The sequence below is a fragment of the Olsenella sp. DNF00959 genome, from assembly GCF_001553055.1.
GTDB classification, from domain to species: Bacteria; Actinomycetota; Coriobacteriia; order Coriobacteriales; family Atopobiaceae; genus Olsenella_I; species Olsenella_I phocaeensis.
In genome coordinates this window covers 289,416-347,086 of sequence record NZ_KQ960128.1, presented here as the reverse complement: position 1 = coordinate 347,086, position 57,671 = coordinate 289,416, and the positions used below count along the sequence as shown (strand labels likewise).

The following is a 57,671-nucleotide window of genomic DNA, read 5'->3' as shown; positions in this document are numbered from 1 at the left end:
GTGCACGTGGGCTGGCGCTACGAGGGCGTGGGCTGGCATTCGGCAGGGAAGGGCGGCGTTCCCCTCCTGCGCGAGTACAACCCCAACGCGAAGGTGGGCGCGCACAACTTCACGGTTTCCAGGAACGAGGACTCCCACCTGACCTCCGTGGGATGGAATGGCGAGGGGGTCGCCTGGTATGGGGCGGCCACCTGCGCCGCGGCGTCGGTCGGCAGCGAGGGGGGCAGCCATGAGGTCCGCTCCACCCAGTTGGACGGCGGGAGCTACCTCTTCCTTCCCTCGCACGCGACGGACGAGACCGTCGTGCGCTTCACGGACTGGGCGGGAGACCTGCTGCGCCCCTACGTCCAGCAGGGCGGGAGGGAGTCGAGGGTCGATGGCCCCCTCACGCTCGCGGCGCTGAGGAGGCTGGGAAGCGCCAACGGCCAGGGGGACCTGTCCCTCTCGCTCAGGATGGCGCCCAGGCTGAGCCCCCAGAGCCTGACGATCATGCGCTCCGCCAGGATCGAGACCATCTACCTGTCGAGCGAGGACGCGAAGGCGAGGGGCCGTGCCTACGTCGAGGCCGACCCCAGGCACGAGCGCAAGGCGAAGGTGGTCGTGAGCGCGGTCGACGCCCGTGGTGGCGTGATATACGAGAGGGACGACGCGTCAAAGGGCAAGCTCTCGACCGTGAAGGGCAGGGGCAACTCGACCTGGGGCATCGGCAACAAGAAGCCGTACCAGGTCTCGCTCAGCAAGAAGGCGGACCTGCTCGCGACGGGCAACAAGGAGAACCAGTCCAAGAAGTGGGTGCTCCTCGCAAACGCCGCCGACCCCACGCTCATGCGCAGCAGCATAGCCTACGACCTTGCCCGTGAGCTGGGCATGCTGGGCGTGGAGTGCGCCCCGGTGGACCTGTACTACGACGGCGAGTACCGCGGCAGCTACCTCCTCACCGAGAAGGTCGACGTCGGGTCCGGCCGCGTGGACATCCACAAGCTCGAGGACGACTACAAGAAGGCAAACGAGGGCGTTGACCTCGACTCCCTCCCTGCCGCCATACGCAAGGGCGCAGGTGGCCTCGAGTACTCCTGCGTGCCGGGGGTGCGCGACCCCAAGGACCTGAGCGGCGGCTACCTGCTCGAGCTGGACGACGCCTGGCACAAGGGCGAGAAGAGCTGGTTCTCGACCCAGCATGGCCACTTCGTGCTGAAGAACCCCGAGGTGGCCTCGGAGAAGGCGGTGCTCCACGTGGCGGCCGCCATGCGCGAGGCCATGGCAAACGCCGACAAGGGGCGCTTCAACCTGAGTGACGGCTACTCCTTCGACCTCGACTCCCTCGCCAAGACCTACCTGCTGAACGAGCTCCTCAAGAACGTCGACGCATTTGGGACGTCGACCTACTGCTATCTCGACGCCGGGAGCAAGACCTTCGTCTGGGCCCCCGTCTGGGACTTCGACTCCTGCGGCGGCACCCGCACCGACCACTATGACTCGGAGTTCTCTCGTTATGAGGGCTTCAGCCTGATCAACGGGGCCTGGGTGCCCAGGATCGCGGCCGTGCGGAAGCGCATGGGGGAGGTCTATGGGGGCCAGCTCTCCCCGCTGGTCGACAAGGTCCTGCTGGGTGGCGGCTCCGCCCGGGGCGGGGAAGGGCAGTTGCGCTCCATCGCCTTCTATCGCGGCGAGCTTGCCGCCTCAGAGCGGATGAACGAGACCGTCTTCGGCATCACGCACTTCGATAACACGGTGAGGCCCTTCGACAGCTGGGCCGGGAACGTCGACTATCTGACGACCTGGGTCAGGAACAGGAACGACTGGCTGCGTGATGGCATCTCCCATGCCGGCTCGCCCAACGCGCCGTTCGTGTACCAGGGCTTCGACTACGGCATGGTCTTCGACTGCGAGTACTACCTGGCGTCCAACCCCGACCTGAGGGCTGCCTTCGGCGGGAGCCCCGAGGCGGCGCTCGCCCACTTCGCGGAGTCCGGCATGAGGGAGGGGAAAAGGTCGAGCCGCAACTTCGACGTGAGGGCCTACCGTGCCGCCAACCCCGACCTCGACCGGGCCTTTGGCAACGACCTCTCCCAGTACTACCGCCACTATTGCCAGCATGGCTTCAAGGAGGCGCGCCCCGTCCGCTAGGCTCTCCACTTCGGAGCCCAACGAGCAGCAGGCCCCTTGGCATGGCCTCGAAGCCCCCGCCCACCCCTTGGGATGGGCGGGGGCTTGCGTCGACGGATGCGCTCGGGGAAGGGACTCGGCTATGCGTCGGGAGCGTCCTCCAGGGAGCGCAGGATGCCCGTCAGCACGTCGCTCGGGTCGAAGCGGTTGAGGATGCTCACGAAGCTACGCGCCACGGGGAAGACCTCCGCGTCCACGGACGCGCGGGCGCAGTCCTGGAACGCCTTGCTCATCTCTGGGGTGGGCGCGAGGGGGATGTCGTTCTCCTCGAGGAGCGCCTCGGGGTCGCCCGCCTGGAACTGTCCCCCCAGGCCGACGAGCGCCAGGCCCTGAAGCCCCATGCCCTGCGCCTGGGCGAGCCTCGAGAGGTCGAGGCGGGGGAGGAGCCTTAGCAGGTGCCTCACGCAGGCCCCGGCGAGGGCGTGCTCCCCCCTCTGGCCCAGCAGCCAGGCAAGCGAGAGGTACGACCCCGCGATGCCCTCCGGGTCGTGCGCGAGCGCGAGCCCCTCCTTGAGGACCCTCTCGGCCGCCTCGGGCCCCTGGGCCTCGAGGGTCGCGCGTGCCAGGGCGAGCTGGGCGGAGCGGTCCAGGGGGGCGAGCTCCACCATCCGTCTCGCCTCGCGCAGCGCGTCCTCGCCCCTGCCCGCGGCGACGTGGCAGCCCGCGAGGAGCGCGTGGCACTCGAAGTAGGCGTCGGGCACGAGCATGAGCGAGACGCCGTCCCTGCCGTAGAGCCGGTTGTAGAGCGTGCGGTCGACGAAGTTGGCGAAGTAGCGCCAGACGACCCTGTCCGCGTCCTCGTAGCTGCCGGCCGCGTCGACGGGGGCCAACGCCGCCTCGCAGAGGGCCCGCGCCTCGTCGAAGCGGCCCTCCACCATGAGCTCCTGGCCCTTGGCCGACGCCCTGGTGAGCGCGTCCCCGTTCAGGAACTCGTCGCCCACGCTGATGGCGTCCTCCTCGAGCGAGCCGTCCACCAGCTTGGTGACACAGCGCTCCGCCGCGGACCTCACCAACGGGTCGGGGTCGTCGCCCGCCAGCTCGAGGATGGTCTTGACGTTCTTCTCGACCGAGCCGTCCTGGGAGGCGGGGACCAGCCTCCTCATGATGTCGAAGGCCAGGACGTTGCGCTTGTCCCCCTCCTCGATGGAGAGCCCGTAGACGCGCTCGCAGCCCAGGGCGCGGGCCACGGGCTTGCTGAGCCTGCGGGTGCTGAGCGAAGGCGGGAGGTGTCGCATGGGAGGGCAGAAGCGCCCCTCGGCGAGGCTGAACCCCTGCCGCACGGGACGGAGGACGCCGTCCTCCACGCGCATGACGGGGACGAAGGGACGGAAGCTGCGCTCGAGGTCGTCCAGGCGCTCGAGGTCGAGCCGCGCGAAGCGCCAGCGGTCGAAGTCGACCGAGATGTAGCAGCGATGCGTGCTCGCGCCGTTGACCACGCCGGCGAACCAGACGTGGAGGACCTTGGACGAGCTCCGGAAGGCCGCCGCGGCGAGGAGGATGGCAAGGCGCCTGGCATAGTCAGAGGCCGCCTGACGGCGCATCTGGCGGGTGCTGGGGACGACGCCGAGCCCGCTCACGAACATGGACGAGGGGAACACCGACTCCGGCGTGAGCTCGACCTGGATGGCGACGTTGCCGTCGGAGACGTTGCAGCGGAAGTCCGCCTCGAGCCGGTAGGGGAGCTGGAGGTTCTCGATCGCCGAGGAGATGGCCCTGCGCACCGTCCACTCGCCGTCGGGGAGCTCGCCCTCCTGGAGGGGCACGGGCTGGTCGAGGGGTGGCATCTGGGCGCAGATGGAGCTCGCCAGCTCGCGGTCGAGCTTGTAGCAGTCCTCGACGCTCACGCTGCCCGGCTCGTCGAAGTAGCTGGCCGCATAGCGGACTGAGTTGAGCGCCGCCTCGATGGCAAGCACGCGGAGCTTTGCCAGATAGGGAAGCTCCGGCTCTAGGATGCGCAGGTAGATGCCCTGGGTGGACGAGAGCACCGCGACGTCCACCTGTGGGAGGCGGATGTCCTTGGAGAAGAGCCCCGCCTCCTCGAGCCTGCGTGCCAGGTAGAGCTCGAGGCCCGAGGGACGTGCCACGACCTGCCCGTCCTCCCGCACGCGTGTCGTGCGGAAGGCGAGGGGGTCGAGGGCGTCGGGGGCCTCGGGGTCGCCTCCGTCGGGGAGGGGCGTCTCGTCGCCCCTCCCCTCGACTCGTGCCTGGCGCGTGCGTATGTCGCCCACCAGGGCCTTGAGGAGGCCGAGGGGGTCGGTCGTGGACGCGAGGGCCCGCGCGAGCGAGGGGTAGTCGAGCTCGGAGCGCAGGGCGTCTCCGCTGCCAGGCTCCCCGCTGCGCGCGTCGCCCGAACGACCCTCCTCCGGGGCTTTCGCGGCGTCGCTTCGGGCCATCGCCTGCTCCCAGGCGGGAGCCGCGGCCTCGATCGCGACCTCGCCGCCGACCTCGGGAGCGCTGACGACTGCGGTCATGACGGGGTCCCCGCCCTCCGCCTGCTCGCCCGTCCCGAGCCCGTTCGTCCGTGGGGACGTGGCAGGCGGCTCGTGCCTTCGTGCCGCGTAGGCGAAGAGGCCGAGCCCCAGTCCCGCCGCCGCGGCGCTGGTCGCGACCAGACCCCAGGCGAGGCTCTGCATGGCAAGCGCCTGATGTCCCGCGTAGGCGAGGCAGCCTGCGAGCGCGCTGGCGGGGATGGCCAGGAGCAGCCCTCGGGCGGACATGTTGTGGTGACGTCCCTGCATGGTTCTCCAAACGACGGGTCCCCTCCCCCGGTTTATACCCAGGGAAGGGGACCAGCTCGGCAATTCGCAACAAGGTCACGTCAGGGGCTGGCAGGGGTGCCAGGCCTAGGCGTCTCCCAGCTCGGTCGGCCAGACGCAGCCCTCGGGGAGGGTGGCGTTGCCAGACTTGATGTCGTCGGGGATGGAGCTGTCGGAGGCCAGGAGCTCGTTGATGGTGACGAGGGTGTAGCCCTGCCCCTGAAGGCTGCTGATGATGGTGGGGAGCGCCTCGACGTCCTGGTCGCGGTTGCCGCCGCCGTCGTGCATGAGGATAATCGAGCCCGGCGCGATGCCGTTCAGGGCGTTTGCCGCGATCTTGTCCGCGCCGGGCCTGCGCCAGTCCTCGGAGTCCTGGTTCCAGATGACCGAGCACGAGAGCAGTCCGCCGGACTTGAGCCAGGTGGACTCCTTGAAGGCGCCGTAGGGCGGGCGAATCACGGTGGTGCCCACGCCGTCGGTATCCCGGATGGCGTCGAAGGTCCTCTTGAGCTCGTCCCGGAGCGTCGCCTCGTCCAGGGTCGGGAGCTCCGGGTGGGTGTAGGAGTGCGACGCCACCTGGCTCCCCTGGGCGACGACCGCCTTCGACAGGTCGGGGTACGCCGCCACCTGGCTGCCCAGGTTGAAGAAGGTCGCCCTGGCGCCGTATTGGTTGAGGATGTCCAGGTAGCGCTGGGTGTACTCGCTGGGACCGTCGTCGAAGGTGAGGGCGACGAGCTTCTGGTCGTTGTCGGGCTTCACGTTGTGGAGCATGATGACGCAGTCCTGGACCTCGTCCACGGTGGTGTCTGCGGTCTCTCCCGAGGTGGTGCCGGTGCGGGTCTCGACCCTGCCGGGCCTGCCCCACTGCGACACGTAGGCAACGGCGCCGTAGCCGCCCTGCATGAGCAGCTTGGGCTGGACCTCCCTGGTCGTGGCGCTGTACTCCTCGCTGCGGTCGGCTCCGTCGCTGATCTGGATGTCGTCGCCCGCCTTGGCGCGGTATGAGCCGATCTGGTCCTGGTCGAGGTCCGCGCCGTTCACGCGGGCGGAGAGGGCGAAGCCCTTGCCCTGCTCGAGCACCTTGCCCGAGACCGAGACGAGGTTTCCGGCGTTGGGCGAGAGGGACGCGGCGTCCCTCACCTGCTCGAGGGTAGCCCCCCTCGTGACCTTCAGTCCCTGCCCGTTCACCTTGACCTGGACGGGCCTGCTGGTGGCGAACCAGACGCCGCCTCCTCCCAGCGCGGCCACGACGGCGAGCGCGATGGCGTTGCGGCGGGTGAGGTTGGGACCGCCGGGGGCGGCCGTGTCCCTGGGGCCGGCAAGGGGCCGGGAGCTGCGGTGGGCGCTCCCGTAGGTGGCGGTGGGGATGTAGTGGCTCGCTCCGGTGGAGGTCGCCGTGGGCTGCCGGCGGTGCTCGCCGTCGTGGCTCGTATGATGACTCTGCTGGGCGTGGGCCTGGCTGCCGCGGGCGAGGGAGTCCGCGTCCCTGCGGGTGGTTCCCTTGCGGGGGTGGGGAGTGCTGCTCATGGGACCGCTTCCGTTCTGCTGCGTTGGTGCCCTACATGTTCAATCAATCTAACACGCAGAGCCCGCGCCCCTCCCCGGATTCGGTCGTTTTGGGGCGATTGCATAGGGTGCATACGGGGCGGCGGCTCTGGCCGGAGGCTAGATCCGGCGGATGAGGAGCCCGCTCCTGAGCTTGGGCTCGAACCAGGTCGACTTGGGGGGCATGAGGCGTCCCGCGTCGCTCACGGCCATGAGCTCGCCCACCGAGGTGGGGAAGAGCGAGAAGGCCGCCCCACCCGCGCCGGCGAGCTCCTCGAGCCTGCCCGTCCCCTCGACCCCGCCGACGAAGCGGATGCGTTCGCTCGTGCGCGGGTCGTCGATGCCCAGGAGCGGCCCCAGGACGCGGTCCTGGAGTATGCCGGCGTCGAGCCGCGCCACGGGGTCACCCTCCGGGAGCGTCTCGGGGTCCCTGAGCCTGAGGCCGTGCCAGGAGCCTCCCACGAAGAGGCCGAACTCGTGCCGCGCGCCCGGGACCGCGAAGGAGGGGCCCTCTCCCATGAGGTCGAAGCCGGCCTGGTCGAGGCCCCGGAGGAGGTCCTCCGGCGTGAGTCCGGCGGTGTCGAACAGGACGCGGTCGTAGGGAAGCACCCTGAGCTGGCTCGCGGGGAAGAGCACCGAGAGGAAGAGGTCGTAGGGCCTCTCGTCGCCCTTGGCGCAGGCACCCTCGGGGCGCCCGTCGGCGCGCCTGCGCTCGAGGCTCAGATGGACGGCGCTGGCGGCGCGGTGATGGCCGTCGGCGATGTAGGCGCAGGGCACGGTCTGGAAGCAGGCGCGCAGGGCCTCCACGGCAGCGGGCCGCGCGATGCGCCACATGGTCTGGCGGACGCCCTCTCCGTCCGTGAAGTCGTAGAGGGGGCTCGCCTGCGCGGCGGCGCGGACGAGGACGTCGATGGCGTAGTTGTCGCGATAGCAGAGGAAGATCGGCCCCGTCTGGGCGCCCGTCGCGCGGATGTGCTCGATGCGGTCCGCCTCCTTGGCGGCGGTCGTGCCCTCGTGCCGGCGGATGGTCCCATCGAGGTACTCGTCCACGGCGCACGCGCAGGCTATGCCGGTCTGCGCGTGCCCGCCCTGCTCCAGGCGCCAGACGTAGTAGCAGGGGGTCGCGTCGCGCAGGAGCGTGCCGTCCTGCGCGCGCGCCCTGAGGAGCTCGGCCGCCTTGGCGTAGACCTCGGGGGCGTACATGTCCTGGTCGGGCGGGAAGGCGGTCTCGGGCCTGTCGATGGCGAGGAAGGAGTCGGGGTGCGCCTCGACGTACGCCGCGGCGGACCTGCGGTCGAAGACGTCGTAGGGAAGGCTCGCGAAGCTGGCGGCGCGCTCCGGCGTGGGCCGCAGGCAGCTCATGGGCTCGGCTCTCATCTGCATTCCTCCTTGCAGCTCGTCAGGCGGTGCCCGCGTGGGCCGCTAGGCCTGGGCCGGCCTGATCACCCTGATGCGGTACACGCCGGGGATGGCGCGCAGGCGGTCGTAGGTCTGGCGGTCGAGGGGGGAGTCGGTGTCCACCAACGTGTACGCGTGCGCGCCCCGCGAGGCGTTGCTCATGCGCTGGATGTTGGTGCCCGTGCCAGCGAGCGCGGCGGTGAGCTGGCCGATCATGTTGGGGACGTTGGCGTGGAGCGCCGCGAAGCGCCCCTGGCCCTGGCAGGGGCCCATGTCGCAGTCGGGGTAGTTGACGGAGTTCCTGATGGTGCCGTCCTCGAGGTACGCCTTCATCTCGCCCACGGCCATGCGGGCGCAGTTCTCCTCTGCCTCGTCGGTGCAGGCCCCCATGTGGGGCGTGATGAGGGTGCGGGGCATCCGGGTGGTCTTGGGGGTCGCGAAGTCGCAGACGAAGCAGCCGAGCTTGCCCGACTCGAGGGACCTGGCCACGCCGTCCTCGTCCACGATGTCCGCGCGGGCGTAGTTGAGGAGCATCGCGCCGTCCGCCATGAGGGAGACCTGCTCCTCTCCCAGCATGTGGACGGTGTCCTCCTTCGAGGGGACGTGCAGCGTCACGTAGTCGGCCCCCTGGCAGAGCTCCTCGAGGCTGTCCACCCGCTTGACCTCGCGAGAGAGCTGCCAGGCGTGCTCGACGGAGAGGTAGGGGTCATAGCCGTAGACGTCCAGACCCAGGTTGATGAGGGCGTTGGCGACCTTGGAGCCCACGGCGCCCAGGCCCACGACGCCGGCCTTGCGCCCGATGGCCTCGTGGCCCACGAAGGCCTTCTTGCTGCGCTCGCTCGCCCTCACGATGTCCGGGTCGCCGGCGTTGCTGCGCACCCAGTCGATGCCGCCCGCGGTGCCGCGGGAGTTGACCAGGATCATGCCCACGACGAGCTCCTTCACGGCGTTGGAGTTGCCGCCGGGCGAGTTGAACACCACGATGCCGCGCTTGGCGCACTCCTCGAGCGGGATGTTGTTCACGCCGGCGCCCGAGCGCGCGACGCAGCGCACGGAGGGGCCGAAGTCGATGCCGTGGATGTCGCTGGCCCGCACCAGGATCGCGTCCGCCTGGCTTATGTCGTCGGTCTTCTGGTATCCCTCGCCAAGCTCCGCCTCGCCGTCACGGGTGATCCTCTTGGCTATGTTGTCCATCACCTTCACGTAGCGCATGCCTTCTCCTTTGGTCTGCGACCTTCTCCTTGGTGGGGGCGCGGGACGCCCCGCAGGTGCCGGGCACGTCCCGGCTAGATGGGCCGCGTGCGCGGCAGGTGCCTCGCCTCGAAGTCGGACATGTACGCGAGGAGCGCGTCGACGGCCTCCTGGGGGACGGCGTTGTAGCAGCTCGCGCGCATGCCACCGGCGAGGCGGTGCCCCTTGAGGTTCACGATGCCCCTCTCGGCCGCCCCCGTCACGAACTCCCCGTCCAGCGCCTCGTCGCCCGTCCTGAAGCAGACGTTCGCGATGGAGCGGTGCCCGGGAAGGACGCTGGGCGAGAAGAGCGCGCTGTGGTCGAGGTAGTCGTAGAGTGGTCCGACCTTGGCGAGGTTGCGGGCCTCCATGGCCTCGAGCCCGCCCTGCTCCTCGACCCAGCGGAAGACCTTGCCGCACACGTAGATGCCCCAGCAGTTTGGCGTGTTGAGCATGGATCCCCTCTCCGCCTCGAGGCGAAAGTCCATGTAGCTGGGGCAGACGCCGAGCGCGGGCTCGTCCTGGACGAGGCCGTCGCGCACGATGACCACGGTGACGCCCGCGGGGCCGGCGTTCTTCTGCACGCCCGCGTAGACGAGGCCGAAGCGGCTCACGTCCAGGGGGAGCGAGAGGAAGCAGCTCGAGACGTCGGCCACGAGCGGCACGGAGCCCGCGTCGGGGAAGTCGCGCATCATGTTGCCGAATACGGTCTCGTTCTGGCAGATGTAGAGGTAGTCGAGGCCCTGGTCGAGCTCGGCGGGGAACGCCGGCACGCGGTCGAATCCCGTGGCCTCGCTCGTGGCGACGACCTCCGCCTCCCCATACCTGCGCGCCTCCTGCCAGGCCTTCTGCGACCAGTTGCCGCTCACCACGTAGCCCGCCCTGCCGTGGCGCATGAGGTTGAGGGGGACGCCCGCGAACTGGAGGGTCGCGCCGCCCTGGAGGAAGAGAATGTGGTAGTTGGCGGGGATGCCCATGACGCGCCTGAGCGTCGCCTCGGCGTCGTCGATGATGGACTGGTAGAGCGGGGAGCGGTGGCTCATCTCCATGACGGACATGCCTGACCCCCGGTAGTCGAGCATCTCTTCCGCGCACTCGCGCAGAACGGGCTCGGGAAGGGCCGCGGGACCCGCAGAGAAGTTGAAGACGCGTGCCATCTGTCCTCCAGACCTGGACGCCAACGTGCGCACTCAGAGCCATCGTAGCGCGCCCGGCAGATGTCGCGCCACGCGCGGCCCAAGGCGACGGCAGCTTGTAACCTTGCGTGATGGCGGGCGCGAGGGGGCAGGTTGGGGCGGCCCAGACGCTATCATGGACGGGCGAACACGAGGAGAAGGGAACGCGCCCATGCAGGATCAAGAGGCCAGGTCGGTGGGGACCGCCATGGGAGGGGCCACCCTCGCCGAGCGCGGATGTGTCCTTTTCGACTTCGACGGGACGCTCGCGGACTCCAAGCCCCTCATCGTGGGGACGGCCACCAGGGTGCTGCGCGACTTCGGCATCCCCGAGCGTGAGCTCGAACGTGCGGGCGAGCTCGTGGGCCCGCCCTTCCCCCAGGCATTCAGCCTGGTCTTTGGCCTCTCGGAGGGGGACGCCGAGGAGGTGACGCGCAGGTATCGGGAGATATACGAGTCCCTGGGGCCTGCCGCCTGGCCCGTCTTCGGGGGCATCCCCGAGCTCCTCGGGTCGCTGCGCGCCGCGGGCAAGAGGCTGGGAATCGTCTCGTCCAAGAGGACCCGCCTGCTCAGGAGGGCCGTGGCGGACAACGGCATCTCCGACCTCTTCGACGTCATCGGGGGAAAGGACGCCGACCACGGCATCTCGAAGGCGCAGACGATGAGGGACGTCCTGGGCAGGATGGGGCTCGCCGCCGCCGACGCCGTCATGGTGGGCGACAGGCACTACGACGTGGAGGCCGCCAGCGCCTGCGGCGTGCCCTGCGTGGGCGTGGTGCTGGGCGGCACCGGGACCGTCGAGGAGCTCGAGGGGGCGGGTGCCGTGGCCGTGGCGCGGAGCGTGGCGGAGCTGTGTGGCCTGCTCTTGGGATAGACCGTCCGTCGACGGGACGCGTCTTGCCCGTCGACGTCTTGGGTACAAGGGCGGCATGTTGGAGGGGCGCACGGGCGCCCCGCGGCCGAAAGGGGTTCGCAATGGCAGGGATCGACGATTTTGGCGAGGTCGTTCGCAAGGCGTTTCTGGCCGGCGTCGGCGCCGTCGCCCTGGGGGCCGAGAAGTCCCAGGGCATGATCGAGGACCTGGTCAAGAAGGGCGAGCTCACCGTCGAGCAGGGCAAGGCCCTGAACGAGGAGCTCAAGCACAAGGTGAGCCAGGCGTCGAACGACACATCCGACGCCCTGCTCAGGGCGAAGCTGCGGTCCATGAGCCCCGAGGAGCGCGCGTCATGGCTGGCGCATGCCCAGGAGGTCGCGGACGACCTCGACGCCCAGCGCGTCGAGGTCGAGGTCGAGTCCGAGGAGGTCGTCGAGGACGACGCCGAGGATGATGCCGAGGCCGGCGGGGAGCCGCAGGACGCCGAGTAGGAAGGTCCCCATGGCTCAGGGCGAGAGGGACCAAGGCACGCAGGTCAAGGGGGCCACGGGAGGCCGTGGCCCCCTTGACGGCTGGGGGCCCTCCGAAAAGGGACCGTGGGCTCCCGTGCGCGACGACACCATCGGCCTTCTGGGGGGATTTCCCGGCGACGCCCGGAGGTACCGCATCTCCCGCCTGAGCAAGGCCGCCCGCCTGCGCGAGATTCTGGCCATCGCGAGCCACTACGACATCCTCCACGGTCTCACGCCGGTCAGCTTCCGGCAGCTCCTCGAGGAGCTGGGCCCCACCTTCGTGAAGGCGGGGCAGATCCTCTCCATGAGGTCGGAGATACTCCCCGAGAGCTTCTGCCAGGAGCTGACGCGCCTCAGGACCGACGTGGAGCCCATGGATCGCGAGCTCGTGCTCCAGACGCTGCGCGCGGAGTACGAGACCCCCATCGAGGAGATCTTCGACGCCATAGACGACGTGCCGCTGGGCTCCGCCTCCGTGGCGCAGGTCCACAAGGCGCGGCTGGTCAGCGGGGAGACGGTGGCCATCAAGCTGCAGCGGCCCCACGTCCAGGAGATCATGGCGCAGGACATCTCGATCATGCGCTCGCTCGCGCGCCGCGCGCAGGGCCTCATGGGCGACGACCAGTTCCTCGACCTGCAATCCGTGGTGGACGAGCTCTGGCAGTCCTTCCGCGAGGAGACGGACTTCCTGGTGGAGGCCCACAGCCTCGAGGAGTTCCGCCGGAACAACGCGAGCTGCCGCTTCGTGGACTGCCCGCGGCCCTTCCCCAGGCTCTGCACCGAGCACGTCGTGGTGATGGACTACGTCGAGGGCATCCCCTTCGACGACCGCGAGGCGCTTCTCGCCCAGGGCTATGACCTGGAGGAGATAGGCACCAAGCTGGTCGACAACTACACTCAGCAGATGATCGACGACGGCTTCTTCCATGCGGACCCGCATCCCGGCAACCTCGTGGTGCGCGACGGGAAGATCGTCTACCTCGACCTGGGCATCATGGGAAGGCTCTCGTCCCACGACCGCTCCGCCATAGCAGACATGGTCTCTGCCGTCGCCGCCCGCGACAGCGCGGGCCTCAAGGCGGGGCTCCTGCGCTTCTCGGTGTCGGACCTGAGGGACGTCGACCACGCGAGCCTGCTCGCCGACCTCGACTCGATCATCGCGGACTTCGGCGAGGCGGACCTCGCGGAGCTGGACATCGGGGCCTTCCTCAACTCGCTCATAAGCATGGCGCGCAGGAACGGCATCGAGCTCCCCGGCACGGTCACCATGCTCGCGCGCTCCCTCGTCACCCTCGAGGGGACGGTGGACGGCTTCCTGCCGGACGCCAGCATGGTCGACATCGTGCGGGCCCACATCAAGGCCCACACCAGGCCACTCGACCTCGCCAAGGGCGAGCTGCGCTCGTATCTCCGGGAGTCCGCCTCGGCCTCGCACGGCCTGCTCAGGGCCGCGTCCCAGGCCGACACGGCCATGGAGATGCTCACCCGCGGCCAGCTGCGCATGAACCTCGACCTCCCCGGCACCGAGAACCCCATCAGCGACATGGCCCACGCCGCTGACCGCCTGACCATGGGCATCATCATCGCGGGCCTCTTCATAGGGTCCTCGGTGGTGTACTACGCGCGCATCCAGCCCGTCATCTTTGGCATACCGGTCATCGGCTTCGTGGGCTACGTGGTCGCCCTGGTGCTGGGGCTCTGGCTGGTGCGGCAGATCATGCGGGAGTCCAGGCGCTAGGCGGGAGGGCGCGACGTCACTCGCCCCCGTCCAAGTGCTAGCCTTGCGAGGTCCTGCTTCCCCGTGGCTAGGCTGTGGTCTGCATGTCATCCGTCGTCGTGCTCGTCTCCCAGATACTTGTCATGTTCCTCCTCGTGGGGGTCGGCTTCTGGCTCTACTCGGGCGCCGCGGGGCTGCTGGCGGCACTGGGGTTGCGTTCCTCTCGCGCGACGGGGGGTGCCAGTCGGGGCGGAGCCGGCGCTCCTCGCGCACGGTGGGGCTGCGACTCGTCCTGTACTGCCCTTCTTTTTGGGGGAGGGCCAGACACGCCGAGCAAAGGGCAGATCCAGCGGTCCGCGGACGCCGATGGATCACATGCTCTGTGGCGCAGCGAGCTCCGACGGACCTAGCGCACCCGCTCCGCCCTGCGCGCGGCGCGGGCCTCCATCACGATCGCCCTGAGCTCGGGCAGACGCGTGGGGTCCATTGCCGGCACGCCCTCGAGGCGGTAGGGAAGGTCGAGCCTCCCGTACTTATCCCTCCCCATGGTGTGGTAGGGGAGGAGGTCCAGGCCCACGACGTTGTCCCAGTTCCCCAGGAGCCTGCCCAGGCCCCTGAGCTCCTCCTCCACGTCGGTGATGCCAGGCACCACGACGTGCCGCACCACCGTGGGGATGCGCCTGCGCGCCAGCTCGTCGGCGAGCGCGAGGGGCGCCTCGGGCCCCGAGCCGCAGAGCCTGCGATGCCCTGCGGGGTCGCTGTGCTTGATGTCCAGGAGCACGAGGTCGCACTCGGCGAGCACGGGCGAGAAGGGCTCGGGACGCTTGGGGTCGAAGGTCGCCCCCGACGTGTCGAGGCAGCAGTGGATGCGGCCACGGGGGCTCCGGTGCGCCGCACGGAAGAGGTCCGCCACGAAGCGGGGCTGGGCCAGGGGCTCCCCTCCGCTCACGGTCATGCCGCCCCTCCGGTAGAAGGGGCGGTTCCTCTCGAAGCGCTCGAGGAGCTCGCCCACGCTGGCCTCGCTCCCGCCCGCGTAGTCCCAGCTGTCGGGGTTGTGGCAGTAGGCGCAGCGCAGGGGGCAGCCCTGGAGGAAGACGACCATGCGGCAGCCCGGTCCGTCCACCGTCCCCATGCTCTCGACGGAATGGACCCGCCCGCGGCTGGCGAGCGGGTCCGAGGCCTGGGGCAGCAGGGTCCTCTCGACCTCGTCCAAGGCCTAGAGCGCCTCGTGGAAGGTGCGGCCGATCACGTCGTCCTGCTGTTCGCGGGTGAGCGAGTTGAACTTCACCGCGTAGCCCGAGACGCGGATGGTGAGTTGTGGGTACCTCTCGGGGCGGGCCTGGGCGTCGAGGAGGGTCTCCTTGGTGAAGACGTTCACGTTGAGGTGGTGACCGCCCTCCTGCGCGTAGCCGTCGAGCAGCCCTACCAGGTTGTCCACCTGCTCCTCGGGGATGTCCGAGCACTTCATGGGAGTCCTTTCTTCGTGGTCTGTCGTGTGCGTTGGCTTGGGGCTCGCGGCGCCGCCTCGCCCTACGGACGGTCTGCCTGGCCCTCGCCGGCGGAGGCGTCGGCGGCGCAGGCGCAGTCGACGTGGGACTCAAGCGAGAAGTCGGCCTTGGAGAAGTCGATTCCCGCGATGTCCACGTCTCCCAGGTCGAGCTCGTCGGGCGAGAACATCACGCCCCCTCGCTTGCCCAGGGCGTCGGGAACGATGGAGAAGGTGTTGGAGATGCCGTCTTGGGCGTCCCGGAAGGGGAGCTTCGCCACGGACGCCAGCGAGGCGACCGCACCGTGGGTGTCCCTCCGGTGCATGGGGTTCGCGCCGGGCGCGAAGGGCTGCCCGGCCCTGCGTCCGTCCGGGGTGTTGCCCGTCGCGCTGCCGTAGACCACGTTGGAGGTGATGGTGAGGATCGAGGTCGTGGGGACGGCCCTGCGGTAGGTGTCGGTCTCGCGCACGTACTTCATGAACACCTCGACCACGTCATGGGCGATCTGGTCAACGCGGTCGTCGTCGTTTCCGTACTTGGGGAAGTCCCCCTCCACCTCGTAGTCGGTGACGAGGCCCGTCTGGTCGCGCAGCACGCGCACCTTGGCATACTTGATGGCGCTCAGCGAGTCCGCCACGACGGAGAGCCCGGCGATGCCCGTGGCGAACCAGCGATGCACGTGCTCGTCGTGCAGGGCCATCTGGAGCCGCTCGTAGCAGTACTTGTCGTGCATGTAGTGGATGATGTTGAGGGCGTTGACGTAGACGCCGGCGAGCCAGGCCATCATGTCGCGGTACTTCTCCACCACGTCGTCGTAGTCGAGGTACTCGCCCTCCACCGGACGGAACTTGGGGCCGATCTGCTCGCCCGTCTTCTCGTCGCGTCCGCCGTTGATGGCGTAGAGCAGGCACTTCGCGAGGTTCGCGCGGGCTCCGAAGAACTGCATCTCCTTGCCGATGCGCATCGAGCTCACGCAGCAGGCGATGGCGTAGTCGTCGCCGTGGTACACGCGCATGAGGTCGTCGTTCTCGTACTGGATGGAGCTGGTAGCGATGGAGATCCTGGCGCAGTAGCGCTTGAAAGGCTCGGGCAGGCGGGTGCTCCAGAGCACGGTGAGGTTGGGCTCGGGGCTGGTGCCCATGTTCTCGAGCGTGTGGAGGTAGCGGTAGCTCGTCTTGGTGACCATGGAGCGACCGTCCACGCCCATGCCGCCTATGGACTCCGTGACCCACTGGGGGTCGCCGGAGAAGAGCTCGTTGTACTCCGGGGTGCGCGCGAACTTGACCATGCGCAGCTTCATGACCAGGTGGTCAATGATCTCCTGCACCTGGGACTCGTCCAAGAGGCCCTGGGCCAGGTCCCTCTCGGCATAGACGTCGAGGAAGGCGGAGTTGCGCCCGATGGACATTGCCGCGCCGTTCTGCTCCTTGACGGCGGCGAGGTAGCCCATGTAGAGCCACTGGACAGCCTCCTGGAAGTCCTGGGCGGGGCGGCCCAGCTCCAGACCGTAGATGCGCCCGAGCTCCCTCAGCTCCTCGAGGGCGCGCGCCTGCTCGGCCAGCTCCTCGCGATGGCGTATCACGGCCTCCGTCATGTGCTTCTGGGTGCCCGCCTTCTCGGCCCTCTTCTCTGCGACGAGGAAGTCCACGCCATAGAGGGCGACGCGGCGGTAGTCGCCTATGATGCGCCCGCGCCCGTAGGCGTCGGGGAGCCCCGTGATGATGTGCGAGTGGCGGCAGGCGCGCATCTCGGGCGTGTAGACGTCGAAGACCCCGGCGTTGTGGGTCTTGCGGCGCTTGGTGTAGAAGTCGACGATCTGGGGGTCCACATGGTAGCCGTGGCTCTCGCAGGCGGCCACCGCCATGCGTATGCCGCCGTCCACCATGAGGGCGCGCTTGAGGGGGCGGTCGGTCTGCAGCCCCACGACCCTCTCGAGCGGGCGGTCTATGTAGCCGGGCCCGTGGCTCGTGATGGTGCTCACGACGTCGGTGTCCATGTCGAGCACGCCGTCGTGCGCGCGCTCCTCCTCGAAGAGGTCCATGACCTCGTCCCAGAGCCTCCTCGTGGCCTCGGTGGGCCCTGCGAGGAACGACTCGTCGCCGTCGTAGGGCGTGTAGTTCCTCTGGATGAAGTCCCTGACGTCCACGTGGCGCTCCCAGTTGCCGCCGACGAAGCCTTCCCATGCCTTCTGCATCGCACGCTCCCAAGGGTCCGTTTGCGGGCGTCTCCTGCGGCGCCCGCACTGTTAGCTCTATCTAACCTACCAGAGTCCTTTGCGAGGGGTGAGACCCAGTCTAAACCAGTCCATCTGGGATTAGCACAACATATTGTTATTTAATTTCTGTGAAACACCACATATTGCATATAAATTAAACCAATTGCTTCAGAAGCAGATGAGGGGGAGAGAGGCGTCCCCTTCGATCCTCCCTCGTCTCGCGCCAGGCGTCAGGTGTGCATGGGATGAATCTTCCCGTCTCTGCCTAGGTCGGGGCGTTCTGGGTAGAACCAGCAGGTGAAAAATCGCGCGCGAGGGATGGTCTGCCATGCTCCAGCTCAAGAACATACGCAAGGCCTACGTCACCGACTCCTTCACCCAGGTGGCCCTGGACGACGTGTCGGTGACCTTCAGGGACAACGAGTTCGTGGCCATCCTCGGGCCCTCGGGCTCGGGCAAGACCACCATGCTCAACATCCTGGGCGGCCTCGACCACGCCGACTCGGGCGACATCGTGGTCAACGGGACCTCCACCAAGGACTTCGGCTCGAAGGACTGGGACACCTACCGCAACCACCGCGTGGGCTTCGTCTTCCAGAGCTACAACCTCATCCCGCACCAGAGCATCCTCTCCAACGTCGAGCTCGCCCTCACGCTCTCGGGGGTGGGCCGCTCGGAGCGGCGCGCGCGGGCGAGGGAGGCCCTCGAGCGCGTGGGGCTCGGCGAGCACCTGCACAAGCGCCCGAGCCAGCTCTCCGGCGGGCAGATGCAGCGCGTGGCCATCGCACGCGCGCTGGTGAACGACCCCGACATCGTCCTCGCCGACGAGCCCACCGGCGCCTTGGACAGCGAGACCGGCGTGCAGGTCATGGACATCCTGAAGGGGGTGGCACGCGACCGCCTCGTCGTGATGGTCACGCACAATCCCGAGCTCGCCGAGGCCTACGCCACCCGCATCGTGCGCGTGCGCGACGGTCGCATAGAGGGTGACAGCGACCCCCTGCGCCCCGAGGGGCTGGGGACGGCGCGCGCGGGCGCGTCGGGAGCCATGGCCGGCGTGTCAGGTCCTGCCTCGGCCACCGCCGGACCAGGGGAGAGGGACGCCTCCAAGCCTGGCAGGCATGCCTCGATGTCGTTCGCGACGGCCCTCTCGCTCTCGTTCAACAACCTCATGACCAAGAAGGGGCGCACCTTCCTCACCGCCTTCGCGGGCTCCATCGGCATCATCGGAATCGCTGCCATCCTCGCCCTCTCGAACGGCGTGAACGGCTACATCAAGGACACGGAGGAGAGCTCGCTGGCCTCCTATCCGCTCACCATCACCAAGAGCAGCTTCGACGTCTCGAGCCTGCTGGGCTCCGGCATCGCGGGCGGCAGCTCTGGCGGAGAGGCGCAGCAGGCCTCCGCAGGCGGCGGGACCATCGGCCAGGACAGGATCATGACCGACATGTTCGCCCAGGTGAAGAACAACGACCTCTCGTCCTTCAAGGCCTACCTCGAGGGGGGTCAGAGCGGAATCGAGCCCTACGTCAACACCATCAAGTACTCCTATGGCGTGACGCCGCAGATCTACGAGGCCGACACGAGCGCGGGCGTCACGCGACTCAACCCCTCGGAGGTGACCACCAAGATGGCGAGCGGGGTCATGGGTTCGGCGCTCACGGGGGGCACGACCAGCTCCTCCTTCAACGAGCTCGTGAGCGACCAGAAGATGCTCGACGACCAGATGGAGGTCGTCGCCGGCAGCTGGCCCAAGGCGGCGGACGAGGCGGTGCTCGTGCTCGACTCCAACGGCAATATCAGCGACTACACCCTCTATAGCCTGGGCTTCTATGACACCGAAGCCATGAACGACATGATGAGCCAGATGCTGAACGGCCAGGAGGTGCAGGTGCCCGACGACTACCGCGACTTCAGCTACGACGACGCGCTGGGCATGACCTTCAAGGTCGTCCCCTCGTCGGCCCTCTACCAGAGGAACGACAGCACGGGAGGCTGGACCGACATGTCGGGCGACGACGCCTTCCTGCGCTCCGCAGTCGATGGCGGACTGACCCTGAGGGTCGTGGGCGTGGTCAAGCCCAAGAGCGCGAGCTCCTCCAGCCTCGTGCGCGAGGGCATAGGCTACACCGCGGCGCTCACGAGCGAGCTCATCCAGGATGCGGCGGACTCCGACATCGTGAAGGAGCAGATCGCCAAGCCCGACACGGACGTCTTCACCGGAAAGAGCTTCGAGGAGCTGCAGCAGAAGCAGGGCAAGGAGCTTGACATGAGCTCCCTCTTCACGGTCGACGAGGCCGCCCTCAAGAGCGCGTTCTCGTTCGACACGAGCTCCTTGTCCGGGCTCTCGTCGGGAATGGACCTGGGCTCGCTCGACCTCTCGGGGCTCGCTCCCGACTCCTCGGGCCTCGACATGAGCTCGGTCAGCCTCGACACGAGCCAGTTGTCTGGCATCTTCAACGCCCAGAGCATGGCGGCGCTCATGGCGGGTGCCCCGAAGTTCGACCTCGCGCAGAGCGGCATCACCGACGCGCTCTCGGGCCTCACCGACGAGCAGAGGGCGAAGCTGGTGGACGACGCCAACAGGCTCGCCTCCGGCTTTGCAGCCTGGGCGGGAAGCAGGCTCGTCCCCTCCGAGGGGGCGCAGGTGGACTACGCCGCCCTCGTCCAGGAGTACCTGCAGACCGACGAGGCGAAGGCCATCCTCGCCGACCTGCAGGGAGGTCTTGACTCCAGCCTGGGCGACGTGGTCGGGAAGGCCATGCAGAGCTACCTCCAGGAGCAGCTCGCTCCCTACTTCTCCAACGCCTTGCAGGGCCTCGTGACGCAGGCGGCGCAGGTCATGGCCACCCAGCTCGCGAGCCAGCTCCAGACCCAGGTGGCCGCCACGACCTCCAGGCTGGGGACGCAGCTCTCCAACGCCATCGCGGGCCAGCTGCAGAGCCAGATGTCGTCCCTCTCCTCCGCGCTCCAGAGCGGCTTCTCGGTGGACGCCGGCGCCTTCTCGCGCGCCATCAAGGTCAACATGAGCCAGGACGACCTGAGCTCCCTCCTGCAGAACTACATGAACGCGGAAGACCTGAGCTACGACGCCAACATGAGGAAGCTAGGCTACGCGAGGCTCGACGACCCCGAGTCGATCAGCATCTACCCCCGCGACTTCGACGCGAAGAAGTCGGTGGAGGGGGTCATCGACTCCTACAACCGAGGCGAGGAGGCCGCCGGCAAGCCCGACTCGACCATCCAGTACTCCGACCTCGTGGGCGCCCTCATGAGTTCCGTGACCGACATCGTCAACATGATCTCGACGGTGCTCATCGCCTTCGTGTCCATCTCGCTCGTGGTCAGCTCGGTGATGATCGCCATCATCACCTACATCTCGGTCCTCGAGCGCAAGAAGGAGATCGGCATCCTGCGCGCCATGGGCGCCTCCAGGCTCAACGTCGCCAACATCTTCAATGCCGAGACCGTGATCGAGGGGCTTCTCTCGGGCGTCTTCGCCGTCGGCCTCGTGTACCTGGCCTCGGTTCCCGTGAACGCCTTCGTGCTGGGCTGGAAGGGAGTGCCCAACATCATGGTCCTGCCCTGGCAGAGCGCCCTCGCGCTCGTCGCCATCAGCGTGGGACTCACCCTGGTCGCCGGGCTCACCCCCTCGAGCATGGCCGCCCGCCGCGACCCGGTGGAGGCGCTCAGGAGCGAGTAGCGCGTCACGGGCGTGGCCGGCGGCCTCGTGACGCCCCGTCGGGACGTCCGTGCGTCGGGTCCTCCCTGCGTGCGGACGTTCCCTTCGACTGGTATTTTCTTGTTTGGGCATTGCGGAGCCGTCGCGCGGCCCACCTTGCCGATTCCAAGCACTTTTGCAGGCGAGAGGGGACGCATGGCGCAGATGCAGGAGGAGAGCGGCCTGGCGGCGGAGCGCGCCCGCAGGCTCTTCGTCGACACGCCTCCACTCAGGCTCTTCCTCGTGGCGGCGGTCCCGGGGGCGGCCAGCATGCTCGCGTCCGCCCTCTACAACCTTGCCGACGGCATCTTCGTGGGGCAGCTCCTGGGGCAGCAGGCCTTCGCCGCGGTCAACCTCGCCATGCCCTTCGTCATCCTCAACTTCGCCTTCGGCGACATGATCGGCGTGGGCTCGTCCGTTCCCATCTCGATCAGCATGGGAAGGGGTGACGACGAGCGGGCCAACAACATCTTCAGCTGCTCCGTCCTCCTCAACGTCCTGCTGGGTGCCGTCACGGGCGCGGCTCTCTTCCTCGCAGCCCCCGCCATCATGGCGGCCATGGGGGCGACGGGGGAGCTCGCCTCGATGGCGGTGGACTTCCTGCGCGTCTACGCGGCCTTCTCGCCCATCACGGTGGGGATGTTTGCGGTCGACAACTACCTCAAGGCCTGTGGGAGGATTCGCTCCTCCCTCGCCCTCAACGTCTTCATGGCGGTGTTCGGCGGCGTGGTGGAGTTCTCGCTCATGTACTTCCTGCACCTGGGGATCCTGGGGGCCGCCTTGGGCTACGCCCTCGCCATGGCGGTCTGCACCGTGCTCGCGCTTCTGCCCTTCGCCCTGGGGAGGATGCAGCTGCGCTTCGTGAGGCCTCGCCTGAGCTGGGCCCTCGTGCGGGAGATCGCGGCCTCTGGCATGCCTACCTTCCTCAACAACGTCGCCGGCCGCGTCACCTCGATCGCGCTCAACGCGGCCCTGCTCCTTCTGGGTGGGGAGTACGCGGTCTCTGCCTACGGCCTGCTCATGTACGTGGACGGCTTCGTGTTCCCGCTGATCTACGGAGTCTGCGACTCGCTGCAGCCCTCCGTGGGGTACAACTGGGGCGCTCGCCGCCAGGACCGCGTCGTCGCCATCGAGCGCTGCGTCTTCGCCGCCTGTGCCGCCATCTCGCTCGCCTCCGGCGTCGCGATGGCCCTTCTCCCGCGCGAGCTCACCCTGCTCTTCATCTCTGACCCGGCCCCCGAGCTCATGGCCCTCGCGACCGTCGCCTTCCGCGTGTTCGCCGTGTCGTTTACCGTGAGGTGGTTCTCGTTTGCCACCCAGGCCCTCATGACGGCCATCCAGATGTCGAAGCTGGCCTCGCTCCTCTCGGTGTGCAGCGCGCTCGTGTTCCCCCTCCTCGAGCTCCCGCTCCTCTGGCCCCTCGGCCTCACGGGGCTCTGGCTCAACTACCCGGTCATGTCGTTCCTCTCGCTCGTGCTCTCGCTGTGGGTGCTCCTGGCGTTCCGGCGCGAGCTCAGGCTGGAGGCGGCATAGCATGGACGCCAAGGGCGGCCTGGGACATTGCGACTACGCACGCTTCGCACGCAAGGGGATCGAGGAGCTTGCGGGTGAGTGTGCGGTGGACGCGTTCCGTGCCACGGGTCCCGGCGGGCAGGGCGTCAACACCACCGATTCCGCAGTCCGCATGAGGCACCTCCCCACGGGCATCGTGGTGACCAGCAGGGAGTCACGCAGCCAGTACCAGAACCGCCTGCTCTGCCTCCAGAAGCTGAGGCGGGAGCTCCTGCGCCGGTCGGTCCCGCCCAAGCAGCGGCATGCCACCAAGCCCAGCCGCGCCGCCCGCCAGAGGAGGCTGGACGAGAAGCGGAGGCGCTCCCAGCTGAAGTCGCGCCGCCGCAAGCCCGGTCCCGACGACTGAGCTTCCAATATAGGAACACATGTTCTATACTCTTGTGGCATGGAAGGGCGAGAAGGGGAGGCTCACATGTTCAGGCAGTCCAGCGAGTACAGGGTGGCGGCGTTCCTTGCCGAGGGCTTCGAGGAGTGCGAGGCGCTCGTGGTTGCCGACCTGCTATTCAGGGCGGGCATCCCCTGCGATAAGGTCTCCGTCGCGCCCGGGCTCACGGTCGTCTCGAGCCATGGTGTGAGCGTGGGCTGCGATCGCAGCGTCTGCGACGAGGACTTCGACTTCTCTGGCTACGACCTGCTCTTCCTTCCCGGGGGCATGCCCGGGACGAAGAACCTGCGCGCCTGCGGGCCCCTGTGCCAGGCGCTCGTCGAGCACGTGGGACACGGCGGCGACGTCGCGGCGATCTGCGCGGCGCCCTCGGTGCTGGCCGAGCTCGGGCTTCTCGAGGGGCGCAGGGCCACGGGTAATCCCGGCTTCCAGGAGGTCCTCGTCGAGCACGGGGCGAAGCTTCTCCAGGACGCGGTCGTGGAGGACGGCAACGTCGTGACGAGCAAGGGACTGGGTACGGCCATCGAGCTCGGGCTCGTCCTGGTCCGCCGAATCCTGGGCGACGAGGCCCAGGAGAGGGTCAAGGCCGGCATCGTGTACCAGGGCTAGGCCACATGCGGGCAAAGACGTGCCCGTGGCCCGATGGGGGAGGCGAGGCCGCCACCGGGTCACGTCGCCAGTACCTGGTCATCGACCTCAAGAGCTTCTATGCTTCGGTCGAGTGCGTCGAGCGCGGGCTTGACCCCATGACCACCAGGCTCGTGGTGGCCGACCCCACACGCACGAGCAAGACGATATGCCTGGCGGTCTCGCCCGCGCTCAAGGCCCTGGGCGTCCGCAACCGCTGCCGCGTGTTCCAGATTCCGCCCTCGATCGACTATCTCATGGCGCCGCCCCGGATGTCGCTCTACATCGAGCGCTCGGCTGACGTCTATGCCGTCTACCTGCGTTACCTCTCTCCCGACGACATCCATGTCTACTCCATAGACGAGGCCTTCCTGGACGTGACGGGCTACCTCGAGCTCTACGGCTGCAGCGCCCGCGAGCTGGGCGAGCGGATCCGCGCGGACGTCGTGAGGACGACGGGCATACCCGCCGCCTGTGGCCTGGGGACCAACCTCTACCTCGCCAAGGTCGCGCTGGACATCACGGCGAAGCATGACCCTGGCTTCTTCGGCGAGCTGGACGAGGAGGGCTACCGCGCCACGCTCTGGAACCACCGGCCTATCACCGACTTCTGGCGCGTGGGGGCGGGTACGGCCCGGCGGCTCTCCGAGCTGGGCATCCATACCATGGGGCAGGTCGCCAGTTACCCGCGTGAGCTTCTCTATCGCATCTTCGGCATAGACGCCGAGCTGCTCATAGACCATGCCTGGGGCAGGGAGCCCGTCACGATCGCGGACATAAAGGCCTATCGGTCCCAGAGCAAGAGCCTGAGCAGCGGGCAGGTCCTGGGCGACGACGTTGGCATCGAGGGCGGCTTGGTGATCGCGAAGGAGATGGCGGATGCCCTCGTCCTCGAGCTGGTAGAGAGGGGGCTTGTGGCCTCGTCCCTCTCTCTTGCCCTGGGGTATCGCCTTAACGGCAGGGAAAAGGCCGCCCTCACGTCCAGCCACGCCACGGCCGAGGGCGAGCACGGGCGGCGGGTGCGCTGGGGGGAGTTCGCGGATGGCGGCTCCGTCCGCCTTCCCGCCCCCACGAGCTCGCTGCACCAGGTTTGGGCTGCGCTCGAGCCGCTCTTTCGTCAGGTGGCAGACCCGGGTCGGCCCATACACCGGCTCACCCTGACCCTGGGTGACGTGCACGGGGCGGACGAGCGCGGGCTCCAGCTGAGCCTCTTCCAGGGGGAGGGGGAGTCACCGCGCGAGCGGGCACGCCAGGAGGCGGTGAGCGCGGTCAAGCGGAGGTTCGGCAAGAACGCCCTTCTGAGGGGGCTCGACCTCCTGCCCGACGCGACGGCGCGCGAGAGAAACGCGCAGATAGGGGGCCATCGCAGTGGATGAGTTCTATCTGAGGCACCCGCGCATGCCGCTTTCCGAGCGTGCCAAGATCTTCATTCCCTTCGAGCCCCTCAAGGGCTTCAGGGAGGCCCTGGATGAGCGGGAGCGACGGCTCACCCTGAGCGTTCGGCCCGAGCTCTCGGACGAGCGGGGCGCGGAGCTCTCCCGCCGGCTTGTCGACCTGGGGAGGGGAGATGCCGTCGTCGTGCGCTATCACGCGGAGGGTGAGACCAGGTCGGCCGAGGGGCCCTTCCTCGGCCTCGACGAGGGGCATGGCCTCCTGCTGGTGGGAAGCCTCCGGGTCCCGCTCGCCTCGGTGGTGGGCATCGAGGGGGTGCGGGACCTTCCAGAGTCCCCATAGGTGGGGTTCCCGCACTTTGGAAGTCGGGGCGGTACGGCAGCAAGTGCGTGGGAATACTGGGTACAGGAATCGACGTGCGACGGAGCCGCCTTGGCGTGGTTCGCACGAGAGAGGGGGTCGTGACGTTGCTCAGGCTCGTTGCCATAGAGGCGGGAATGCTGGGGCCAACCAGGCAAGGCGTTGCGTCTGCGGAGGAGCTGGACGCCTTGGGACGCCTGGAGGCGCTTGGGGCTCGCGTCGTCCTCCTCTGCGGGGGTGGCAGGGAGGAGCTCTCTGCGCTCCTGGGCGGCAGCCGGGACCTGGCGCCCTTAGCCGTCCTGGACGGCGGCGCGATGGTTCTGGACGGGGGCCGCGCGTTCCCGCCTTCCGAGGCGCGGGGCTTCGAAGGCGCGGTGGGCTGCCTGCTCGCGACGCATGGGCTCGGCTGGGAGGACGCTGCCTTCCTGGGGGAGTCCGCCGCGGGGCTTGGCTGCATGCTCCGGGCGGGGTGCTCCGCCACCTGCGAGGACGCGCCGGGAGTGGCTCTGGAAGCAGCCCGCTACGTGATCGGCCCCCGGAGCGAGGGAAGCGTCGCCTCCGCCCTGGGGGAGTTCGCGGACGGCATCGAATGGGGAGAGGAGCCCTCGTTCGTGCGTCGCGAGAGGGAGGGACGCCCGGGCCTTGGCGACGGCGAACCCCTGGGAGAGCCGCGACGCGGTGGGGTGGCCCTCCTCCTGCTGGGCCTCGTCGTTGCCCTGGCGGCCGGTAGGTTCATGCTCGTCTCGCTCGAGCGTGGGGTCGTTCTGGCCCTGTCGTCGGTGCTGCTTGCCCTTGTCGGAGTCGCCCTCTTCTACTTGGGCGTCGGTCGCATCCGGGATGCCAGGGGGCCTGGCGGCAGGGCCTGAGCCCCCTCTCGCCAAGAGGCGCGTCCCCATGGCCGAAAATGCGGCGGTCCTAAACCTCCCTGTGTCATGATGGGGCCGGGAAGGGGGTCCGTGTGGCATTCATCGAGTTCAGGGACGTATGCAAGACCTACAGGATGGGCGACGTGGAGGTGCGGGCCGTCGACGGGATGAGCTTCTCCATCGAGCGGGGCGAGCTCGTCGTCATCGTGGGACCCTCCGGCGCGGGCAAGACGACCGTCCTCAACATGCTGGGGGGCATGGACTCTTGCAGTTCTGGGACGATCGAGCTTGACGGACAGCTCGTGAGTGGCATGGGGGAGCGAGAGCTCACCCAGTACAGACGGCACGACATAGGCTTCGTCTTCCAGTTCTACAACCTGGTGCAGAACCTCACCGCCTTGGAGAACGTCGAGCTCGCCAGCCAGATCTGCCGCGACCCTCTGCCTGCGGCCAGGGTTCTCGAGCAGGTCGGCCTGGCAGGCCGCGCGGACAACTTCCCCTCACAGCTCTCTGGCGGCGAGCAGCAGCGCGTCGCCATCGCCCGTGCCCTGGCGAAGAACCCCAAGCTACTCCTCTGTGACGAGCCGACGGGCGCCTTGGACTTTCGGACGGGCAAGCAGGTCCTCAAGCTCCTGCAGGACAGCTGCAGGGTGGACGGGCGTACCGTCGCCATCGTGACGCACAACCTCGCTTTCACGGGCATCGCCGACCGCGTCATCCGCGTGCGCGAGGGGCGTGCCCAGAGCATAGAGACGAACGAGTGCCCTGTCGACGCGCTTACGGTGGAGTGGTAGCCCCATGCCGGGTGGGCCCGACAAGGCCAGGTCGACGCGCCGTGGGAGGCGCCTTGCCTTCTGGGTTGAGCTCGCGCGCGGCGTGAGGGGCTCCCTCGGCCGCTTCCTCGCCATCATGGGCATCGTCGCGCTGGGGTGCGGGTTCTTTGCCGGCCTGCAGGCGAGCGGTGCGGACATGAGGCTCGCCGCCGACCATTACTACGACGAGACGAGGCTCTGGGACCTGCGAGTCATCAGCACGCTGGGGCTCGACGTCGCCGACCTCGAGCGTCTGGCGGAGGTCGACGGCGTCGAGGACGTCATGCCCTCGCGCTCCGTCGATGCCATGGCCCGCCTGGGCGACGAGCAGCTTGCCGTCCGGATCAGCTCGATTAGGACGGGAAGCGCGGAGTCATCGAGGCAGCTGGGCAGCGGCTCCGTCGAGTCGGACGACGACTCCTACCTGAACAGGCTCCTTCTGAGGAGCGGTCGCTGGCCCGAGGGTCCGGACGAGTGCGTCGTCTGCTCCGACGCCCCGGTGAAGGCAGGTGAGGGCCAAAAGGTCGACGTCCTCTACGGCGGCAAGGGCTTCGCGGACCTCTTCGAGGCGCGCAGGCTCGAAGTCGTGGGCACGGTCAGCTCCCCCGACCATCCCTACACGGGAAGCCTTGGGTCGACCAAGCTGGGAAACGGATCGATCGAGCAGCTCGTCTTCGTCGGCGAGGAGGCCTTCAAGGACGCGAGCCCCTACAGCGAGGCATATCTGACGGTGAGGGGCGCACGCGAGGAGCTGAGCGAGTCGGACGCCTACTTTGACGTCGTGGGCAGGGTGAAGGCGGCGCTCGAGGGGAAGGCCAGCGTTCTCGAGCGTGAGCGCCAGGAGGACCTCAGGACGAAGGCCCAGTCGGAGCTCGACGAGAAGTGGGCGGAATACGAGGAGCAGCACGGCGAGACCTACGGGAAGCTGGCTGAGGCGAAGGCGGAGCTCGACGATGCCGAGAAGAGCATGTCCAGCGGTCAGGCGTCGCTCGACGCGGGCCAGGCCGAGTACGAGGAGGGCCTCTCCACCTACCTCGACCAGAAGGCGGACGCCGAGCGACAGCTCGCGGACGCCCAGGAGCAGATAGACGAGCAGCGCGACCTCCTCGACCAGAAGGAGGCCGCGCTCGTGGCGGCAGAGTCCGAATGGAGGGAGGGCTACGACGCCCTGTCCTCAGCCCTTGCGCCACAGGGGATGGGCGGGAGCGCCTTGGAGCTCCTCGCGGCTCTCGACGACCGCCTTGCCCAGTTGGCCTCGGCACGCGAGCAGCTCGAGGCCTTGAAGGCCCAGAGGTCCCAGATCGAGGAGGCGGCCTCGCAGCGGGAGGCACTCGTGGGGGGCATAGCTCAGGCGAGATCTGCCGTGGAGCGGCTCGAGGAGGCCAAGGAGCTCCTGCAGGAGGGCTTCACGCCCCAGATGCAGGAGCAGCTCGACCAGGCGAGGGCGCAGCTCGAACAGCTCGAGCAGAGTCTGGCCGGGCTCGATGCCAGCGTGGCGTACCTTCCGGAACTCGAGGCCGGCATCGCCACAATCGAGTCCCAACTTCCCTCGGAGCAGGAGCTCGAGGCACTTGCGGCCGCCCGCGAGTCTGCTGCGAAGCTCGTGGACTCCGAGTCCCGGCTCGTCGAGGGGCGACGGCAGCTCGAGGACGGAAGGGCGCGCCTCGACGCCGGGCAGGCCGAGCTCGACCAGAAAAAACGTGATGCCAACGAGTCTTTGGCCAGCGCAAAGGACAAGCTCGACGCAGCGGCGCGGGAGCTGGCCTCCTCCCGCCAGAGGCTGGACGACGCGCGGGCGCGTTACGAGGAGGGGCTGGCGGAGTATCGCAGCGGTAAGGACGAGGCTGACAGGCGCTTCTTTGACGCCCTCAGGCAGCTCGAGGACGCGCAGGAGAAGATCGATTCCATCGAGCTGCCCGACTTCTACGTGCTCGACCGCGGCCAGAGCGAGGGGGCGGCGACCTACAGCGCGGACAGCAAGCGCATCGACTCCATAGCCAACGTCTTCCCCCTCTTCTTCTTCCTCGTGGCGGCGCTGGTGTCGCTCACCACCATGACGCGCATGGTGGAGGACGAACGCATGCAGATTGGCAGCTACAAGGCCCTGGGGTACGGCAAGGCGCAAATCGCGCTCAGATACCTCCTCTATGCCGGGCTCGCGGCGGGGACAGGAGCCGTCCTGGGGATCGCGCTCCTCTCCCAGCTCCTGCCCCACATCATCATGAGCTCGTACTCGATCATCTACGCGCTACCGCCGCTGGGGTTCCCCCTGCCTGTCGAGCCGCGCTCCGCCCTCCTCGCGGGCGGCCTGGGCGTGGGCGTGACCCTCCTGGCGACCTGGGCGGCCGTCATCAGCAGCCTGCGCGAGACCCCGGCGTCTCTCCTCCTCCCGCGTGCCCCCAAGCCTGGCAAGCGCATCCTGCTCGAGCGCATGGGCCCCCTCTGGGCGCGCGTCTCGTTCTCGTGGAAGGTGACCCTGCGCAACCTCTTCCGCTACAAGCGCCGCCTGCTCATGACGGTGATCGGCATATCGGGGTGCGCCGCCCTCCTGCTCGTCGGGCTGGGACTGCACGACTCCATATGGGACATCATCGACAGGCAGTTTGGTCCCATCGTCCATTACGACACCACGGTGGGCCTGAGCGCCTCCGCCGACGAGCTGGACGTGAGCTCGGTCGTCGACTTCCTCGAGTCCACGGGCGAGGTGGAGGACCTCTGCCGCGTACAGGAAACGAACATGCAGGCTACGGGCCCCGGGGAGGGCAGCTCTGCCACCGACACCACGCGCGTGAGCGTGGTGGTCCCCCGCGCGTCCGCCGAGTTGCGCTCGCTCGTGAGCTTCAGGGAGCGTCTGGGCGGCGCGCGGGTCGACTTCACGGACGACTCCGTGCTGGTGAGCGAGAAGCTCGCCACCCTCTGCGGCGTCGGGGTGGGGGACCAGGTCACCGTCTACGAACAGGACGAGGTGGGCAACGCCGTGGGCGAGGGCCTGCGCCTCACGGTGACCGGCGTGGTCGAGAACTACGTCGGGAACTACGTCTACGTGGGGCGCGGTGCCTGGTGGCGCGCGCGGCAGGAGGTCCCCGCCTTCTCGACCATACTCGCCAACTGCACGAAGGACCCGGAGGCCCGCAGCCAGATCGCGCGCGAGCTGCACGGGTGGCACGAGGTCTCCACCGTGCTCTTCAGCGAGGAGACGATAGACACCTACCGGAGCATGCTGAGCGCGGTGAACGCCGTGGTCGTGGTGCTCGTCGTATCTGCGGCGGCCCTCGCCTTCATCGTGCTCTACAACCTGACCAACATCAACATCGGGGAGCGCGTGAGGGAGATCGCGAGCCTCAAGGTCCTGGGCTTCACCCGGCGCGAGGTATACGCCTACATCTTCCGCGAGATCTGGATCCTCTCGCTTCTGGGGGACGTCCTGGGGATGTTCCTCGGGGTCTGGCTCGAGAACTTCGTCGTCACCACCGCCGAGGTCGACTACGTCATGTTCGGCCGCGAGATACACCCGCAGAGCTTCGCCGTCGCCTTCGCGCTCACCCTGCTGTTCACGGGTCTGGTGCTCCTGGCGATGCGCCACAAGCTCGACGGCGTCGACATGGTCGAGTCGCTCAAGAGCGTCGAGTAGCCGAGGCCCCGCGCCCGCCCTGGGCAGGCGCGGGGCCCATTGCGGGGCAGTCCCTACCTGCCCAGGGCCTCGACCCTGCCCAGGAGTTCGCTCCCGCGCTCGTGGAGCATGAGGGCGCTGCCGTGGCGGGCGAGGGAATCGGACCCATGGTTGGCGACGAAGCCCATAAAGGTGGGGTCGACCGCCAGGTGGGTGACGAAGACTAGCAGCTCCTGGCCCTCGCCGAAGCAGCCGTCGAGGAAGTCGAGGGCGTGGTCGAGTCCCCGGGCGCAGCTCGTGGCCTCGGCCTCGAGCTCGCGTGCGCGCTCGTCGAGTCGGGACGACAGCCGCTCCGCCACGCGTTGCGCGTCCGTCTCGGGGCGCCGCTCGGACTCTATTCGGGCGAGAAGCGCCCGCAGCCCCTCGAGGAGCTCCTGGCGCCCGGCGAGCCTCAGGAGCCTTCCCTCGGGAACCCCTCCCTTGGAGCGTGCCTCCGCAAGCTCGTCCTGGGCCTTGGCCGCAAGCGCCGCCAGCCTCCCGGCTCCTCCCTGCGCGGCGGGCGTACCGGCGTCCCCCTCGCGCAGGCCGAGCTCCGATCTCACGTCGGAAAGGGCGAGCTCCCGGGCATCGACCGCGTGTGCCTGGGACACCAGCGCGTCCAGGAGGAGGTTCACCAGCGCGACGCGCTCGTCGAAGGGCGCCCTGGCCGCCCTACCGCAGATGTCCTCGCCCGCGCTTCCGGAAAGTATGTCCGCGACCTTGTAGTCGTCCTGGTACTTCTCGAAGAGCCTGAGGTAGAGCGAGAAGTCCTCGCTGACCTGCTTGTCCTGGAGGTACTGGGAGACGAGCTCCTGGCCCGTCTCGATTCCCTCGTGGGCGTAGGCGAGGAGCATGCGCGAGAGGTCCTCCCAGCCCCGTGCCGTGACCATGCGCGTCCCGTTCACGCTTGCGCGCACCTTGTAGAAGTTCGCGGGCTTGCTGGAGAGGTAGGTGGTGATGGCCGGGTGCACCCCATGGGTGACGGCGTAGTCCATCCACACCTCGAAGTCGGGCTCCACGTCGATGCGCTTGAGGCGGTCCATCATCGCGGGGTCGAACTCCCGCGCCGCCCGGTTGTACTCCGGTGGGTTGCCGGCGCAGACTATGGCCCAGCCCTCGGGCAGGCGATGCTGGCCGAAGGTCTTGTATTGGAGGAACTGCAGCATGGCGGGCATGAGCGTCTCGCTCGCGCAGTTGACCTCGTCCAGGAAGAGGATGCCCTCGTTGACGCCCGTGGCCTCGATGCTGTCGTATGCCGCCGCGACGATCTCGCTCATGGTGTAGCGGCTCACGCGGTAGGTCCTGCCCCCAAACTCCGCCTCGGCGATGTAGGGGAGCCCCAGGGCGCTCTGTCGCGTGTGGTGCGTGATGGAGTACGAGACGAAGTTGACGCCCAGCCTGTCGGCGACCTGGGCCACCACGGCGGTCTTGCCCACGCCGGGAGGGCCCATCACTATGATGGGCCGTTGCATCTGGGGTGGCACGAGATAGAGCCCGTGCTCGTCCTTTGCCAGGTAGGCCCTGACGGCACCCTCGATCTGTTCGGTCGCCGATCGTATGTTCACGTTTCTTCCTTCCTCGGAGCGCGTCTGGCTCCCTGTCGCGCGCTTGCCCGCCTGGTCGTGCTGGCGCTCGCTAGTAGATGGAGAGCGACTCGAACTCCCCGGGATGGAGCGTGATCTGCAGCGCCCAAGGTGGCACCAGCTCGGGACGGTGGTCCTCGTCGTAGAAGACGAAGGTCGTCTTGTAGGGCGGCATCCGGTCGGGGTAGATGCCCCAGCCGTCGGTGAAGTAGATGAGGCCCTGCAGGTCGTCGAACTCCCCGTTGGCGAGGAGGTCGTTCACGTAGCGGAAGGCGGGGCGGAAGTCGGTGCCGCCGAAGCCCCTGAGCTTGATGTCGCGCCTCCAGCGGTCGAGGTCCGCGACGGAGGATATCCGCACGTCGCTCTGCACGCGCAGGTCCGCCTGGATGATGTGGATGTTGGTGCGGGCGGCCCAGCTTGACTCGCTGCTGAGGACGTCGAAGCTGGCATCGACGAACTGCTGCACCACCTCGCGCGTGACCGAGCTCGAGGTGTCTATGACCAGGGCGAAGTCGCGGATGCGCCGCTCGTCCCTGAACTCGAGTGGCTCGACGAGGGGCGTGTCTCCATAGAGTTCGAGTCCGTAGGTGTAGAAGACGTAGTCGAACTCGTCCTGCGAGAGGCGCATCTCCTCGTTCTGGACGGCGAACTGCCGCAGGAACTCGCGGTAGTCCACCCGTTCGTGGGAGGAGACCTCGAGCTCGCCGACGAGCCCTCCCACGCGCTGGCCGCTCTGCCTCGAGAGCGTCTGCAGGTCGACGCGGATCGACTTGGCCGCCTCCCTCCATTCCTCCTCCCGCCGCGCGCTCTCCGCGGCAGGGTCGCGGGCCGGTGCCTGCTGGGGGCGCGGGGAGCCGTGGGCAGGACCCTCGGCCTCGGAGGGCCCCTCTCCCTTGACGCCCCCCTCGTCCTCGTCCCAGATGCCGTCGCGGTAGTCGCCCCCGCTCCCGTGCCCGTCCGAGCCTGCGGAGCCCTGGTCCTGGCCCTGCGAGCTCCTGCGGCGTTGGGAATCCGCCTGGCCGTCGGAGGGGCCGTCCTGCGCGTCCGCCCCGTCGCCCTCGTCGGTGGGCTGGTCTGCCGCACGGGGGTGCCAGGGCGCGTGGTCGTCCACGCGGAAGAGCTCCTCCCAGACCTCGCGCATGTTGTCCCAGCAGTCCCTGCGCAGGCGCCCATAGAGCCTCTCGGTCGTGACGCGCCCTTCGAAGGCGTCGTGGAGCTGTTCCATCACCGCGGCGATCTTCTTCCCGCGCTCTCCCTCGCGCGGGCCCACCAGCTCGGTGGAGAGGCCCTCGGCCACGATGTCGGCGGCGAGGTCCCATGACCTTGCGTCCACGCTGGCGTCTACGAAGGGATGCAGGAGCAGGCAGTGCACGAAGAGGTGGGCGATCTCGTGGACGGGGGGCTCGTGCGTGGCGCGGAACTCGTCGAGGATGCGGGTGGGGTCGTACCAGAGCGTCCCGCCATCGGTCGAGAGGGACGTGCCCCCCAGCTCCCGGGGCGCCAGCTCGAGCAGGCCCATGCTGGAGGCGAGGAAGGGGTTCTGGGCGAGGAGGGCGTCTCGGGCGAGCGAGACCACCTCCAGCGCGAGGGCGTCCCTCTCGCCTTGGGCCCCATCGTCTTCCCCTGCGTCAGGGAGAGGCCCGGAAGGAGTCGAGACGATGTGGCTGGGCTGGGACGACGCAAGGCCCTTGACCCTTCGCGAGGGGTTTGGTCCCACGTCGTCCCCAAGGGCTTGCCTGGCCGCCGCGTCGCCCACCCCCTTGAGCCGTGCCAGCAGCCAGGCTACGGCCTCGGCGCGGCCCGCCTCGCTTGCCGCCCGGATGGCCTCCCGGAGGTTTCGCTCGGTCATGGTGCGCGGCCAGGATTCGAGCAGCCCGAGCTCGTCCAGGAACGAGTTCCTGGCGCAGCAGACCAGGACGGCACGGTTCTGCTCCTCGCTGCCCGCGCTGAGCAGGGGCACCATCGAGCGCAGCAGCTCGCCGTCCTCGCGGAGCCACCCGAGGGCGACCAGCCTTCCCAGGAAGACCTGGGGTTCCGTTTTGCAGACGAAGGCGACGATGGCCGGGTCCGCCCGGGGGACTATGAGGTTTCCCAGGACGTGCTCGATGTTGGAGTCCCCCATGCCGCGCTCGCGATGGAGCTCGAGGAGCCTTCGCGCAAGCCCCAGGCAGGTTCCGGCCACATCCTCGTCGCGCCGGTCGGCATGGCGCAGGGCCTTCCAGGCCTTGACGGCGCTGGCGCGCAGCAGGTCGTCGAACACCGTGGCGTCAAAGAGCCCCTCCTCGGCCAGGCGTGCGACGAGCCCGCAGCTGGCGGCGAGGTCGACCTCTGGCGCATAGGGCGGCCCGGCGAGCTGCTCCCTGCCCGTGAAGGGCTCGAAGACCTCGGTCGAGACCGTGGGGTCCATGTTGTTCACGAAGAGGGTAGGACTCTCTCGCACGAGGTCGAAGCGGGTGAACACCCCCTCGTGGGGGAGGAGGGAGCGAATCGCGCGCGGGTGCCGGACGCCTCCCAGGAGGTCCACGCCCCGGGAGAGGAGCAGGCGAGCCACGTCCTCGCGGGCGCAGCGCAGGGCCAGCGCGAGCGCCCAGCCGCTGTAGGCGAAGTCTCCCGAGAAGGCCTGCCAAACTGCCTCCACCACGGAGGCGTCCGCCATGCAGCAGGCGCGCTCCAGGAGGTCCACCGCCTCTTGGGCGGAGAGCTCGCGCCGCACGTCGGCGAGGGCACGGCATGCCGTCGCCGCACGGGAGGAGTGACCGCTCCGGATGAGCTCGCGCGCCTGCTCGAGCATGTCTCGTGCGTTGCGTTCCGCGCTCGCCTGGGCCATGTCCCTCCCTTTTTTGGCTTACTATCTCACACGAGACTCGCCCCGCGTCCGCGCGGTTGGCCGACGCTGGGAGAATTCGCATGATACGACTCGTTCTTTGCGACATGGACGGCACCTTGCTGCCCTTTGGGCATCAGGAGGTCTCCGCGCGGACGCTTGCGGCAATCGAGGCGCTGCGACGGGCGGGAATCGGCTTCGGCCCGGCAAGCGGGCGCGAGCTCGAGGACGTGATGGGCTTCTTCGGCAAGGGAAGCGTCACCATAGAGAACGGCATCCTCGCCAATGGCAAGTACGTCTTGGCGGGTGGCGAGGTGGTGTACAGGCGGGAGCTCGACCGCCATGCGCTCCAGAAGGTCGTCGACTACGCCGCGAGCCAGCGTGACTGCGGCCTGGTGACCCATGGGCCGGCCCGTTCCGACGGGAGCGCGGAGCGCCTGCTCCTGGGGGCGAGCGCCGAGGAGGCGGCGGGGATGCGCACCAGCGAGGGCGGGCGCGTGGACGTCACCCTTGCCCCCGAGCTGCCCGACTGCCCCATCCTCACGGTGGGCTTCCTCTGCAGCGGCTCCACCACGAGGTTTGCAGAGGTCCGCCAGGAGCTTGCCGTCGCGGCGCCGGAGCTCGACTTCGTCTCTCCCGCCCCCGGCTTCCTGGACGTCATGCCCCGCGGCTGGAACAAGGGCACGGCACTTGACCTCCTCCTCGAGGCCCTTGGGCTCGCGACGGACGAGGTGGCGTTCTTCGGGGACTCCGAGAACGACCTCGCCCTCATGCGTCGCCTTCCCAACTCGGTCTGCGTGGAGAACGGCAGCGACGAGGCGAAGCGAACGGCGAGCTTCCACATCGCCCGCGACCTCGACGACGCTCCGGCCCGGGTCATGGAGGCCATCGCGCGGAGCGGGGGAGGCCTGGCCATTCCCGACGAGGTCTCGAGGGACTAGATGGCTCGCCCTCCCGTGGCGTTTGCAAAAGGCCCCTCTCCAAACAGGGCCGGCAGGAGGATATGGCGCAACTTCCTTGTCGCCTGCGGCCTTGCCGTCGCCCTGGGCGTCCTGGCCACCGCCCCCTATGGGGTGCCCGGGGCGCAACCCATGGCCGCGAGGTCCCAGACGTCCCCCTCGGAGGACGGCGATCCGGGGACTTCCGTCGATGCCGCGGCGACGGAGCCGGGCGCTCTCGCCTACACCAGCTGGTCGGAGCAGGAGAGCCCCAACTACGTTCGCCTGGTCGGCACGGCCGAGGTCGCAGAGCCGCTCGAGCCGGGGAAGGTCGTCTACGAAGGACTGGACGCGCTGGGGAGGACGGGTCGCGTGCGCGCGTGCATCACGCGCCAGATGATGGACGAGGGTCGTGCCAGGGCGCGTTCGCGCTCCCTCCCAGACCCATCCGGGTGGCCCTCCCACAACGAGGAGGCATCCATCGAGCTCCCTGACGGGCGCATCTACCACGGCTGGTTCTGGAACCGCAGCCACCTGCTCGCCAAGTCCCTGGGCGGGAGCGACGAGCTGCAGAACCTGGTCTGCGGGACGAGGATGCAGAACGTCGGCGCCAACGACGGGCAGGGCGGAATGGACATGTTCGAGTCGGCCATCCGCAGCTGGCTGGAGGCGTATCCCGACGTGAGCGTCCAGTACGTGGCGACGCCCCTCTACGAGGGGTACGAGCCCATCTGCCGCTCGGTCATGGTGGACGTCCTCTCGTCTGACGGGCAGATCGACGAGCGTCTCGAGGTGTACAACGCTGCGAAGGGCTACCGGATCGACTACCACACGGGCGAGTTTGCCAGCGTCTCCTAGCTGGCGTACCCCGCTTGCCGCTCCCTTCTGCCGTCCGTGCATATCTTGTCCTGGAAGGCATCCGGAAACCTATCCTTGGACTCACGATCACACATTCCAGGTTCACTTCCTTGCAAGGGGGAGCTCATGCTGCGCAGGCTTTGGAAGGGCCGGGCGTTCGGCTTTGCGGGGAGCGTCTTTCGCTGGGCTTGTACGGGAGCCTGTCTCCTCTTCTCATTTTGCTTCCTTCCCAGTCTTTCCTCGCTGCTCTTCGTTTTGGCGGCGTTCTTCCTTGCTCCGGTGAAGCAGCTATCGAACCGGCTGCCTCACCTTCGTCGAGGAGACTTCGACGCGCGCCTGGGCACGTAGGGCGGGACGCTACTGGCTGCCGGCAGCCCTCGCCCTCTTCCTTACGGCCTGCTACTCCGCAGGGGCGAGCACTGTCCAAAACAGCGGGGAGGCTCCCTCGACGGAGGGGCGGACGGACGAAATGCAGGCAAGGCTGGATGCGGTGAATCTCACCCCTACGACTGGGGTGCTCGAGTACTCCGACCTTCCCGTTGATCCCCTGACTCTCGTGAGATGCTCCGACGAGGGCGCGGAGGTCTCCGCCTCTGGCGGTATCGACCTTAGGAGGCTCGGGCGACAGGAGCTGAGCTATGTCATCCACCTGGGCGACAAGACGAAGGAGCAGAACGTCGCCTTCGAGGTGCGTGACACCCGCGCTCCCAACATCACTCTCGCACAGGACGTGCTGGGGATTGTGCAGGGGGATGGCCTCGACGTGGCCTCCAACGTGAGTGTCACGGCAGATCCGGTGGATGGGGCTCTGCCACGCGTGGAGGAGGAGCCAGTCCCCAAGGGAAGCCAGGATGGGAAGAACTTCTACGAAGTGGGCTGGTACCTCATCGACGGGTCGGTTGACACCAACGTTCCGGGCAGCTACGAGCTCGTGGTCAGAGCTTGCGATGCAAGCGGAAACAGCGCCAAGAAGTCCTTCAGAGTCGAGGTGTCCTCCAAGCCAGAGGAGAAGTCCCCCGATGCCTCCACGGCCCAACAGGAGGTCTCATCAGCCCAGGAACCGACTTCGGTAGTTTCCGCGTCAGAGCCCCAGACCCAGACATACGTGCTCAACACCCATACCCACAAGTTTCATCGCAAGGGGTGCCGCGACATTAGCCGAATGAAGGACAAGAACAAGAAAATCGTGGAGTCGACGCGCGAGGAGCTCATCGCTCAGGGGTATAGCCCCTGCGGCCACTGCAACCCCTAGCGGAATCTCCCGCCTGGTCGTCGGCACATGGCTGCGTCTGAGAATGACCTGCCCTCTTCCCTTGCGGGGAGCTGTCACGTGCGCATTCTATTTTTAGAATGCGCACCCCCATATGCCGACCTGGCATTTTGAGACGAAGCGCGCATTCTAAAAATAGAATGCGCGCTTCGCTGGCAATCCGTGCGAGGCGCTCGAAGCGGGCGCCCCAGGGCAGCCGGGAATTGGCCAGTGGCTCGCGGCCCATAGTCTGCGGCCCGCCGTGGCCCGCGGGTTCGGCCGTCGCCGGCGCTACCTGCGCTCGGGCACGCGGGTCATCAGGACGAAGCCGATGACGAAGAGCACGACGATGGACAGCACGCCCAGAGACCCGCTTCCCGTGACCGCCGTCATGGTGCCCACGATGAAGGTTCCCAGGATGGCGGCGTACTTGCCGAAGATGTCGAAGAAGCCGAAGTACTCGTTGGCGTGGTCCTTGGGGCAGAGCTTTCCGAACTCGGAGCGCGAGAGCGCCTGAAGCCCGCCCTGGAAGAGCCCCACCATGATGGCGAGGAACCAGAATTCGGCGGCGCTGCGGAGGAAGAAGGCGGCAAAGAGCGTGATGAAGGTGTAGCCCGCGATGCCCACCAGGATCATCTTGCGGGTGCCCACCCGGCTGCCCAGCTTGCCGTAGGCGATGGCCGAGGGGAAGGCCACGAACTGCGTCACCAGCAGGGCGAGCACGAGCTGGGTGCCGTCGATCCCGAGGTCGGACCCATAGCTCGTGGAGAGCTTGATGATGGTGTGCACGCCGTCGATGTAGAAGAAGTACGCCAGCATGTAGGTGCGCAGGGCCTCGTCTCCGCCGATGCAGCGCAGGGTCGAGCCGATGCCCCGCACTGCCTTGGAGAGGGCGTGGCTCTCGAGCGGCTTGTAGTGGGTCTGCTCCACGTCGCGCAGCATCGGGATCGTGAAGGCGAGCCACCAGGCCGCGGTGACGGCGAACGAGATCTGCATGGAGGTCTGCAGCGCCAGGCCCAGCCGCTCGCGCAGGAGCACGACGGCGAGGCAGACCACGAAGGGCACGCAGCTGCCGATGTATCCCCAGGCGTAGCCCTGGCTCGAAACCTCGTCCATGTGCTCGTCGGTGGTCGCATCGACCAGGAGCGCGTCGTAGAACACGATCGACGAGTTGAGCATCACCGACGAGATGACGTACACGACCAGGAAGGCCATCGCGTTGGTGGGGAACCCCATTCCCACGGTGGCGACGACGCCCGTGAGCACCGTGCCCAGGACGAACTTCTTCTTCATGCCCTGCATGTCGGCTATGGAGCCGAGGATGGGCATGAGCAGGGCTATGACCAGGGAGGCGACGGTCTCCCCGTAGCTCCAGGCCACGAGCGCGGGCCCATCGGCCAGCGACTTGAAGTAGATGGGGATGACGCTCGTCGCGAGCAGCACGAGGGCCGAGTTGCCAACGTCGTACATGATCCAGCTCTTCTCGGCCTTCGTGAACCTGGTGCGTGCCATCTCTGCTCCCTCCCAGCAGGGCCCATCGCGCATTTCTTGCATATTGTATGTGCGCCCTCGTACGCGATCCCCGCCGCTCAGGCCCAACGGCCCCTCACCAGGGCTCTGCGGCGGGGCCGGGGCACCCGGTGGGCACGGGTCCAAGTGCCCCTTGCATCGCAAGGTGATAAACCGCACCATGGGTGGGACGACGGAAGGAAGGAGCCACCGTGCCCGCGATTCTCACCCACGACTTCTTTGGCAGGGACGCCTACGCCGACGTCTCCTCCCGCCTGGGCCTGCTCTCCGTCGAGGAGCACGATGCCTTCTTCCTGGGCAACCAGGGCCCGGACCCCCTCTTCTACCTGGTGGCCGACCCCCGCGTCTCCAAGGGCAACCGCGTGGGTGGCCTCATGCACCACGCCCGCCCTGCCAAGCTCCTGCTCTCGCTCCATGACGCGCTCTCGATGCTCACGCGCGAGGAGCGCCCCGTGGGTGAGGCCTACGCCGCTGGCTTTCTCTGCCACTACACGCTCGACCGGGCCGTGCACCCCCTCGTGTTCTTTAACGAGTACGCCATCTGCGACGCCGGCGTGGACGGGCTCGACCGCTCCGACGGGGGAGAGGTGCACGCAGAGATCGAGCGCGACCTGGACGAGATGGTGCTCTATACCAAGACGGGCAAGACGGTCGCGGACTACAGGCCCTACGAGGAGGTGCTGCACGCCAGCGACCAGACCCTCGCCATCATCGACAAGCTGTACTTCTACATGGGCCTTTGGACCTACAGCCGCACCCTGGACCTCGACTGCTACACGCGCGCCGTCAAGGCATTCAGGCTCATGCAGCGCCTCTTCTACACCCCCCGCCAGGGCAAGGCCCGCGTCCTTGCGCCATTGGAGCGCCTCGTCGGCCACAAGCGCTACTCGCTCTATGGCGCCATGGCGCATCGCGTGCGGGCCGAGAGGACCTCGGCCTTCGACAATCACGACCACCATGTCTGGAGCCATCCCTTCGTGGAGGGCGTCTCGAGCACCGACAGCTTCTGGGACATATACGAGGACGCCCTGGAGGAGGTCTTCGACAACGTCACGACGTTCTTCTCGCCCTCGTTCGACTACGCGGCGAGCCTGCGCCTCTCCCGCGGCCTCAACTTTTCGGGCATGCCGGTTGACCCGGACGACCCTGATGCCGGCGAGTAGGGAAGGCGGCGCTCCCGCAGCATGACCAGCCTTGCCACGCGCCATGTGATGCAGGCCAACAAGAGCGAGGACACCAAGCCCGAGCTCAGGGTGAGGGAGGCCCTGCGCGCCGCGGGCTACCCCGGCTATCGCCTGCACTGGAAGAAGGCGGCCGGGAGGCCCGACATCTGCTATCCCGGCCGCAAGGTGGCGATCTTCGTGAACGGCTGCTTCTGGCATCGCTGCCCCCACTGCGACCTGCGCATGCCCAAGTCCAACGTCGAGTTCTGGGAGGCGAAGTTCAACCGCAACAGGGCTCGTGACGAGCGTGACCAGGTCCTGCTCATGGAGGACGGCTGGACGGTGGTCGTGGTCTGGGAGTGCCACCTCAAGGGCGAGCGCTTCGAGTCCACGATGCGCGATGTGGTGACGCAGGTCGAGCGGGCGGGCGGTGCCGGAACGCACGCGGGGCGCATCGTGGAGGCCGGGTCCCTGCCGGGCTGGAGGCTCAGGACCATAAGGTCGGGCAGGCACGCGTCGGGGCACTACCGCTAGACTGTGAGACATTGCCAGGCAGCGCCGTAGCCAGAGGGGCGACGCACTGCCACCTGAGGAGGGACGCTCGTGTCAACCTACGTGTTCTCGGACGTGCATGGGCACCTTGCCCCCCTCGACCGCCTGCTGGAGCGCATCGCCCCCGGCGAGGGTGACAGCCTCTTCATGCTAGGCGACATGATCGACCGCGGGCCTGACCCCGTGGGGGTCATGCGCTGCTGCCGCGACCTCCCCGGCTGCACCGTTCTCATGGGCAACCACGAGGACCTCCTCCTCTCGTGCCTCGAGCAGCCCGACGACCCCATCCGCCAGTACAACTGGCAGACCAACGGCGCGGCGAGCACCCAGGCGGGCCTCGACGGGCTCGACGAGGCGTCGCGCACCGAGCTCCTCGGCTGGGTGGAGCAGCTTCCCGTCTGCGCCATCACCCAGGTGGGCGAGAGGCCCTACATCCTGGTGCACGCGGGCATCCGCGCCGACGGGCTCTCTCCCCGCGAGTCCTGGGACGCCCAGGCGCTGCTCGACCTCCTGGACCGGCAGCTCGTGGACGACCTCCTCTGGATCCGCGAGGACTTCTGGGGGCGGCCCACGAACCTCCTCGACGAGGCGGGGCGCGGTCCCATCGTGATCGCGGGCCACACGCCGACGGCGTACCTGGACGGCATGGCGGACCTGCCCGAGCGGCCCTCGAGGGCGGATGACGGGCTCTGCCAGATGGTCAGGGTCGGGGCCTGCGAGGCCACGGGCGGCGTCTCGGACCGCTGGGACATCGACTGCGGCGCCGCGGGCGGCGCGGGCTTCGGGAAGGTCTGCATGCTGCGTCTGGATGATGGCATGGAGTTCTACGAGCCCGTCCGCGAGGGAGAGTAGCGTGCCCTCCGGCCGTGACGCCGGGAGGGGCGCGACCCGGCCGCTGAGGCACGTCGAGTCCCCGCTTCCCGCCATCTTCGACGCGGACTCCAGGGTGCTCGTCCTGGGGAGCCTCCCCAGCCCGCTCTCGCGCGAGAGGGGCTTCCACTACGGGAACCCCCAGAACCGCTTCTGGCGCGTGCTCTCCGCCCTCTGGGATGAGGAGCCTCCCAACAGCGTCGAGGGTCGCCGGGACCTCCTGCGCCGCCATCGTCTTGCCCTGCATGATGTGCTGGCGAGCTGCGACATCGCGAGGGCATCAGACTCGTCCATCGCGAATCCCGTCCCCAACGACCTCGGGCCCATCCTCAGGGCAGCCCCCATCTGCCGCGTGTTCTGCACGGGCTCGACCGCGGCGCGGCTCTACCGCCGTCATGTCGAGCCCGTCCTGGGCGTGCCCTGCGTGGCGCTGCCCTCGACGAGCCCCGCCAACGCCCGGTGGCGCCTCGACGATCTGGTCCGGGCCTACGCCGTGGTGCGCGAGGCCGCGGAGGGGAGCGACCCGCCCTGCCTGTCCCGGGACGCGGTGGGCGGGTAGCGGCCCCGCTCCTGGCTTTTTTGCGCCATCCTTGCCTGACGTCGGCACGCTCTGAGAGAATGCCAGTGCTCAACGGCGAGGACCGCAGCTCAAACGAGAGAGACGTCGATGAGGCTTCGTGACATGGACATGACGCCCGGCTCGCAGCGGACGCTCGTCCCGGCGAGCGCGCGCGAGCTCCTGCATGGCGCCCTGAGGACGAGCGACGAGGGCGAGGGCTGGGTGCGGCCCTGGCGCTTCTCGCCCATCCAGATGCGCGCTCTGGGAAGCTGCCAGGCCTGGCATCCGGGCCTGTACCGACAGATGGCCCGCACGACCGCCGGCGTGACGCTCGAGTTCACGACGGACTCGTCCGAGGTCGCCCTCGAGCTCCTGCTCGACGACGAGCCCCGGGGCACCCGGGCGGTGCTCGACTACGTGGACCCGGAGGGGGAGTTGCTCCCTCATGACGGCGTGTCCTGCGAGGTGGACGGCAGGCACCTGGGCCTGCGACAGCCCTCCGGCGACGACGACTGCGTGGTCTTCTCGCTCGACGACCCCGACGCCGCCCCGGCCGATGGCGTCATGCAGCTCCCCGGCATGGGAGACACGCACCACGTGCGCATCTGGCTTCCCTGCCTGCGCGGATGCCGACTTCGCGACGTCGTGGGCAACGGCAGCTTCGTGAGGGAGGTCGCCGCCCGTCGGGAGCTCCTCGTCCTGGGGGACTCCATCGCCCAGGGCTTCGTCTCGGACGACCCCTCCCAGGCCTGGCCCGCCCTCCTGGCGTCCCGCCTGGGCCTGGACCTCGTGAACCAGGGCATAGGCGGGCAGGTGTTCCAGCCGGGGACGCTCCTGGGGCTCGCCCAGGCGGTCGACCCCGCCTGCATCGTCGTGGAGCTGGGGGCAAACTATCGCTACGAGCCCTGCCGCGAGCGCCTGGTGACGCGCGACGTCAGGGGCTATCTGCTCGAGCTCTCGCGCCTCTGGCCCAGGGTCCCCATCTGGGTCATGTCGCCCCTCTGGCACGACGAGGAGGCCTACCCCTCCCACCCCATGAGCTGCTGGCAGAGCGTGCCCCTCTTCCTGGCGGCCCACTGCGCCCCGCACGACCAGATGACCCTCCTGGACGGGGGGCGGCTGCTGGACCACAGGGCCTCGCTCATGGCGGACGGCTTCGAGCATCCCAACGCAGAGGGCTCGCGCCAGCTTGCGCGCAGGCTCTGGGTTCGCATGATGATGCGGCGAGGCGACGTGGAGGAGCGCCGCACGCGGGCGCAAACCCTGCTCGAGGGCGCGCCGCGGCGCTGCTTCCCCCTGCAGGAGGAGCTGAGGAGGGGCATCGGAGAGGTGCTGTTCGCGGAGGAGGGCTGCGTGGCCCTCTCGCTGGTGCCCGGCCAGGTCACCATCTGGGGCCGCGACCGGGAGCTCGCGCACGACGTCCTGCTCATGCTGGACGACGTCGAGCTCGTGTACTGCCTCGAGCCGGCGCTCGTTCGCGACGTGTGCCTCACCCTGGGGCTCGAGTCCGTGAGCCCCGTGAGCATCTGCGTCTGCCAGGGGCGGCCCAAGCCAGCGGCGAAGGGGCACCGTCCCTCTCGTCCGCGCGAGGTCCGTCCCCTTGACGCCTCCTTCGCGAGTGTCGTGAGGGAGCGCTACTCCCACCCGGAGTACCTGCGCCAAGGGGAGCTCGAGGGGCTGCTCAAGCAGGGACTCCTGCTGGGGGGCTTCGAGGGCGGCGAGCTGGTGGGGTTCGTGGGCGAGCACCCCGGTGGCTCCATGGGCATGCTGGAGGTCTTCCCCGAGCACAGGGGCAGGGGCTGGGGAGAGGCGCTCGAGCGCGCCAAGATCGAGGACCAGCTGGCGCGTGGCCTCAGGCCCTGGTGCGAGGTGTGGCCGGAGAACAGGGACTCCCTCAGGCTGCAGCGACGCCTAGGCCTCAAGGTGCAGGCCGCCAACGAGAGCTGCTACATATCCCGCGCTTCCGAGGCGGGGGAGGTGGTCGCGCCTGAGGGGGCCGGAGATGGCTGGGCCCACGGTGCGGGCGAGGAGCCCGCGCAAGGTGGAGATACCGCGCAGACGGACGAGCCACCGGCATGTGCGGGGGACGGCCCCAGGCACTAGGTCCCAGGCTGCTCCTATACTGGGCGTCAGAAGACAGCTATCGCATGGCTGACGTCGCCCAGGTGCAGCGCGCAGGCTCGCGTCCCTGACGGTCGAGGCCATGCCGGGAGGGACCATGCAGACCAACAGGCTGGCGCCGCTGCTCACGGGGCGCCTTTCCGACGAGGCAGCCGCGCGCGTGCGCGAGCAGCGCGCGTCGGGCACGCTCTCGCACTACGCGACCTCGGACCTCGCGGCGATCCGCCGCGACGACGAGCGCGACCAGGACAGCGCCCTGCGCCCCGCCTTCGTGCGCGACACGGAGAAGATCCTCCACATCCCCGCCTACAACAGGCTCAACGGAAAGACCCAGGTCTTCTCGTTCAGGCCCAACGACGACCTCTGCCGCCGCGGCCTCCACGAGCAGCTCGTGGGCAGGGTCGCGCGGGACATCGGCCGCGCCCTGGGGCTCAACCTGGACCTCATCGAGGCCATAGCCCTGGGCCACGACCTGGGGCACACGCCCTTCGGCCACGTGGGCGAGAAGTGCCTCAACGACGTCTTCCACGAGCGCACGGGGCGCTGGTTCTTCCACAACGTGCAGAGCGTGCGCGTGCTCGACCGCCTCTACGGGCGCAACCTCTCGCTCCAGACCCTCGACGGCGTGATCTGCCACAACGGCGAGTTCGAGCAGCAGCGGCTCGAGACCAGCGGACTCACCAACTTCGACACCTTCGACCGCGTGGTGGCGGGCTGCTGGGAGACGGGCGAGGATGCCATCGGGCGCCTGCGCCCCATGACCCTCGAGGGCTGCGTCGTCCGCGTGTCGGACATCATCGCCTACGTGGGCAAGGACCGGCAGGACGCCATCCGCGCCGGCATCTGCGACGAGGACAGCTTCGACGACGGCCTGGGAGGCGCCTACAACGCGTGGGCGCTCTCGGCCTTCGTGGCCGACGTGGTCGAGAACAGCCTGGGCAAGGACCGCATCGCCCTGAGCGTGGAGGGGTTCGCCGAGCTCAGGCGCGCGAAGCGCGAGAACTACCAGAAGATCTACCGCTCGGCGGAGGTCAACGGCGACTTCTCGCGCGAGGTGGGGGAGTACTTCCACCGCCTCTACGAGCACGAGCTGGATGCCCTGGCCGAGGGTGACGAGGGCAGCGCCGTGTTCCAGCACCACGTGCTCCCGCTCCAGCGGCACCTGGGCCACTACGGGCGCGAGTACGACTGGGAGACGGACCCCGACCAGACCGTCTGCGACTTCATCAGCGCCATGACCGACGACTACTTCGTGGCGATCTGCCAGGAGATCTTCCCCGAGGCTAGGTCGCTCTTCCCCAGGCGGCGCTACTTCGACGGCGTGCGGGCGTAGAGGGCCACATGGACACCCTCTTCTCAAGCGTCGAGCGCTACAAGCGCAAGGCCAACGCCCCTCTCGCCGTGCGAATGCGGCCCCAGACCCTCGACGAGTTCGTGGGCCAGGAGCAGGCCGTGGGGGAGGGGTCGTGGCTGAGGCGGGCCATAGAGCACGACACGCTCTCGTCCGTCCTCCTCTACGGGCCCGCCGGCACGGGCAAGACCACGCTCGCGTGGATCATCGCCAATGGCACCCATGCCGAGTTCGTCGAGGTCTCGGCCGTGACGGGCACGGTGAAGGACCTCCGTCGCGAGGTGGACGCGGCGGAGAGCCGCCTACTCGTCCAGGGAAGGCGCACCATCCTCTTCGTGGACGAGATCCACCGCTTCAACCGCTCGCAGCAGGATGCGCTGCTGCACGCCGTGGAGGACCGCGTGGTCGTCCTCGTGGGTGCCACGACCGAGAACCCCTACTTCGAGGTCAACTCAGCGCTCATCAGCCGCTCGCGGGTGGTCGAGCTCCAGCCCCTCGACGACGAGTCGCTGCGCACGCTGGTCCTGCGGGCGGTGGCGGACCCCCAGGGCCTGGCCGGCGCCTTCGCCCTCGAGGACGAGGCGCTGCGCGACATCGTGACCCTGGCCGGGGGAGATGGCCGCGCCGCCCTCACCTCGCTCGATCTCGCGAGCCAGATGGCCCTTCCCACCGGAGACCCCGCCGAGGCCGACCCCTCCCACCCCCTTGCCATCACCTCCGAGCACGTGCGCGAGGCGAACCCCCGCCGCGGCCTCAGCTACGACAAGTCCGGCGACATGCACTACGACGTCATCTCCGCCTTCATCAAGTCGATGCGCGGGAGCGACCCCGACGCGGCCCTCTACTGGCTCGCCCGCATGATCGACGCGGGCGAGGACCCCAAGTTCATCGCGCGCCGCATCTTCATCCTCGCCTCCGAGGACATAGGCAACGCCGACCCCCAGGCCCTCCTCGTGGCCGAGGCCGCCTTCAGGGCGACCGAGGTCATCGGATACCCGGAGTGTCGCATCAACCTGGCGCAGGCGGCCACCTACATGGCGCTCGCCCCGAAGTCCAACGCCGCCGAGGCGGGCGTCGACGCCGCCCTGCGCGAGGTGCGCGAGGGGCCACGCCGGGAGGTGCCTAGCCACCTGCGCGACCGCCATCGCCCGGGTTCCGAGGGCTATGGCGCTTACCTGTACCCCCACGACTTCCCGGCGGGTTGGGTGCCCCAGCAGTACCTTCCCGACGGGCTCTCGCGGGGCGACTTCTACCATCCGGGGCCGAGGGGCTGGGAGGCCTGGCGCGTGGAGGCTGCGGGAAGGGACCATCTTGACGCGCAGGACGGCCGTCCTGGCCAGGACGGCACGAACGGCTAGAATTGGACCCGACCACGTGGCCGCGCCGTGCGTTGCGGCCCACGCACTAGGGAAGGGCAGGTCATGGACCTCACACCTCTTGGCATCTTGATCCTGGCACTCGTGGCCGCGGCGATATGGGCGGTCGTCGAGCTGGCGCTCACCCTCAGGAAGGCCCGCTCCTCCGTCGAGGAGGTGACGAGGTCTGCGAACGAGACGATCGAGCAGGTGCAGCCCATCATCTCGAAGCTGGACGGCGTCATGGACGAGCTGCAGCCCGCGCTGAAGCAGGCCGACCCCATCGCGGCGAAGCTCGACGTCGCCGTGACGCAGGCAAACGTCAGCCTCGAGCGCGTGAACGGCATCCTGGGCGACGTCTCCACCGTGTCCGGCACCGCCGTCGGCGTGACCGACGCCGTGACCAAGGTCGCCAACAACGCGGCGAACTCGGTGAACGGAATCGTCTCACGCCTCGCCCACGTGCCTGGCGAGCGCGGCGCGGCCAAGCTCGCCCCTGCGGACGACGCCTCCCTCGCGGGCGGCCCGGCCTCCTCTCCGCATCACGCCAAGGAGCCCACGGGGTACGTGACCTACGGCAGTCCCAAGGGTGACGACCCCAAGAATGGCAGCCCCAAGGTGGAAGAGGGGGCGGGCGAGGGCGGCGACGCCACCACGAACGAGGACGACGCCGAGGAGTAGCATCGGCCTCCTTCCCAGCTGAGGATCGACCACACACCACGCGGGCGTCGCCTGGCAGCGCCCCTGACAAGGAGAGAAATGACCGAGAACATGGTTCGCCTGAGCGTTCCCGCCGAGGCGAAGTACGCGCGCGCCGTGCGCATGACCGCAGCGAGCCTCGCCGTCGCCTGCGACATGAGCGTGGACGACGTGGAGGACGTCCGCATGGCCGCCGAGGAGGGCTTCGTCTACTGCTGCGCGACCCGTCCCGAGTCCTGCGACATCAGCTTCCGCCTGGGCGAGCGTGCCGTGCGCATGGACTTCGTGCTGGGCGAGGGCGAGCCCGACGAGTCGGAGGGGGGCGCAGGGGAGGATGGCCTCGAGATGGTGGGCCTGCTCCTCTCGGCCATCTGCGACGAGTTCGACATCACCGAGGAGGGCGTCCTGCACCTCGCGAAGGGCACGGTCGTTGCCCATGCCTAGCCTCGACGCAACGTCCGCCTCGGCCGAGCGCCGCCGTCGTAGGAGCTCCGCGCGCCTCACCCACGGCAAACTCGCCTGGGACAAGGGGCGCACGCGCGAGCTCTTCCGCCGCTACAAGGAGGAGGGCGACGAGGAGGCCCGCGAGCAGCTCATCGAGAGCCACCTGAACCTGGTCCGCTTCCTCGCGTCCAAGTTCAAGACCCGCGGCGAGCCGCTGGACGACCTCATCCAGGTGGGCTCCATCGGCCTCATCAAGGCCATCGACCGCTTCGACCCCGAGCGCGGCCTCGAGTTCACGACCTTCGCCACGCCCACCATCACGGGAGAGATCAAGCGCCACTTCCGCGACAAGGGCTGGTCGGTGCGCGTGCCCCGTCGCCTGCAGGAGCTCTCGGCCAAGGTCAACCAGGTGACCGACGAGCTCACGAAGGAGCTGCAGCGCAGCCCCTCGGTGGAGGAGATAGCCCGCGAGCTCGACTCCACGGTGGACGAGGTGCTCGAGGCGATGGAGTCCTCCAGCGCCTACAGCTCGGTCTCGCTCGAGGCGCCGAGCTCGGGTGGGGACGACGACAGCCCCTCGGTCCTGGACCACTACGCCAGCGAGGACGAGGAGCTCGCCTCCTCTGACGACCGCATGGTCATCGAGGACACCATCCGCGACTTCTCTCCGCGCGAGCAGGAGATCATACGCATGCGCTTCATCGACGGCCTCACCCAGGTCGAGATAGCGAAGAAGCTCGGCATCTCCCAGGTGCAGGTGTCGCGCCTCCTGAGGCGCACGCTCAAGAAGGTCCAGGAGAAGATCGACCCCGAGGGGCTCATGCGCTAGGCCGGAAGGGAGCCCTCATGCCCCAGACCGACGCCCACGACCGTGGCGCCAGCGACGAAATGGCCCGCAGGGTCGCCCTGCGGGCCTGGGCGACCGTGGGCTGCCTGCTCGCCGTCTGGCTGGCCAGCCGCGCGCTCGTGATCGTGTGGCCCGCGGTGGAGCTCCTCATCGTGGGGGTGGTCGTCGGCTTCGTCTGCAGCCCCATCACCAACTGGCTCGAGGGGAGGGGAGTGGGCCGCGCGCTCGCCGCGCTCGCCTCCCTCCTGCTCGTGCTCCTCGTCGCGTCCCTCGTCTTCGTCCTGCTGGGACCGCCCTTCATGAGCCAGCTGCTCGAGGTCCTGCAGAGGACGCCCGTGTACGTCTCGCAGCTGCGCGCGACCATGGGTGGGTTCTGGGAGTCCTTTGGCAGCGACAAGACCGTAGAGGTCCAGCAGAGCCTCGACCAGTTCGTGACCGCCATATCCAACCTGGGCCTCAACACCTCCTCCGAGCTGGTGGAGCGGCTCTCCAGCGGCATCGTGCGCAACGCCGTCTCTGCCGTGGGAGGGCTCTTCACCCTCTTCCTCGGCCTCGTCCTGGGCTACTGGTTCGCGAAGGACTACCCAAGGATTGCGCGCGAGCTCATGGTCATCGCCGGCCCCGCGCACGGCAGGGACCTCTCGGTGCTCCTCGCCGTGATGAGCCGGTCCGTGGGCGGCTACATGAGGGGCGTCACCATCACCTCGCTCGTGGGCGGGCTCCTCGCCTTCGTGGGCTACGCGCTCATGGGACACCCCTACGCGGGGCTCATGGCCATCGCGATGGGCGTGTTCCACTTCGTGCCCGTGGTGGGGCCTTGGATCGCCTCCGCCCTCGCCGTGCTGCTCGCGCTCTCGGTGAGCCCCGTGCTCGCCCTCGAGGCCCTGCTCGTGTCGGTGGTGGTGCAGAACCTGACGGACAACGTGGTTTCTCCCCTGGTCATGCAGTCGTCGGTCAAGGTGCATCCGGCGCTCTCGCTTCTGGGCATCGTGATCGGCAACGCCTTGGGCGGGGTCCTGGGCATGGCGCTGGCGATACCGCTCACCGCCGCGGCCCGCAGCGTCTTCGTCTACTTCTTCGAGTCGAAGAGCGGACGGCAGCTCGTCTCGTACGACGGGGCGCTGTTCAGGAGCACCCCCTTCCGCGACGAGGAGGGGCGCATCGAGCCCTCCTTCGACGCCCTGGACGACGACCGCTTCTTCGAGAGCACGCGGCTGGTGAGCCCCGAGGGCCTGCATGCGGTGCGGCCCGAGCCCCGGCCGGACGCGGCCGGGGTCGGCCTGGGGGCGCGGGTGCAAAACGTCGCGCGGCATGCCATGCGCGGCAGGTCTGGCGCAGACGATGAAGAGAAGTAGCTGAGTGGCAATTCCCAGCCGCGCTCGAAGGGCGCGCCACGTATGATATATGGGTTGGCTCGGCGCCACCGCCGCAAGTAAGACCACAAGGAGAAGCATGAGCAGCTCTGACTACAAGACCATGACCACCGCGCAGATTCGCAGCGACTTCCTGCGCTTCTTCGAGGAGAAGGGCTGCAAGCTCTATCCGTCCTCCTCGCTCGTCCCCGAGGACCCCTCGCTCCTCCTCGCCAACGCCGGCATGAACCAGTTCAAGGAGTACTACCAGGGCACCAAGACCATGAGGGAGATAGGTGCCACCTCCTGCCAGAAGTGCCTGCGCACGAACGACATCGACAACATCGGCGACTCCCGCCACCTCTCGTTCTTCGAGATGCTGGGCAACTTCTCGTTCGGCGGCTACACCAAGGCCGACGCCATCGCCTGGGCCTGGGAGTTCATCACCAGCCCCGAGCACCTCGGCCTTCCCGCGGACCGCCTCTACATGACCGTCTTCGAGGACGACGACGAGGCGATCGAGCTCTGGCACGCCCAGGGCGTCGCCTACGACCACATCTCGCGGCTGGGCGAGGAGGACAACTTCTGGGCCGCCGGCCCCACCGGCCCCTGCGGTCCCTGCTCCGAGATCTACTTCGACCAGGGCCCCGACTTCGAGGGAGAGGCGCCCGGCGACGACGGCGACCGCTACCTCGAGTTCTGGAACCTCGTGTTCACCCAGTACGACCGCCAGGAGGACGGCTCCATGCCCGAGCTGCCCCACCGCAACATCGACACGGGCATGGGCTTGGAGCGCATCGCCGCGATCATGCAGCACGAGGGCTCCAACTACGAGGGCGACGTGCTGCGCACGCTCATCGGCGTGGGCGAGCGGCTCGCAGGCGTGACCTATCACGAGTCCGGCTCCGTGGACAAGAGCCTGCGCATCGTCGCGGACCACAGCCGCGCCGTCTCGTTCATGATCGGCGACGGCATCCTGCCCTCCAACGAGGGACGCGGCTACGTCCTGCGCCGCCTGCTGCGCCGCGCCGTCTACCACGGACGCCTCCTGGGCATCCAGGGCCGCTTCCTCTCCAACTACGTCCACGAGGTCACGAGCCTCATGGCGGACGTGTACCCGCAGCTGGTGGAGAACGGCGCCCTCATCGACGGCATCGTGAACGCCGAGGAGGAGCGCTTCGGCGCAACCCTGGACGCCGGCGAGACCATGCTCAAGGCCGAGCTCGAGTCCCTGGGCGAGGGGGAGGACCTCTCGGGCGCCGTGGCCTTCAAGCTGCATGACACCTATGGCTTCCCCATCGACCTCACGCGCGAGATCTGCGCCAACTCCGGCCATGGCATCGACATGGGCGCCTTCGACAACGCCATGGAGGCCCAGCGCGAGCGCGCCCGCGCCACGGCCAACCGCGACGCCTGGGGCAAGGCCAACAACGTGTGGGTCTCCCTCTCCGACCGCATCGCCCAGACCGAGTTCGTGGGCTACGACAGCGACGAGCTCGAGGGCGCCCGGGTGCTGGCCCTCGTCCGCGACGGCGAGGAGGTCCCCTCCGCCACCCTGGGGCAGAGGGTCGAGGTCGTCCTCGACCGCACTCCCTTCTACGCCGAGATGGGCGGCCAGGTGGGCGACACCGGCAGGCTCCTGGCAAAGGGCCTGAGCCTGCAGGTCACTGACACACGCCACCACGAGGGTGGTCTTGTGGGGCATGTGGCGGAGGTCGTCGCGGGTGAGGTGGCCCAGGGCCGCGAGCTCCGTGCCGTGGTCGACCACGGCCGCCGCGAGCTCATCCGACGCAACCACACCGCGACCCACCTCCTGGACGCCGCGCTCAAGCAGGTCCTGGGCGAGCACGTGAGCCAGGCGGGCTCCCTCGTCGCCCCCGACCGCCTGCGCTTCGACTTCACGCACTTCGAGGCCATGACCAAGGACGAGGTCGAGCGCGTCGAGGGGCTGGTCAACGCGCAGATTTTCGCCGCCGAGCCCATCGTGACCAGGATCATGGGCATCGAGGAGGCCAAGGCGTCCGGTGCAGTCGCCCTCTTCGGCGAGAAGTACGGCGACGTCGTGCGCGTGGTCTCGACCGGCGAGTCCGAGAGGCCCTTCTCCCGCGAGCTCTGCGGCGGCACCCACGCCCGCAACACCGCCGACCTCGGCTTCTTCAAGATCGTGAGCGAGAGCTCCGTGGGGTCCAACGCCCGCAGGCTCGAGGCCGTGACCTCCGCCGGCGCCATAGAGTACGTGGACGAGCGCCTGCAGCTCCTGGAAGACGTCGCGACGTCGCTCAAGTGCCGCCCGTCCGACCTCAAGGCGCGCGTCGAGGCCCTGGAGGCGGAGCTCCGCGAGGCGCGCAAGAGCCTGGACGCGGCCAAGGTGGGTGCCTCCAGCGACCAGCTGGCGCAGGCTATCTCCTCCGCGGTCGACCTGGGCGGCTACCGCTGCGCCATCGCCCGCGTCGAGGGCCTCTCGGGCAAGGAGCTCCGCAGCGCCTGGGACACCATCCGCGACGGCATGGGCGGGCAGAAGGCCGCCTGCGTCATCGCCTCCGCCACGCCAGACGGCAAGGTCGCCCTGCTCGCGGCAGCGACCGACGACGCCGTCGCCCTGGGCTTCTCCGCCGGTGCATTGGTCAAGGAGGCCTCGCAGCTGGTGGGTGGCCGCGGTGGCGGAAGGCCCAACATGGCCCAGGCAGGCGGCACCGACGCCTCCGGAATCGACGCGGCGCTGAAGGCCGCCCGAGAGATGCTGGGCGCCTAGCGGCATGCGGGTCCTCGCCCTCGACATAGGGGAGGTGCGCATCGGCGTCGCGGCGAGCGACGCGAGCGGAAGCATCGCCTCTCCCGTCAAGGTGCTCCCGGCCCAGGAGGTCCTCCAGAACGCGCGCAGCTTCAGGCGCATCCTGGAGGACTACGAGCCCGAGCTCCTGCTGTGCGGCCGCCCCCTCACCCTTGCGGGCGAGGAGGGTCCCCAGGCCGAGCGCGTCATGGAGCAGGCGAGGGGGGTCGCGGCTTCCTGCGGCCTTCCTCTGGAGTTTGCCGACGAGCGCCTCTCGTCCAGGGAGGCCAAGCGTATCCTTCGTGAGCAGGGGTACGACGAGCGCTCGATGCGCGGGCGCGTCGACATGGTGGCGGCGTCCCTGTTCCTGCAGGCCTGGCTGGACGCCCGAGTAGATTAGGTCCCTGATGTCTGACAACCCGACCCGCAACGGATCGCACTTCTCGCCCGAGCCCTCGAGTCGCGGCTCCCGGCCCGTCCGCGGCGGTGACACGCGTCGCTCGAGGGGGTCCTCCACGCCCGACCGCAGGGCGGGCTATGCGGGAGGGGTCTCGCAGCGGAGCGTCAGCGCGACCCGTCGCGCTGCCGGAAACGCCGGCTCTCATGCCCGTGGCGAGAGGCCCGGCGGTCCGCGCCGTCGCTGGCCCAAGGTCGCCTTCATGCTCCTGGTGGTCTGCGGCCTGCTCGTGGGTGCGGGCACCCTCGCCTGGCGCCACTTCTCGTCCTCGGGCAAGGCGGGCGGCTCCGTCGCCGCCGGGCAGAGGGTCACCGTGACCATCCCGGAGGGCTCGGGCGGCAGCCAGATAGCCCAGATCCTCCTCGACGCCGGCGTCATCGGCGACAGCGGTGAGTTCTTCAAGGCCGTTCAGGCCCAGGGCGCGGAGTCGAGCATGAAGAGCGGCTCCTACGACTTCCTCACCGGCGCCAACGTGTCCGAGGTCGTGAGGCAGCTCGTGAGCGGGCCCAACTCCGCGGCGGGCAAGCTGACCATAGCCGAGGGCCTCACCCTCCAGAAGACGGCGGAGGCCGTCGGCTCGAGCGGCATCGGCGTGTCGGCCGAGGACTTCCTCAACCAGGTAAAGGCCTCCAACTACGTCGCCGACTACCCCTTCCTCGCACGGGCCGCCAACGACTCGCTCGAGGGCTTCCTCTTCCCCAAGACCTACGACTTCGGCGGCACTCCTGCGACGGCGGACTCCGTCATCCGCGCCATGCTCGACCAATATGGGCAGGAGGTCGCGAGCCTCGACCTCGCCTCGGCGGAGGCGAGAATCAAGGAGACCTACGGCATCGACATGAGCGACTACGGCATCCTCACCCTCGCCTCCATCATCGAGAAGGAGGCCCTGAACGACGAGGACCGCAGCAACATCTCGTCCGTGATGTACAACCGCATGAGGGAGGGCATGGCCCTGCAGAGCGATGCCACGATGGGCTACGTGACGGGCGGTGCCGTGAGCGCCGACGACCTCAAGACCCAGAGCCCCTACAACACCTACCTCAACGCGGGACTGACCCCGACTCCCATCTGCTCGCCCAGCCTGGCCTCGATCAAGGCCGCGATGGACCCGCCCAGCACCAACTACCTCTACTTCTGGATCACCCAGAACGAGCACGTCTTCTCCGAGACCTACGACCAGCACCTGCAGGCGATCTCCAATGCCTCGTAGTCCCTTCGAGGCAACGGCCTACGTCGCCTCTGTTGACCTCGTCGACGTCGGGCGCCTCGCCTCCGAGGGGGTGCGCTGCGTGCTTCTGGACCGTGACAACACCTGCGTGCCCCGCGACGCGAAGGCCGCGCCCCCGCAGGTCCTCGACTGGCTCGGGTGGGTGCGGGAGGCGGGAATGGCGACCTGCGTCGTCTCGAACAACTTCCATTCCGCCGAGGTCGAGCGCTCGGCCCGCGAGCTGGGCTGCGAGGTCGTGCATCACGCCATGAAGCCCCTGCCCTTCGCCGTCCATGCCGCGCTGCGCAAGGTGGGCGTCCCCGCCGAGCAGGCCGTGCTCGTGGGCGACCAGGTGTTCACCGACGTCGTCGCGGGCAACCTCGCCGGCGTGCGCACGGTGCTGGTGCGTCCCCAGTCGACGACCGACCTCTGGTACACGCGGGCCCTGCGCGTCGTGGAGCGCGCCGTGCTGGGAGACCGCCGGTTCAGGGGGGAGTAGCCCGGGACTCGGATGCTAGAATCGTCACGAAAGACATCTTTCCTCTCGAGAGGCTCTATGGCATCGGCTGGCGGGTACGTGGTCCACGAGGGCTGCGACCACATCTTCTTCGTGGGCTTTCACGGAGCGGGCAAGTCCACCCTGGCGCGCAACCTGGGCGGGCTCTTCCGCCGTGACTACGTGGACACCGACCGCATGGTCGAGCGCATGCGCGGCCTCAGCGTCTGCCAGATCTTTGAGCGGGAGGGCGAGGAGGCGTTTCGACGCGACGAGGCGAAGGTCCTCAGGGGCCTCCTCTCGCGCAAGTCGCTGCTGGTGAGCTGTGGCGGGGGCATCGTGGAGGGCGAGGAGAGCTGCGAGCTCATGCACCGCATGGGCACGGTGGTCTACCTCGACGGGGACGTCGAGGACTCGCTCCGCCAGATCAGGCATCCCGAGCTCAGGCCCGACTTCGTCACGGCGGACTGCGCCAGGAGGCTCCACTGTCGGAGGAGGCCCCTCTACGAGGCCGCCTCCGACTACACGATCGACATAAGGAACAGGACGTTCGAGCAGGTCTGCGCCGATGCGGCCCAGCTGCTCTGGGAGAAGGGTCTGCTATGAGCGAAGGGTTGCCCGAGCTGGTGAGGCAGTGGGTCTCGGTGCCGGGGGGCTCCTGCGACGTGCGCGTGGGCCGCGACCTCGTCGAGGGCCTGGGGTCCGTCCTCAAGACGGTCTCCGGCAAGCCCGAGGTCTGCGCCGTCGTGGTGCCCGAGGGCTCCGACGAGACGCTGGTCGAGCGCCTGCGCAGGCAGGTCACCGACGCGGGCTTCAGGGCGGCCCGCGTGGACGTCCCCGCCGGTGCGGGCGCCCGGGACGTGAGCGCCCTCTGCGCCCTCATGGCCGGCCTGGGGGAGGCCGGCGTCACCTCGGACGACCTCGTGCTCGCCCTGGGGGATGCCGACGAGCTCTCGCTCGCCCAGGCGGCCTGCTCGGTCTGGTGCGGCGGGGTCCCCCTGGCCGCCGTGGCGCTCGACCTCGCGGGCATGCTCCTGGTGCCTGCCTCGCCCCGCGCGCTCGACGTGGACGGCAGGGAGGAGGTCGCCAGCTTCAGGCTGGGCATCCGCTACCTCTTCTGCGATCCCCTCGTGATGGACCTCTCGCTCGACTCGGAGGCCACGCGCCTCTCGCTCGCGCTGATGGTCGCCACGGCCGTCGCGGACTCGAGGCCGGCGCTCGAGCACCTCTGGGACGCCACGCCCCAGATCATGGAGGGCGACGAGGACGTCCTCCTCGACCAAGCCATGGCCCTGCTCAAGGCCCGCGGTAAGCTCGCCTCCTCGACGGCCGTCGCCGTGCGACAGTCGCTCTTCTATGGGCAGGACTTCGTGCGCGCCCTTCGCCCGCTGGTCCCCGCGGCATCCGAGGCGGAGCTCCTGGGAGAGGCGCTTCGCTTCTCCGCCCGCATCTCGGCCGGGGAGGGCAAGCTCGACGTGGACGACGTGCTGGTGCAGGACGAGCTGCTCGAGCGCCTGGGCGTCGAGCCCATAGAGTGCGAGCTCGAGCCGGGGGCCATGGTGGAGGCCCTGAGGAGGGAGCGCTTCGCTCGCAGCAACCGCTTCCTCCTGGCGCTGCCCCAGGCCGTGGGGCGCGTGAGGCTCTCCTCCGTCGACGAGGGCCTGCTCGCCGAGCATGCCGCCGCCTGGTGCGACGCCCACCTGCCCGAGGAATAGAAGGATCGAACTGCCGCTGCGGGACGGGCGACGCACCCACGCGGCAGAGGACGCTTAGAGAGGAACCGAACATGGCAGACGCAAAGGCCTGCGCGGGACGCGTCGGGCGCTTCCGCGCGCTCATGGGGGAGCGTGGCTACGACGCCGCGATCCTGAGGAACAACCCCGACCTGCGCTGGCTCACGGGTGCCGAGCGCACCTTCGACGGCGAGGTGGCGCACACGGCCGTCGTCACGGCCGACGGGCTCTGGCTTCACACCGACTCCCGC

At 68.7% G+C, this 57,671-nt stretch carries 44 protein-coding genes and 1 pseudogene (2 of these 45 cut by a window edge); 34 read left to right on the top strand and 11 right to left on the bottom strand.

Annotated features, from left to right (window positions below; genetic code table 11):
* Positions 1-2,127, top strand: partial view of a CotH kinase family protein gene (locus HMPREF1868_RS09600; protein WP_082719569.1) — the 3' portion only. Its footprint begins 876 nt before the window's first position; 2,127 of the gene's 3,003 nt are visible here — the last part of the coding sequence; its start codon lies off the left edge, out of view; its stop codon occupies positions 2,125-2,127.
* Positions 2,128-2,246: 119 nt separating this feature from the next.
* On the opposite strand, the gene HMPREF1868_RS06455 is transcribed toward HMPREF1868_RS09600, so the two are convergent.
* The 5 genes from HMPREF1868_RS06455 to serC all read right to left on the bottom strand — a co-directional run bounded on the left by HMPREF1868_RS06455 (position 2,247) and on the right by serC (position 10,252).
* On the bottom strand, positions 2,247-4,904 hold the full coding sequence (locus HMPREF1868_RS06455) for a tetratricopeptide repeat protein (RefSeq protein ID WP_062531358.1): 2,658 nt from the start codon (positions 4,902-4,904) through the stop codon (positions 2,247-2,249).
* 105 nt (positions 4,905-5,009) lie between these two features.
* Positions 5,010-6,449 (bottom strand): polysaccharide deacetylase family protein, encoded by a 1,440-nt coding sequence (locus tag HMPREF1868_RS06450; RefSeq protein WP_062531357.1) that lies wholly within the window; start codon positions 6,447-6,449, stop codon positions 5,010-5,012.
* Between the two features lie 138 nt (positions 6,450-6,587).
* Positions 6,588-7,844 carry a DUF1015 domain-containing protein gene (locus HMPREF1868_RS06445; protein ID WP_062531356.1) on the bottom strand — a complete coding sequence of 419 codons (1,257 nt, stop codon included), beginning with the start codon at positions 7,842-7,844 and terminating at the stop codon, positions 6,588-6,590.
* Between the two features lie 45 nt (positions 7,845-7,889).
* On the bottom strand, positions 7,890-9,077 hold the full coding sequence (locus tag HMPREF1868_RS06440) for a phosphoglycerate dehydrogenase (RefSeq protein ID WP_062531355.1): 1,188 nt from the start codon (positions 9,075-9,077) through the stop codon (positions 7,890-7,892).
* A gap of 74 nt (positions 9,078-9,151) precedes the next feature.
* On the bottom strand, positions 9,152-10,252 hold the full coding sequence (gene serC / locus HMPREF1868_RS06435; RefSeq protein ID WP_062531354.1) for a 3-phosphoserine/phosphohydroxythreonine transaminase: 1,101 nt from the start codon (positions 10,250-10,252) through the stop codon (positions 9,152-9,154).
* Between the two features lie 190 nt (positions 10,253-10,442).
* On the opposite strand from serC, the gene HMPREF1868_RS06430 reads away from it, so the two are divergent.
* The 3 genes from HMPREF1868_RS06430 to HMPREF1868_RS06420 all read left to right on the top strand — a co-directional run bounded on the left by HMPREF1868_RS06430 (position 10,443) and on the right by HMPREF1868_RS06420 (position 13,394).
* Positions 10,443-11,144 (top strand): HAD family hydrolase, encoded by a 702-nt coding sequence (locus HMPREF1868_RS06430; protein ID WP_009279031.1) that lies wholly within the window; start codon positions 10,443-10,445, stop codon positions 11,142-11,144.
* 101 nt (positions 11,145-11,245) lie between these two features.
* Positions 11,246-11,635 (top strand): phasin family protein, encoded by a 390-nt coding sequence (locus HMPREF1868_RS06425; protein ID WP_009279032.1) that lies wholly within the window; start codon positions 11,246-11,248, stop codon positions 11,633-11,635.
* 10 nt (positions 11,636-11,645) lie between these two features.
* The gene (locus HMPREF1868_RS06420; RefSeq protein ID WP_009279033.1) at positions 11,646-13,394 is read left to right on the top strand and encodes an ABC1 kinase family protein; all 1,749 of its coding nucleotides are present in this window, start codon (positions 11,646-11,648) and stop codon (positions 13,392-13,394) included.
* Between the two features lie 385 nt (positions 13,395-13,779).
* Here the strand turns inward: HMPREF1868_RS06420 and pflA are convergent, their stop codons facing one another.
* The 3 genes from pflA to pflB all read right to left on the bottom strand — a co-directional run bounded on the left by pflA (position 13,780) and on the right by pflB (position 17,054).
* Positions 13,780-14,586, bottom strand: coding sequence for a pyruvate formate-lyase-activating protein (gene pflA, locus HMPREF1868_RS06415; RefSeq protein WP_062531353.1), 807 nt, complete (start codon positions 14,584-14,586; stop codon positions 13,780-13,782).
* Positions 14,587-14,589: 3 nt separating this feature from the next.
* Complete coding sequence (locus HMPREF1868_RS06410; protein ID WP_062531352.1) at positions 14,590-14,841, bottom strand: glycine radical domain-containing protein; 252 nt, start codon at positions 14,839-14,841, stop codon at positions 14,590-14,592.
* 62 nt (positions 14,842-14,903) lie between these two features.
* Complete coding sequence (gene pflB / locus HMPREF1868_RS06405; protein ID WP_062531351.1) at positions 14,904-17,054, bottom strand: formate C-acetyltransferase; 2,151 nt, start codon at positions 17,052-17,054, stop codon at positions 14,904-14,906.
* A gap of 349 nt (positions 17,055-17,403) precedes the next feature.
* Here pflB and HMPREF1868_RS06400 point away from each other — a divergent pair, with 349 nt between their 5' ends.
* The 9 genes and pseudogenes from HMPREF1868_RS06400 to HMPREF1868_RS06360 all read left to right on the top strand — a co-directional run bounded on the left by HMPREF1868_RS06400 (position 17,404) and on the right by HMPREF1868_RS06360 (position 30,441).
* Positions 17,404-20,778, top strand: a complete 3,375-nt coding sequence (locus tag HMPREF1868_RS06400) for an ABC transporter ATP-binding protein/permease (RefSeq protein WP_062531350.1) — start codon at positions 17,404-17,406, stop codon at positions 20,776-20,778.
* A gap of 174 nt (positions 20,779-20,952) precedes the next feature.
* Positions 20,953-22,329, top strand: a complete 1,377-nt coding sequence (locus tag HMPREF1868_RS06395) for an MATE family efflux transporter (RefSeq protein ID WP_062531349.1) — start codon at positions 20,953-20,955, stop codon at positions 22,327-22,329.
* A 76-nt stretch (positions 22,330-22,405) separates the two neighbouring features.
* A pseudogene (locus HMPREF1868_RS06390) lies at positions 22,406-22,714 on the top strand (peptide chain release factor-like protein); the annotation flags it as partial.
* Positions 22,715-22,780: 66 nt separating this feature from the next.
* Positions 22,781-23,362 carry a DJ-1 family glyoxalase III gene (locus HMPREF1868_RS06385; RefSeq protein ID WP_062531348.1) on the top strand — a complete coding sequence of 194 codons (582 nt, stop codon included), beginning with the start codon at positions 22,781-22,783 and terminating at the stop codon, positions 23,360-23,362.
* Between the two features lie 5 nt (positions 23,363-23,367).
* The gene (locus tag HMPREF1868_RS06380) at positions 23,368-24,756 is read left to right on the top strand and encodes a Y-family DNA polymerase (protein WP_062531347.1); all 1,389 of its coding nucleotides are present in this window, start codon (positions 23,368-23,370) and stop codon (positions 24,754-24,756) included.
* A complete protein-coding gene (locus HMPREF1868_RS06375; RefSeq protein ID WP_062531346.1) occupies positions 24,749-25,114 on the top strand; it encodes a hypothetical protein in 366 nt (121 codons plus the stop codon). The genes HMPREF1868_RS06380 and HMPREF1868_RS06375 overlap by 8 nt, the downstream gene beginning before the upstream one ends.
* 119 nt (positions 25,115-25,233) lie before the next feature.
* The gene (locus HMPREF1868_RS06370) at positions 25,234-25,998 is read left to right on the top strand and encodes an HAD family hydrolase (RefSeq protein ID WP_062531345.1); all 765 of its coding nucleotides are present in this window, start codon (positions 25,234-25,236) and stop codon (positions 25,996-25,998) included.
* A gap of 92 nt (positions 25,999-26,090) precedes the next feature.
* Positions 26,091-26,792: an ABC transporter ATP-binding protein gene (locus HMPREF1868_RS06365; RefSeq protein ID WP_009279045.1), complete on the top strand. Its 702-nt coding sequence runs from the start codon at positions 26,091-26,093 to the stop codon at positions 26,790-26,792.
* Positions 26,793-26,796: 4 nt separating this feature from the next.
* Positions 26,797-30,441: an FtsX-like permease family protein gene (locus HMPREF1868_RS06360; protein WP_062531344.1), complete on the top strand. Its 3,645-nt coding sequence runs from the start codon at positions 26,797-26,799 to the stop codon at positions 30,439-30,441.
* Positions 30,442-30,494: 53 nt separating this feature from the next.
* Here HMPREF1868_RS06360 and HMPREF1868_RS06355 read toward each other — a convergent pair whose 3' ends face one another.
* On the bottom strand, positions 30,495-32,024 hold the full coding sequence (locus tag HMPREF1868_RS06355; protein WP_062531343.1) for an ATP-binding protein: 1,530 nt from the start codon (positions 32,022-32,024) through the stop codon (positions 30,495-30,497).
* A 70-nt stretch (positions 32,025-32,094) separates the two neighbouring features.
* The gene (locus tag HMPREF1868_RS06350) at positions 32,095-34,869 is read right to left on the bottom strand and encodes a DUF2201 family putative metallopeptidase (protein WP_062531342.1); all 2,775 of its coding nucleotides are present in this window, start codon (positions 34,867-34,869) and stop codon (positions 32,095-32,097) included.
* An 80-nt stretch (positions 34,870-34,949) separates the two neighbouring features.
* Between HMPREF1868_RS06350 and HMPREF1868_RS06345 the strand changes: the two genes are divergently transcribed.
* From HMPREF1868_RS06345 to HMPREF1868_RS06330, 3 genes are all read left to right on the top strand, one after another.
* Entirely contained in the window at positions 34,950-35,807 is an 858-nt protein-coding gene (locus HMPREF1868_RS06345; RefSeq protein WP_062531341.1) for an HAD family hydrolase, read from the top strand.
* A gap of 15 nt (positions 35,808-35,822) precedes the next feature.
* Positions 35,823-36,662, top strand: coding sequence for a DNA/RNA non-specific endonuclease (locus HMPREF1868_RS06340; protein WP_231782271.1), 840 nt, complete (start codon positions 35,823-35,825; stop codon positions 36,660-36,662).
* A 469-nt stretch (positions 36,663-37,131) separates the two neighbouring features.
* Positions 37,132-37,914: a DUF5011/hyalin repeat domain-containing protein gene (locus HMPREF1868_RS06330; protein ID WP_062531338.1), complete on the top strand. Its 783-nt coding sequence runs from the start codon at positions 37,132-37,134 to the stop codon at positions 37,912-37,914.
* Positions 37,915-38,202: 288 nt separating this feature from the next.
* Here the strand turns inward: HMPREF1868_RS06330 and HMPREF1868_RS06325 are convergent, their stop codons facing one another.
* Complete coding sequence (locus HMPREF1868_RS06325) at positions 38,203-39,423, bottom strand: MFS transporter (protein ID WP_009279052.1); 1,221 nt, start codon at positions 39,421-39,423, stop codon at positions 38,203-38,205.
* Positions 39,424-39,632: 209 nt separating this feature from the next.
* Between HMPREF1868_RS06325 and HMPREF1868_RS06320 the strand changes: the two genes are divergently transcribed.
* From HMPREF1868_RS06320 to HMPREF1868_RS06235, 18 genes are all read left to right on the top strand, one after another.
* The gene (locus HMPREF1868_RS06320; protein ID WP_062531337.1) at positions 39,633-40,604 is read left to right on the top strand and encodes a hypothetical protein; all 972 of its coding nucleotides are present in this window, start codon (positions 39,633-39,635) and stop codon (positions 40,602-40,604) included.
* A gap of 21 nt (positions 40,605-40,625) precedes the next feature.
* On the top strand, positions 40,626-41,138 hold the full coding sequence (locus tag HMPREF1868_RS06315; protein ID WP_062531336.1) for a very short patch repair endonuclease: 513 nt from the start codon (positions 40,626-40,628) through the stop codon (positions 41,136-41,138).
* A gap of 69 nt (positions 41,139-41,207) precedes the next feature.
* Positions 41,208-42,008, top strand: coding sequence for a metallophosphoesterase family protein (locus HMPREF1868_RS06310; protein ID WP_062531335.1), 801 nt, complete (start codon positions 41,208-41,210; stop codon positions 42,006-42,008).
* Position 42,009: 1 nt separating this feature from the next.
* Positions 42,010-42,585 (top strand): DNA-deoxyinosine glycosylase, encoded by a 576-nt coding sequence (locus HMPREF1868_RS06305; RefSeq protein WP_082719568.1) that lies wholly within the window; start codon positions 42,010-42,012, stop codon positions 42,583-42,585.
* A 108-nt stretch (positions 42,586-42,693) separates the two neighbouring features.
* Positions 42,694-44,688, top strand: a complete 1,995-nt coding sequence (locus HMPREF1868_RS10170; protein WP_304437899.1) for a GNAT family N-acetyltransferase — start codon at positions 42,694-42,696, stop codon at positions 44,686-44,688.
* Between the two features lie 115 nt (positions 44,689-44,803).
* Positions 44,804-46,039, top strand: a complete 1,236-nt coding sequence (locus HMPREF1868_RS06295) for a deoxyguanosinetriphosphate triphosphohydrolase family protein (protein ID WP_062531334.1) — start codon at positions 44,804-44,806, stop codon at positions 46,037-46,039.
* Positions 46,040-46,047: 8 nt separating this feature from the next.
* Positions 46,048-47,415, top strand: a complete 1,368-nt coding sequence (locus HMPREF1868_RS06290) for a replication-associated recombination protein A (protein ID WP_062531333.1) — start codon at positions 46,048-46,050, stop codon at positions 47,413-47,415.
* Between the two features lie 63 nt (positions 47,416-47,478).
* Positions 47,479-48,093, top strand: a complete 615-nt coding sequence (locus tag HMPREF1868_RS06285) for a DUF948 domain-containing protein (RefSeq protein WP_062531332.1) — start codon at positions 47,479-47,481, stop codon at positions 48,091-48,093.
* 78 nt (positions 48,094-48,171) lie between these two features.
* Positions 48,172-48,555 (top strand): ATP-binding protein, encoded by a 384-nt coding sequence (locus tag HMPREF1868_RS06280; protein ID WP_009279061.1) that lies wholly within the window; start codon positions 48,172-48,174, stop codon positions 48,553-48,555.
* A complete protein-coding gene (locus tag HMPREF1868_RS06275) occupies positions 48,548-49,384 on the top strand; it encodes a SigB/SigF/SigG family RNA polymerase sigma factor (RefSeq protein WP_062531331.1) in 837 nt (278 codons plus the stop codon). Before HMPREF1868_RS06280 ends, HMPREF1868_RS06275 begins: the two co-directional genes overlap by 8 nt.
* 17 nt (positions 49,385-49,401) lie before the next feature.
* Positions 49,402-50,757: an AI-2E family transporter gene (locus HMPREF1868_RS06270; RefSeq protein WP_062531330.1), complete on the top strand. Its 1,356-nt coding sequence runs from the start codon at positions 49,402-49,404 to the stop codon at positions 50,755-50,757.
* 97 nt (positions 50,758-50,854) lie between these two features.
* Entirely contained in the window at positions 50,855-53,506 is a 2,652-nt protein-coding gene (gene alaS, locus HMPREF1868_RS06265; protein WP_062531329.1) for an alanine--tRNA ligase, read from the top strand.
* Positions 53,507-53,510: 4 nt separating this feature from the next.
* On the top strand, positions 53,511-53,924 hold the full coding sequence (gene ruvX / locus HMPREF1868_RS06260; RefSeq protein ID WP_009279065.1) for a Holliday junction resolvase RuvX: 414 nt from the start codon (positions 53,511-53,513) through the stop codon (positions 53,922-53,924).
* 7 nt (positions 53,925-53,931) lie between these two features.
* A complete protein-coding gene (gene mltG, locus HMPREF1868_RS06255; protein WP_062531328.1) occupies positions 53,932-55,194 on the top strand; it encodes an endolytic transglycosylase MltG in 1,263 nt (420 codons plus the stop codon).
* The gene (locus HMPREF1868_RS06250; protein ID WP_062531327.1) at positions 55,184-55,690 is read left to right on the top strand and encodes a YqeG family HAD IIIA-type phosphatase; all 507 of its coding nucleotides are present in this window, start codon (positions 55,184-55,186) and stop codon (positions 55,688-55,690) included. The genes mltG and HMPREF1868_RS06250 overlap by 11 nt, the downstream gene beginning before the upstream one ends.
* A 57-nt stretch (positions 55,691-55,747) precedes the next feature.
* Complete coding sequence (locus tag HMPREF1868_RS06245; protein WP_062531326.1) at positions 55,748-56,293, top strand: shikimate kinase; 546 nt, start codon at positions 55,748-55,750, stop codon at positions 56,291-56,293.
* The gene (locus tag HMPREF1868_RS06240; RefSeq protein WP_062531325.1) at positions 56,290-57,402 is read left to right on the top strand and encodes a dehydroquinate synthase/iron-containing alcohol dehydrogenase family protein; all 1,113 of its coding nucleotides are present in this window, start codon (positions 56,290-56,292) and stop codon (positions 57,400-57,402) included. The genes HMPREF1868_RS06245 and HMPREF1868_RS06240 overlap by 4 nt, the downstream gene beginning before the upstream one ends.
* 71 nt (positions 57,403-57,473) lie before the next feature.
* Positions 57,474-57,671: the start of a M24 family metallopeptidase gene (locus tag HMPREF1868_RS06235; RefSeq protein WP_062531324.1), read on the top strand. Its footprint extends 924 nt past the window's final position; only the first 198 of its 1,122 coding nucleotides appear in the window; its start codon is at positions 57,474-57,476; the stop codon falls past the right edge of the window.

Bases quoted from the DNA above. Each gene is read 5' to 3' on its own strand.
- HMPREF1868_RS06455 (WP_062531358.1), bottom strand. From the start codon at position 4,904: ATGCAGGGACGTCACCACAACATGTCCGCCCGAGGGCTGCTCCTGGCC.
- HMPREF1868_RS06450 (WP_062531357.1), bottom strand. From the start codon at position 6,449: ATGAGCAGCACTCCCCACCCCCGCAAGGGAACCACCCGCAGGGACGCG.
- HMPREF1868_RS06445 (WP_062531356.1), bottom strand. From the start codon at position 7,844: ATGAGAGCCGAGCCCATGAGCTGCCTGCGGCCCACGCCGGAGCGCGCC.
- HMPREF1868_RS06440 (WP_062531355.1), bottom strand. From the start codon at position 9,077: ATGCGCTACGTGAAGGTGATGGACAACATAGCCAAGAGGATCACCCGT.
- serC (WP_062531354.1), bottom strand. From the start codon at position 10,252: ATGGCACGCGTCTTCAACTTCTCTGCGGGTCCCGCGGCCCTTCCCGAG.
- HMPREF1868_RS06430 (WP_009279031.1), top strand. From the start codon at position 10,443: ATGCAGGATCAAGAGGCCAGGTCGGTGGGGACCGCCATGGGAGGGGCC.
- HMPREF1868_RS06425 (WP_009279032.1), top strand. From the start codon at position 11,246: ATGGCAGGGATCGACGATTTTGGCGAGGTCGTTCGCAAGGCGTTTCTG.
- HMPREF1868_RS06420 (WP_009279033.1), top strand. From the start codon at position 11,646: ATGGCTCAGGGCGAGAGGGACCAAGGCACGCAGGTCAAGGGGGCCACG.
- HMPREF1868_RS06410 (WP_062531352.1), bottom strand. From the start codon at position 14,841: ATGAAGTGCTCGGACATCCCCGAGGAGCAGGTGGACAACCTGGTAGGG.
- pflB (WP_062531351.1), bottom strand. From the start codon at position 17,054: ATGCAGAAGGCATGGGAAGGCTTCGTCGGCGGCAACTGGGAGCGCCAC.
- HMPREF1868_RS06400 (WP_062531350.1), top strand. From the start codon at position 17,404: ATGCTCCAGCTCAAGAACATACGCAAGGCCTACGTCACCGACTCCTTC.
- HMPREF1868_RS06395 (WP_062531349.1), top strand. From the start codon at position 20,953: ATGGCGCAGATGCAGGAGGAGAGCGGCCTGGCGGCGGAGCGCGCCCGC.
- HMPREF1868_RS06385 (WP_062531348.1), top strand. From the start codon at position 22,781: ATGTTCAGGCAGTCCAGCGAGTACAGGGTGGCGGCGTTCCTTGCCGAG.
- HMPREF1868_RS06380 (WP_062531347.1), top strand. From the start codon at position 23,368: ATGCGGGCAAAGACGTGCCCGTGGCCCGATGGGGGAGGCGAGGCCGCC.
- HMPREF1868_RS06360 (WP_062531344.1), top strand. From the start codon at position 26,797: ATGCCGGGTGGGCCCGACAAGGCCAGGTCGACGCGCCGTGGGAGGCGC.
- HMPREF1868_RS06350 (WP_062531342.1), bottom strand. From the start codon at position 34,869: ATGGCCCAGGCGAGCGCGGAACGCAACGCACGAGACATGCTCGAGCAG.
- HMPREF1868_RS06345 (WP_062531341.1), top strand. From the start codon at position 34,950: ATGATACGACTCGTTCTTTGCGACATGGACGGCACCTTGCTGCCCTTT.
- HMPREF1868_RS06330 (WP_062531338.1), top strand. From the start codon at position 37,132: ATGCAGGCAAGGCTGGATGCGGTGAATCTCACCCCTACGACTGGGGTG.
- HMPREF1868_RS06325 (WP_009279052.1), bottom strand. From the start codon at position 39,423: ATGGCACGCACCAGGTTCACGAAGGCCGAGAAGAGCTGGATCATGTAC.
- HMPREF1868_RS06315 (WP_062531336.1), top strand. From the start codon at position 40,626: ATGACCAGCCTTGCCACGCGCCATGTGATGCAGGCCAACAAGAGCGAG.
- HMPREF1868_RS10170 (WP_304437899.1), top strand. From the start codon at position 42,694: ATGAGGCTTCGTGACATGGACATGACGCCCGGCTCGCAGCGGACGCTC.
- HMPREF1868_RS06295 (WP_062531334.1), top strand. From the start codon at position 44,804: ATGCAGACCAACAGGCTGGCGCCGCTGCTCACGGGGCGCCTTTCCGAC.
- HMPREF1868_RS06290 (WP_062531333.1), top strand. From the start codon at position 46,048: ATGGACACCCTCTTCTCAAGCGTCGAGCGCTACAAGCGCAAGGCCAAC.
- HMPREF1868_RS06285 (WP_062531332.1), top strand. From the start codon at position 47,479: ATGGACCTCACACCTCTTGGCATCTTGATCCTGGCACTCGTGGCCGCG.
- HMPREF1868_RS06280 (WP_009279061.1), top strand. From the start codon at position 48,172: ATGACCGAGAACATGGTTCGCCTGAGCGTTCCCGCCGAGGCGAAGTAC.
- HMPREF1868_RS06275 (WP_062531331.1), top strand. From the start codon at position 48,548: ATGCCTAGCCTCGACGCAACGTCCGCCTCGGCCGAGCGCCGCCGTCGT.
- HMPREF1868_RS06270 (WP_062531330.1), top strand. From the start codon at position 49,402: ATGCCCCAGACCGACGCCCACGACCGTGGCGCCAGCGACGAAATGGCC.
- alaS (WP_062531329.1), top strand. From the start codon at position 50,855: ATGAGCAGCTCTGACTACAAGACCATGACCACCGCGCAGATTCGCAGC.
- ruvX (WP_009279065.1), top strand. From the start codon at position 53,511: ATGCGGGTCCTCGCCCTCGACATAGGGGAGGTGCGCATCGGCGTCGCG.
- mltG (WP_062531328.1), top strand. From the start codon at position 53,932: ATGTCTGACAACCCGACCCGCAACGGATCGCACTTCTCGCCCGAGCCC.
- HMPREF1868_RS06250 (WP_062531327.1), top strand. From the start codon at position 55,184: ATGCCTCGTAGTCCCTTCGAGGCAACGGCCTACGTCGCCTCTGTTGAC.
- HMPREF1868_RS06245 (WP_062531326.1), top strand. From the start codon at position 55,748: ATGGCATCGGCTGGCGGGTACGTGGTCCACGAGGGCTGCGACCACATC.
- HMPREF1868_RS06240 (WP_062531325.1), top strand. From the start codon at position 56,290: ATGAGCGAAGGGTTGCCCGAGCTGGTGAGGCAGTGGGTCTCGGTGCCG.